Raw genomic sequence first — 56,525 nt, 5'->3', positions numbered from 1 at the left:
CAGCCTGGGGCACAAGCTCCTGGTGGCCGCGTCCCGCAAGCGCTTCCTGGGCACACTCCTCACGGTAGCCGGCAAGTCCGCCGTCCCGGAGGAACGCGACGACGCCACGGCCGCCATCACCGCGATCAGCGCGTCCCGAGGGGCCTGGGCCGTCCGTGTGCACGACGTCGGTCCCAGCCTTGACGCCGTCAAGGTGGCTGCGCGGATGGCCGCCGCCCCTACCACCACCTAGGCCGGGCACCCATGGACAGGATCATGCTGAGCGGTGTCACCGCCGTCGGCCATCACGGAGTCTTTGATTTCGAGCGCCGTGAGGGCCAGCCGTTTGTAGTGGACGCCGTGCTGCATCTGGACTTCGCCAAAGCCGCAGTATCCGACGACGTCCGGGACACCGCCCACTACGGCGAGGTGGCTGAGCGGATCACGGACTGGATCACGGGGGAGCCGCTGAACCTGATCGAGGCACTGGCCGTCCGGATCGCGGATGGCTTGCTCGCCGAATTCACCATCCAGGCCGTGGACATCACCGTCCACAAGCCCAAGGCGCCCATCGAGGTGCCCTTCGGCGATGTGGCCGTCAGCGTGCACCGGGAGAGGCCATGAGCGGCGGGTACACCAAAGCCGTCCTGGCCCTCGGCAGCAACCTGGGCGAGCGGAACGACACCCTGTCCGAGGCCGTTGCCGATCTGGTGGACCCGCCGGAGGTTCGCCTGCAGGCCGTTTCCCCGGTGGTGCAGACCAAAGCCGTGGGCGGCCCAGCCGGCCAGCCTGACTTCCTGAACATGATCATCACAGTGGAAACCACGCTGTCCCCGGCCGAGCTGCTGAAGCACTGCCAGGCCGTGGAAAACAAGCACCTCCGGGTTCGTGAAGTGCGCTGGGGGCCGCGGACGCTCGACGTCGACATCATCACCTACGGCGACCTCATCAGTGACGATCCGGTCCTGACCTTGCCGCACCCGCGTGCCGCCGGACGCGCCTTTGTGCTGTATCCGTGGTCACTCATCGAGCCCGCGGCCACCCTGGGCGGGCAACGCATCAGCGAGCTGGCTGCCCGCGCCCCCGACTTTGGCGATCTCGCCCCATTTGACGGTTTCGGCGATTACGACGGCGTCCCCACGGCCGGGGCGGTGGAGTAACCAGTGAAACCCGTCAACCCTGTCCGCCTGCTGCTGATCGGCCTGGTCCTGACCGTGGCCGGCTGGTCGGCCACGGTGGTGACCACGCGCTACAGCATGGCCACCCCGGTCCTTCCGGCCACCGCGCTGGCCACTATGGGCGTGATTGTTGCCATCACATTAGTGCTTGGCGTCCGCGTGCTCCGGTGGCGCAACAGCACCAAGCGCAAGAAGGCCCTGGACCCGATCCTTGCCGCCCGGACCCTGGTGCTCGCCCAGGCGTGCGCCTATGCGGGCACCGTCCTGCTGGGCTGGCACGCGGGGATTTTCCTGGACCAGCTGCGGATCTGGAATCTGCGCAGCGACCAGGGCATCACCTGGGTGGCAGTCGCGATCGCTGCCGGCGGCCTGGTGATGATCGTCGTCGGCCTGCTGGTGGAGCGGTTCTGCAAGATCCCACCCGAAGACACCGAGGCAACCCCCGGTGACGGGAAACCCGGCCGCGGGGTACGCGGCGAAGCCGCCGGGGAAGGCGAATATGCGTACAGAGGCGATTGATCCACCAGGCATTACCTGGCAGCGGGTGTCCCCGAAATACGTCACCGTGCGGCTGGTGCAGTGGGCCTTGGGAAACCTGATCACGGTGGTTGTCCTGACCCTGCCCCTCATCTTTGTCCTGCTCGGCTGGTGGCGGTGGCCGCCCCTGTGGCTCGCCATCACCGTCCCGGCCGTGACCCTGGTCCTGGCCGTCTGGCGCCTGCTGCTGATCCCACGGCAGGTGCGCGCTATCGGCTACGCCGAGCGCGACGATGACCTCCTGGTCCGTGGCGGCATTTTCTTCCAACGGACCATGACGGTTCCCTACGGCCGGATGCAGTACGTGGATATCGGCGTGGGCCCGGTGGAACGCGGGCTGGGACTCTGCACGCTCAAACTCCACACCGCCTCACCCGGAACCAACGCCAGCATCCCCGGCCTGCCCGCCGCGGAGGGTGCACGCCTGCGCGAGCAGCTCGCCGCCCGCGGTGAAGCGAGGCTGGCAGGGCTGTGACGGCAAACGTTCCGGAGGCCGGCGCACCGAGTGCGGTTCCGGCAGCGCCCGACGGCGAGTGGCTGCGTGTGCACCCGGCCTCCCCCTTTGTGCGCGGCTGGGTGGCACTGGCGGCCATTGGATTCTTCTTCGGGCGGGACTTTTTCGAGCGGTTGCTGCAGGGCCGTCCGGTCTCCGAGCAGGACTTCGCCGGCCGGGCACCCTGGCTGGTGGCCGGCGGCGGCATCGTCCTGGTGGTGACCGTGCTGGGTTTCATCCTGACCTGGTATTTCACCAAGTACCAGATCTCCGAAGGGTACGTCCGGGTCAACTCCGGTCTGCTCTTCCGCCAGCAGCGGCAGGCCCGGCTGGACCGGGTCCAGGCCATCGACATCGTGCAGCCCCTGCTGGCCAGGATCTTCGGCCTTGCCGAACTCAAGTTTGAGGTTGCCGATGCCGGCGAATCGGCCGTCAAACTGGCCTACCTGCGGATGGACGACGCCCGCCAGCTCCGGGCCACCATCCTGGCACGGGCCGCAGGCGTGGTCCCGGACCCGGCCCGGCCACAGGAGGCCGCGCCGGAGGCGCCCGAACATCCGGTCCTGTCCGTGCCGCCGTCGCGCCTTATCGGTTCGCTGCTGCTCAGCGAGCAGAGCTTTTTTGTGGTGGTGGGCGGCATCGCCTCCGTGGTCCTGTCCGCCGTGACGGAGAACCGCGGCTTCTACTTCTACCTGATCCCGGCGGTGCTGGGCCTTGCAGCCAGCTACTGGGGCTCCTTTAACAAGGGCTACAACTTCACCGCCGCCATTTCGCCGGACGGGATCCGGCTGCGCTACGGACTGCTGGACACGCAGGCGCAGACGCTGCCCCCGGGCAGGGTCCAGGCGCTGAAGGTAGCCCAGTCCCCGCTGTGGCGGATCTTCGGCTGGTACCGGATCCAGGTCAACGTGGCCGGGTACGGCGCTGCCGGGAGCAATGGCGAGACGGCGTCCCGGACCACTTTGCTGCCCGTGGGCAAGCTGCCCGAAGTGATGTCCATGCTTGGCCTCGTGCTGCCGGATCCGGGGACGCCGGAGCCCGGACGCATCTTCGCTGCCGGGCTCTCGGGATTGGATTCCGACGGCGGATTTGTCACCACGCCGCACCGTGCCCGGTTCCTGGCGCCGCTGGGCTGGCGCCGCAACGGCTTCGCCACCACTGACACCGCCCTGCTGATCCGATCGGGCCGGTGGTGGCGGGAACTGGTGGTGGTCCCGCACCAGCGCACCCAGTCAATGGCACTGCACCAAGGCCCCCTCGCACGGCGGTTCCGTGTGGCGGACCTTGTCCTGCACACCACGGCGGGGCCGGTTTCGCCGCGGCTCACCCAGGCCGGACTTGACGAGGCCCGGGCCCTTTTTAATGCCCAGTCCGCCAGGGCCCGGCTCGCCCGCAAGCGGCAGACCAGCGAACAATGGCTGGCGACCGTGGTTCCCGCACCGGTGGTGGCGCCCGTCGAAACCCCTGTGGTTGTGCCGGCCCAAACCCCGGTGCCGCAACAAAGTCCCCAACAGGAAGGCCCGCAACGTGGCTAAGCCCGGGCGCCTTGGCGTCGGAATCATCGGTGCCGGGAAAGTGGGTGCCGTCCTTGGTGCGGCGTTGCGCTCGGCCGAGCACGCCGTCGTCGGGGTTTCCGCAGTGTCTGAGGCCAGCCGTGAGCGTGCGGAGACGCTGCTGCCGGGCGTGCCCATCCTGGAGATCCAGGAGATTGTGGAACGGTCCCAACTGGTGCTCCTCGCTGTGCCGGACGATGCCCTGGCCGGGCTGGTGGACGGCCTCGCCAAACTCGGGGCGTGGCAGCCCGGCCAGATCGTGGCGCACACCTCAGGCAGATTCGGCGTGGGGGTGCTCCGCCCGGTGCGTGCCGCCGGAGCCATTCCCCTGGCTCTGCACCCTGCTATGACGTTCACGGGTATGAGCCTGGATTTGACGCGCCTGCTGGACTGCACGTTCGGCGTTACGGCGGACGCCGCGATGCTGCCCATTGCGCAGGCGCTGGTCGTTGAGATGGGAGCCGAGCCCGTGGCCATCGCCGAAGGGGACCGGACGCTGTACCACGCGGCGCTGGCCCATGGCTCGAACCATATGGTCACCCTGGTGGCGCAGGCTTCCCAGCTGCTCCGCGACGTTGGCGTGGACGCGCCGGAGCGGATGCTGGGGCCTCTGCTGCGGGCCACGCTGGAAAACGCGCTCGCCTCCGGGGAAACGGCGCTGACCGGGCCGGTGGCCCGCGGTGATGTGGGGACAGTGGCGGCGCACGCTGAGGCGTTGCGGGAGTACGACGCCGGTGCGCATGGCGATGTGCTGGAGGCTTACCTTGCCATGGCCCGCGCCACAGCACGGCGGGCAAGCAGCCGGGGGCTGCTCAAAGCGGATCAAGTGGGGGCCATCCACGCGGCCCTGGAAGAGGAGAGCTGACATGGCCACGCAACTGGTGACAACTGCCGCAGGGCTCCGCGAAGCGAGCGCCCGGCTGCTCGCGCAGAAGGCGGGCACATCCCAGGGCCTTGTGCCCACCATGGGCGCGCTGCACGAAGGGCACGCCCGCCTGGCGCAGACCGCCGTTGAACAGAACGACGTAGTGGTGGTGTCCATTTTTGTGAACCCGCTGCAGTTCGGCGATGCGGTGGATTTGGACCGGTACCCGCGGACCCTTGACGCCGATTGTGCCCTGCTGGAAGAACAGGGCGTGGACCTCGTGTTTGCGCCGCCGGTGGAAGAGGTCTATCCCGGCGGCGAGCCGCTGGTGCGTGTGACCGCCGGCTCCCTGGGGGAGAAATGGGAAGGCGCCTCACGGCCGGGACATTTCGACGGCGCCCTCACTGTGGTTGCCAAACTGCTGCACTACGGCCTCCCAGGTTCAGGGCTTCCGCCTGCCGGTGCTTTTGCCTCCGGCGGCGGGGCGCTGCCGGCCTACCGGGCTTACTTCGGGCAAAAGGATGCCCAGCAGCTGGCTCTCGTGCGACGGATGGTGGCGGACCTGAACTTCCCGGTCGAAATTGTTGCCGTTCCCACGGTCCGGTCCGAGGACGGGCTGGCCCTCTCAAGCCGCAACCGGTTCCTATCAGACGAGGAACGGGAAGCCGCTCTGGTGTTGTCGCGGGCGCTGCGGCTCCTGGCGGAGCGGGCGGACGCCCACCAGCCGCTTGATCTGGAATCCGCCCAGGCTTTAGTGGAATCCCAGCCATTGGTCGGACTGGATTATTTCGACGTAGTGGATCCCGGAACCCTTGAGCCCTTGGCCGAAAACTGCCGGAAAGTCCCGTTCCGTGGCGAGGGCCTGGCGATCATCGCGGCCAAGGTGGGGCCTGTCCGGCTGATCGATAACGTGCCGCTCAGCAGCTGACATGTTGCGCCCGGCTCCGGGCGCGTAAGGCCTCGGGTCTCTGTCCGTCTTTCCGCGTATGGGCTATGCTGAAATTGTTGCCCCAGACCCTGGCATCGCCCTATTCGGCGTACTCCAGGAGGACCCGTTCCACGCAGGGCACCCCACACATCCTCTGCAGTTAGCCCCGGCCTTTTGTGTTGCCCGGCTTCTGTCTGTCCAGCGCAGCCGCATGCACGGCCAGCGGGACGCCCACCTGCATTCCCCATTCACGTGGCCGACCGGCCACGCTCAAATCAGGAGCAAATCCAATGATCCGCACAATAGATGACGGGTTGTCCTATCTCGTCAAAGTGAATGACGCGTCCGTCCTGGACGAATATTTGAATTCGGCCGTTGACCTGGCCCGCCAGTACGCCTCCAGCATTGCCCTGTGCGGGATTCTGGTAACCCGCCACGCGCACGACACCTATACCGTATCGGTCAGCGAGGCTGTACCTTTCGGAGAGACCCATGAGCGCCACGATCCCTAAGGTGGAGGCCGTGTTGTCCTCTGATCTTTATGCTGACAGAATCACACCGATCGGATGGCAGGCGTACGAAATCATCACGTCCATCCTGGAGGACCCGTCGCCGGATCTGGACCAGCACAAATGGCGCCTTCGCAGGTGTGTGGCCGCCCACCCGGGCGCACCGGAACGGGCGCTGCAGGCCCATCTGATGGCCACCTCAGAAGTGGTAAATGGCTACAGCCAGGAAGGGCCGGCCTGAGGCCCTGTCATTGACGATCGTCGGGTTCGCGGCAATAGGTATCCTTGAGGTGACAACTCCGCCGTTCCGGTTCAGACTGCAGCCGAATCTTTACCGCGGGATGATTCAGGGATCAGAGGCTCACCATGGACATTGCACCCGATATGGTTGCCGGTGACCAGAACGTGTGTGCTCCATATCTGGAGAAGCTGCCCATAACGGGTGCCGCGGTGTCGCTCTTCGGCGGAGCCGCCGCGGAGACCCTGGTCTCCGCCAGCGACGAACTCGCCTCCCGCCTGGATGAACTGCAGTTCAATCTCGGCGAAGGCCCGCGGTGGCGGGCCCACAAGACCCGCTTGCCCGTGCTGGTCCCCGACGCACAATCCACCGCCGACGACGAATGGCCCATGTTCCGGCAGGCGATCGCAGGGACGGACGCAGCCGCGCTGTTCGTTTTTCCACTCACAGTGGGCGCGATGGACCTCGGTGTCGTTGAGCTATATCACGCCGTTAGTGGAAACCTGAACCGGTCGGACCAGTCGATGGCGGCCGTACTTGCCAGGGGGACATCGTGGTACCTCCTGCGCAAGATTCTGAGCCTCAGCTCACCGGATACGGATCCAGTTCTGGAGCCGGCGCTTACGTCGCGCCGCGAGATTCACCAGGCCACCGGGATGGTCCTGGCGCAGTCTGGTGCTACGGCAGCGGAATCCTTGCTTTTGTTGCGTGCCTACGCTTTTGCAAATGACTTCACGTTGGGGGAGACAGCCGCCGCTGTGCTCGAAAGAAGGCTCAGCTTCGACACCGACAAGGGTAGGGCCGGCGGCCCTGCCCTGCAGTAAAATAGGGCCATGGTAACCAGTACCCGCGCCGAGCGCGCCAGTGCGGCGTTCGTCAAGCTCACTGACACCCTGGTGGCCGATTACGACGTCGTGGATCTACTGCACACACTCGTGGAGGAGTCGGTGGGCCTTCTTGACGTCGCGGCCGCTGGTCTGTTGCTTGCCGATCCCAGCGGAGAACTGCAGGTTGTCGCCTCCACCAGCGAGCAGAGTCAACTGGTCGAGGTGCTCCAGCTGCAAGCCGGAGCCGGTCCGTGCGTAGAGTGCTATCTGACCGGGGCGGCAGTTGCCGTGGACGACATCGCCGGGCTTACCAAGTGGCTGGGCTTCCGCCAAGCCGCGCTGTCGCAGGGCTTCCGCTCCGTTCATGCAGTGCCCATGCGCATTCACGGCAGGATTATCGGAGCCATGGGTCTGTTTGGCGCCCGGGAGGGTTCCCTGCCCGCAGAGGATGCCGCGATCGGCCAGGCCCTTGCCGACGTCGCCACCATCAGCCTGATGCAGGAACGCACCATCCGGGAAGCGGCACTGGTCAACGAGCAGCTCCAGCTGGCACTGAACACCCGTGTGCTGATTGAGCAGGCGAAAGGCGTCATTGCCCATACGGCCGGGGTGGACATGGACGCAGCGTTCAACCTGCTGCGGAGCCATGCACGCGCCAACAGCCAGAGCCTGCATGCGACCGCCGGACGCATTGTGGACCGCAGCCTCACGTTGCAAGGCCGGCCGCTCTAAGCCTTTCTACTGCGGGTGCCTCATGCTGAATCGCGGGCGGGCGCACATTGCGGCGCAGGAGCGTGTTGCTCTACTGCGTTGATTCACCCTGCGGGTAGCGGTTGATCATCAGCTGCTGCAGGAGTGCGCGCTCGGGTTTGCCGGGATTCCGGGCGACGCAACGGCGGAGCCTGGCCCGGGCAAGTTCCTCGCCGGGGGATGTTCCGCGGAGCACTTCATCAATGATTTCCTGCGCCTGCCACCGCAGGGATTCCCGGGCGAAGTAACGGACCTCGGCGGACGCAGCCGTACTTTCTATCCACGGGTCAGTGTCGGCACACGGGATGAAATCGAACGTTCGCTCTGCTGACATCGGGGCCTCCTTGCACCAAGCCGACAAGGCCTTTTGAGGGTCCCGTCAGCGTCATAGCACTGCGTTGGGAAAAACATTACAGCGAGTAAGACTGGTCTGTCTGCACCTGGAGTAAACTATTCCTACGATGATTTTCGATGCAGACCACGCTGCAGAGCCCGCCCTGTCTCCTGCGGATTTACCCGCCGAGGCGGCAGTTGTTCCTGCCGATTCCCGGGGCCGGATCCTGGCTGTGGCTTATGAACTGTTTTCCCGCCGTGGGGTGCGGGACGTAGGCGTTAACGAACTGATCGAACGTTCCGGCGTGGCCAAGGCAACGTTTTACCGGCACTTCCCGTCCAAGGACGCGCTCGTCCTGGCGTTCCTGGAGCAGCGGGACCAGCTATGGACAGTTGATTCCATCGTCGGCCAGGCCAAACTGCGCGGCACAACCCCCGCCGAACAACTGCTGGCTATCTTCGACGTCTTCGGCGACTGGTTCCTCCGCGACGACTTCGAAGCCTGCTCCTTCATCAACGTCCTGCTGGAAATGGGCCCGGCCCATCCGCTCGGCCAGGCCAGCATCGATTACCTGGCCAGGATCAGGGGCCACGTGCAGGCCCTCGCGGAGCAGGCCGGGTTGGACCGCCCGGAGGATTTCGCCCGGTCCTGGCACATCCTCATGAAGGGGTCCATCGTCTCAGCCACCGAAGGCGACACCCAGGCCGCGAAGCGGGCCCAGCAGATGGCCGGCTGGCTGATCGAGCACCACCGCAGCTGACAACCGGCCCTCCCGCGCGAATGGCCACTTAAGCCCCGCCCACGAATGCTCCGTTCCTCGACGCCAAGCGCCGGATTGCAAGGAATCAGCAGGAGTTCAGTTAATCCGGCCGGGCCCCGAGGCAGCCTGCTGGATCAAAGCCCGTGCCGAAGAATAAACCCGTGTCCCGGAATTAGTCCGGACGGTAGAGTGTTGGAATCTGCAGCGACGATGCTCGCGAGCCACTTCATTCTTAATCCCTGAGGGAACACCCATGTCTACAGAAGTCTCTTCGAACGCCTCCGGGCAGCCCGGGCCGGTAGCGGCGGCGCCGTCGGCCGCGCCGGAGAAGATGTCCCGCGAATCGGTGACCATCATCGCCACCCTGCTCGTGGCGACCTTTGTGGTGATCCTGAACGAGACCATCATGAATGTGGCCCTGCAGCGGCTGATGGTTGACCTGCGTGTGGACGCGCCCACCGTGCAATGGCTCTCCACCGGCTTTATGCTCACCATGGCGGTGGTCATCCCCACCACCGGGTTCATCCTCCAAAGCCTGTCCACGAGGGCCGTCTTTATGCTGGCCATGGGTCTGTTCGCCGGCGGCACGGCCTTGGCGGCGGTGGCTCCCGGTTTTGAGGTCCTGCTCCTGGCCCGCATCGTCCAGGCCGGCGGCACCGCCATCATGCTTCCGTTGCTGATGACCACCATCCTCACCCTTGTCCCGCTGGCCAAGCGCGGCGCCGTCATGGGCAACGTCAGTATCGCCATCTCGGTGGCGCCGGCCATGGGCCCCACTGTCTCCGGGCTGATCCTGGAGCATTTCACCTGGCGCTTTATGTTTGTTTTCGTCCTGCCGGTCGCACTGGCCGCGCTGGCCATCGGCGCCAAGTACCTGACGAACGTGGGTGAAACCGAGAAGACCAAGCTCGATTTCCTCTCCGTACTCCTCACGGTTCCTGCCTTCGGTGGCTTGGTGTATGGCCTCAGCCAGATCGGCGGCCATGGCGGCCAAAGCGGGCCGAGCACCATGGCCATCGCCGCGCTCGTCATCGGCGTCGCCAGCCTGACGGTCTTTGTGCTCCGCCAGCTCCGGCTGCAGAAGTCCGAAGCCCCGCTGCTGGATCTCCGCGCCTTCAACTTCAGGATGTTCACGGTCTCCGTGCTGCTGATGGTGGTGGCCATGATGGCGCTCTTCGGCGGCGTGATCCTGCTGCCGCTTTACCTGCAGGAAATCCGCGGCCTGGGCTCGCTGGAGACGGGTCTCGCGCTGCTTCCGGGTGGCCTGGCGATGGGCCTGCTGGGCCCGTTTATCGGCCGGCTGTTCGACAAAGTGGGCCCGCTGCCGCTCACCGTTACCGGTTCCGTGCTGATGGTGCTGGCCTTGTGGCAGTTTTCAATGCTCGACGCCGGCACTCCGGTCTGGTGGATCATCACCCTCCACGTGGGGCTCAGTTTCGGCCTGGCGCTGCTGTTCACGCCGGCATTTACCACCGGCCTGAACCCGCTGCCGCCGCATCTTTACTCTCACGGCTCGGCGATCATGAGCACCGCCCAGCAGGTAGCCGGTGCCGCCGGAACGGCGCTGCTGGTGTCCATCTTTGCCGTGGTCTCGGCCGCGTCGGGGCTCGTTGCCGGCATGAGTGCAGCGTTCCTGACGGCAACCGTGATAGCCCTTGCCGCCGTCGTACTCTCTGCGATGATGCGGAAAACAGACGGCGCCGCCCCGGGGCACGGCGCCGGCCACTGACCACTCTTAACCAAACGCGGGGTCACTTTACGCCCATCCGGCCCACCGGAACGGGCCGTAGGTGACCCCGCGTTGCTTTGGATGGGGTCAGCTGGCGAAGAAGTCGCTCAGCTCGGTGATGAGCTTGTCCGGTGCACGGAGGACGCCGTCGTGGCCGGCTCCCGGCAGGATGGTGTAGCTGGAGCCGGACAGGACATCATGGATCTGGCCGCAGGCAACACCGAAGTACGCAGGGCTCTTCTCGCCCACAATAATCAGCGTTTCCAGGGGCAGCTCCAGGAACGGCTCGGCCGGCATGTCCGCTGCGATGATGGCCTTGATTTCCCGGACGCCGGTGCGCATCAGTTCACGCTGCTGCTTGCCTTCGGAAGTGCCCGCGGTGAGTTTGTTGGCCAAGGTCAGCATGGACAGTGGCATGCGGGATGAGAACGCTCCGCCTGCCTCAAGCCCGCGCTGCAGTACGGCCAAGGCGCGGTCGTCGTCCCCGGCGGCCGTGGCGCGTTCGTATTCGGCAGTCCAGTCGGCCTTCACGCTGTGGTTCACGGACACGGCGGGGTCATACACAGCCAGCCGCTCCACCGGAAGGGTCCGGGCCGCGTGCAGGGCCACCGCGCCGCCGAAGCTGTGCCCAAAGACGTCCGTGCTGGACGTGTGTTTCATCACGGCATCCAGGTCCCGGATGTCCCCGTCCAGCGTGTAATCGTCGGCCTGCGGCGAGGAAGATCCGCGGCCGCGGCGGTTGAACGTGTGCACGGGGCGGCCCAACGCGGTGCTGAGTTTCTGCGCGAACTTTGTGTAGTCGGCCGCGGTCACCATGGAGGCCGGTACCACAACCACGCCGGAACCGGCGGAGACCAGTTCAGCACCCGTGGAGAAGAGCTCCAGCGTGCCGCCGTCGGGGGTCTTGATGTTCTCGCTCGTCATGATCCGAGCCTAGCCGAGCAACCTGCGGAAAGCCTCAGCCCTTGAAGTATTCCGCGATGTCAGCGACAAGTTCCTTAACTGCGGCCGGAATGGAGCCATGGAAGCCCTTGGGTGAGAGCTCGAAGGTGCTCCCCGGGACGGCCGCGTGGAGTCGCTGGGCCGTGACCTTGTAGTAGCTCGGGCTCTTACCGCCCACCATAAAGTGCGTGTTGGCGGGCAGGACGGCGAAGTTCCTTGCATGCTCGGCTTCGCCGTACGCGGCCCGCAGTTCGCCCACGCCGGTTGGCATCAGGTCCCGGAGCATCTTGTTCACCTTGGTGCGCGATACCACAGCCATCAGCCCCGCAAGGACAGGCTCGGGGATCTTCGAGAGCGCGGTGCCAGGCTGCATGCCTTTTTTCATTCGGGCCATGGCATGCCCCACCCGGCCGGCGTTCACCGCGGCCTCGAACTCGTCCAGCCAGGACATGTCGATGCTGCCGTCGATATTGACTGCGGCGTCGTAGACCGCCAGCTTGTCCGGTTCGTATGAGGTGCCTACGAACTCCTGGACGGCGTTCAGCGCCACTGATCCGCCCAGGCTGTGGCCCAGGACGTTGCGGGCACCCGTTGCATCCATGACCGTGCGGACATCGGCAATTTCCGTGGCCATGGAATAATCCGCCGGCTGCTCGGTGGAGTTGCCCCGCCCACGCCGGTCGTAGACGTCCACTGCCCACCCGTCGCCCAGCCCGTCGGCCAAAGCCATCGAGAACGGCCGGTAGATCAGGGCCGTGAGGAAGGCCCCTCCGATGACCACCACACGGCGTTCTCCCGGCGCATCCTCGGTTCCGTAGCTGTACAAAGCCAGCCTGCCGCCGTCGTGCGTGGGGACTTCCTGTGCTTTCACGCTCCCCATCCTAGGCGCGCGGCAAGGCTCCCCACCGGCAAGGCGACCTACCGGCGCCTCCCCAGCGTCCGGGCCTGGCCGTCGCTGCCGTTGATGAACCGGGCAATCCGCACGGCCAGGCCCTTGCCGGGGCGGATGGGTCCCTCATGCAGCTGGCCAGGGACCACCTGGAAGGTGATCGATGGCACTGCGGCGGCCAGTTGGCGTCCGGTCTCGGCGAAATACGCCGGGCTCCAGCCGCCGCTGAGCATCAGGACGGGGGTGGTGAGGGTGGTGAAATTCTCCAGTTCGGCGTCGGCGTCCAATACTGCCCGCATTTCGGTGACGGCCGTGGGCAGCAGCTGGCGCATTTCCGCGCCCAGATTGGTTTTGGCGGAAAGAATGCTCAGCATCCGCAGCGCGCCGAGCGGCAGGTAGGACAGGGGACCGGCCGTAGCCAGGCCCTGGACCAGGTGCGCCCACGCATGGTTAAGCTGGCCTGCGGTGACGGCGTCCTCAAGCTCCGGCCGCCAGCGGTGGCTTAGGTTTCCGGACAGCGACACCGCGGCGTCATAGGTCACCAGCCGGCTCACGGGCAGGGTCCGGGCCGCCTGCAGCGCTACGAAACCGCCGTAGCTGTGGGCCACCACGTCTGTGGAACCGGTCTCGCGCATGACCGCCGCAAGGTCGCTGACCTCCGTTTTCACCGAATAGTCCTCCGGCTGCGGGGCGGACCCCGCCCTGCCGCGGCGGTTGTAGCAGTGCACCGGCCGGCCCAGCAGGACACTGAGCTTCCGGGCAAAAGGCCGGTAGAGGGCGTCGGTGACCAAAGTGCCGTGGATGAGTACGACGCCGGGAGGTCCCGCCGTCGTCGGGCCCAGTCCTGCGGGGGTACGGAAGGAATGGACGTCGAGGCGCCCGCCGTCCTCCGCTTCAACTTTCCACGTCTCCACAGCCCGAGTCTATGCCCGGGCGTCTGCCGGGAGCCGGAGGCAGGAATGCCCGGTAAACTTGGGGATTGTGACTTCCCAAAACACCACCGTCCCAAAAAATGCCCCAGAGCCGCTCGACGCCAGCGAACAGATGCGCATCCGCATGGACAAGCGCGCGAAGCTGATCGAGCGCGGCACCGAGGCATATCCGGTGGGCGTGGAACGCACGCATTCCCTCACGGAGATCCGCGAAAAGTACTCGCACCTTGAGGCTGACGACACCACCGGCGACGTTGTGGGCGTCACCGGCCGCGTGGTTTTTGTGCGGAATACCGGCAAGCTCTGCTTCGCCACGCTCCAGGAAGGCGGAGTTGATGGCAAGGGCACCCGGCTCCAGGCGATGCTCAGCCTTGCCAACGTGGGCGAGGAAGCTCTCGCGGACTGGAAGGCGGTGGTGGACCTGGGCGACCACGTGTTCATCAAGGGCGAAGTGATTTCCTCCCGCCGCGGCGAGCTGTCCGTGATGGCCGAGTCCTGGTCCATGGCTTCCAAGGCACTGCGCCCGTTGCCGGTGCTGCACGCGGAACTGAACGAGGAAACCCGCGTCCGTCAGCGTTACGTGGACCTGATGGTGCGCGATGAAGCCCGGGAGATGGTCTACACCCGCGCCGCGATTACCCGTTCCATCCGCGAGAGCCTGCACCGCCACAGCTACGTCGAGGTGGAAACCCCCATCCTGCAACTGGTCCACGGCGGCGCCCTGGCCCGCCCGTTCGAGACGCACATGAACGCGTTCGACCAGAAGATGACCCTTCGCATTGCCACTGAGCTTTACCTCAAGCGCGCCGTGGTGGGCGGGATCGATCGCGTCTACGACATGGGCCGCGTCTTCCGCAACGAGGGCGTGGACTCCACCCACAGCCCCGAATTCACCACCCTTGAGTGCTACGAAGCCTGGGCTGACCAGTTCGTTATGGCCGGGCGCATCAAGGAGATCATCCTGGACGCCGCGGACGCCGTGGGGGTGGGCCGCACCCTCCAGACCGATGCCGGGGAGATCAACCTCGACGGCGACTGGGCCTGGGTTTCGGTCTACCCGGGACTGTCCGACGCCGTTGGCCAGGAAGTCACGCCGGACACGTCGCTTGAGGTGCTCCGCGAAATCGCGCAAAAGCGTGAGGTCAAGGTGGACCCGAAGTGGGACGCCGAGAAACTGGCCGTGGAACTGTTCGGCGAAATTGTGGAACCCACGCTCCTGAACCCCACCTTTGTGTACGACTACCCGCCGTCTGCCCAGCCGTTGGCCCGCCCGCACCGGAATGACGGCCGGCTGATCGAGGCCTGGGACCTCATCATCGGCGGCATGGAGCGCGGCACAGCCTTCTCCGAGCTGATCGACCCCGTCATCCAGCGCGAGCGGCTGACTGAACAGTCGCGGCACGCTGCCGCGGGCGACGACGAGGCAATGCAGCTGGACGAAGACTTCCTGCGGGCCCTCGAATACGGCGCGCCGCCCATGGGTGGCATCGGCCTGGGCATCGACCGGCTGGTGATGTTGTTCACCGGCGCCGGTATCCGCGAAACCATCCTTTTCCCGCTTCTGAAGCCCGAAGGCCACTGACCATGGAATATGTAGCCGTACTCCTGCCCTCGTTGGTGGTTGGCCTGCTTTTTTGGTTTGCCATGAAATCCATCTTCAATGCCGATAAGGCCGAGCGAAAGGCTGAAGCGCGGGCCCAAGCCGAGGCGGAATCGCGTTCCGGTGCGCCTTTGAACGAGCAGAACCCCGAATCGGACAAATAGCTCGAAAGAGATTTCTGCGGGTTCCTGTGGATATCCACAGGAACGATTGAACGCTTTGACGCGTTGCCATAAAGAGGCCCATACTTTTTACAGGAACATCCTCATTTTCTGACAACCGCACCTTTCCAAGAGGAAGACATATTTAATGGCACAGAAAGTAAACATCATCCTCGTCGATGATCTTGATGGGGGATCCGCGGACGAAAACGTCCGTTTCGGCCTCGATGGGGTCAGCTACGAAATCGATCTGTCCTCGGCCAATGCGGCCGAGCTCCGTTCTGCCTTGGAGCGCTTTGTTGCCGCCGGACGTAAGACCTCGGCCGGCAGGGCTACCCGCACGAAGCCGGCTGCAGGCGCCCGCGCCAACGACTCCGCGCAGATCCGCCAGTGGGCACGGGATAACGGCTACACGGTTAACAGCCGCGGCCGAATTCAGGCTGAAATCCAGGAAGCCTACCAAAAGGCAAATTCCTGACCTGCGCGTCTCCAGCGGCGTAATAGGCCCTGTCTTCACCTTCGGGTGGGGGCAGGGTTTTTTGATGCCAATTGTGAATGCGCAAAGGCGGACCTGGGCGTGCGTGAAACCCTTGCTGACCAAAAATCTACAGGCGTACCGTTGGGTTAATCTCCGCGCGATTTCCTCGCGATGAGCCGGTGATTCTGTTTGAGCCTCTGGTCTGGGACGCCGGCGCGAATTCGCCCACTCGAATCTTTGCGTGGCGGGAAACACCCGGAATGTCTGTAATTAGCGGGCATTGGTGATCCTTGAGCCGTCGTGGTCCCTTATTGCGTTCCGCTCCTGACACCGCGGTCATGGTGCAGGGTGGCGGGAGGTTGGACACGTCATGTTTCCCCTGTGGCGAACACGCTCCCCAATAGTGGGTCTGCCACGTAGCATCAAAGTACGTCGTAGCTAGGAGTGTGGCGAAAATGTTTGAGCGATTTACGGACCGTGCCCGTCGCGTAGTTGTGCTTGCCCAAGAAGAGGCACGCATGCTGAACCACAATTACATTGGTACCGAACACATCCTCTTGGGTCTGATCCATGAAGGTGAGGGCGTTGCCGCCAAAGCTCTTGAGTCCTTGAGCATTTCGCTCGACGGTGTGCGCGAGCAGGTACAGGAGATCATCGGCCAGGGTCAGCAGGCCCCGTCCGGTCACATCCCCTTCACCCCGCGCGCCAAGAAGGTGCTGGAACTTTCCCTGCGAGAAGCCTTGCAGCTGGGCCACAACTACATCGGCACGGAGCACATCCTGCTGGGCCTCATCCGCGAGGGTGAAGGCGTTGCCGCCCAGGTGCTGGTCAAGCTCGGCGCAGACCTTAACCGCGTCCGCCAGCAGGTCATCCAGCTCCTCTCCGGGTACCAGGGCAAGGAGACTACCGGCGCAGGCGTCGGTCCCGGCCAGCCCGAGGGCACTCCGGCCGGCTCCGTGGTTCTGGACCAGTTCGGCCGCAACCTCACCCAGGCTGCGCGCGAGAACAAGCTGGACCCGGTGATCGGACGTGAGTCCGAAATGGAGCGCGTTATGCAGGTCCTTTCGCGCCGCACCAAGAACAACCCTGTGCTGATCGGTGAGCCCGGCGTCGGCAAGACCGCCGTCGTCGAAGGCCTCGCCCAGGCAATTGTCCGCGGCGACGTCCCGGAAACCATCAAGGACAAGCAGTTGTACACCCTGGACCTCGGTTCACTGGTGGCAGGCTCCCGGTACCGCGGTGACTTCGAAGAGCGACTGAAGAAGGTCCTCAAGGAAATCCGCACGCGCGGCGACATCATCCTCTTCATCGACGAAATCCACACCCTTGTGGGCGCCGGCGCTGCTGAAGGTGCCATCGATGCTGCGTCCATCCTGAAGCCCATGCTGGCCCGCGGTGAACTGCAGACCATCGGTGCCACCACCTTGGATGAGTACCGCAAGCACATCGAGAAAGATGCCGCGCTCGAGCGTCGTTTCCAGCCGATCCAGGTCAAGGAGCCCTCCGTCGCGCACGCGATCGAGATCCTCAAGGGCCTGCGTGACCGCTACGAGGCGCACCACCGCGTCACCATCACCGACGGCGCCCTCACCTCGGCCGCGAACCTCGCCGAGCGCTACATCTCGGACCGCTTCCTTCCGGACAAGGCCATCGACCTGATCGATGAGGCCGGTGCCCGGCTGCGCATCCGCCGGATGACCGCCCCGCCGGAACTGAAGGCCATGGACGAGCGGATTGCCAAGCTGAAGATGGAGAAGGAATCCGCCATCGACGCGCAGGACTTCGAAGGTGCCGCTTCGCTCCGGGACAAGGAGCAGAAGCTCATCACTGAGCGTGCCGAGAAGGAACGCCACTGGAAGTCAGGCGGCATGGATGACATTTCCGAGGTGGATGAGGATCTCATCGCCGAGGTATTGGCCAACTCCACCGGCATCCCGGTCTTCAAGCTGACCGAGGAAGAGTCCACGCGCCTGCTGAAGATGGAAGACGAACTGCACAAGCGTGTGGTGGGCCAGAATGAGGCCATCAGGTCCCTGTCCCAGGCGATCCGCCGCACCCGTGCAGGCCTGAAGGACCCCAAGCGTCCGGGCGGCTCGTTCATCTTCGCCGGCCCCACCGGCGTCGGCAAGACCGAGCTGGCCAAGGCCCTGGCGGAGTTCCTGTTTGGTGACGAGGACGCCCTCATCACGCTGGACATGTCTGAGTACTCCGAAAAGCACACTGTTTCACGGCTATTCGGTGCCCCTCCGGGCTACGTCGGCTACGAAGAGGGTGGCCAGCTCACTGAGAAGGTCCGCCGCCGTCCGTTCTCCGTGGTCCTGTTCGACGAAGTGGAGAAGGCGCACGCTGACCTCTTCAACTCACTCCTGCAGATCCTTGAAGACGGCCGCCTGACCGACTCCCAGGGTCGCGTGGTTGACTTCAAGAACACGGTGATCATCATGACCACCAACCTGGGCACCCGGGACATCTCCAAGAGCGTTGCCACCGGCTTCCAGTCCGGCACGGACACCCAGACCGGCTATAACCGGATGCGTGCCCGTGTGACGGAGGAGCTCAAGCAGCACTTCCGTCCGGAGTTCCTGAACCGTGTGGATGACGTTGTGGTGTTCCCGCAGCTCACCCAGGACGAGATCATCGAGATCGTGGACATGTTCGTTGGCCGCCTCGAGAAGCGCCTCAAGGACAAGGACATGGGCATCGAGCTCACCACCGCGGCCAAGGTGCTCCTGGCAACCCGCGGCTACGATCCTGCTATGGGTGCCCGGCCGCTGCGCCGCACCATCCAGCGCGAGATCGAGGACCAGCTCTCCGAGAAGATCCTGTTCGGCGAGCTCCACGCCGGCGACATCGTTGTAGTGGATGTGGATGGCGAAGGCGACGACGCCAAGTTCACGTTCGCTGGCAACGCCAAGCCGCGCATCCCGGAGATCGCTCCCAGCGTCTAACCACCAAAAGCGAAGGCTCCGCCACTCCGAAAGGAGCGGCGGGGCCTTCGTGTTGGCTGGCTTCCCGGTGTTGAGTCCGGGAGCGCCCCAGCCCAGCGGGAGCGGCCGAAGCCGGCCGTGCGCCACCGTAGGATTGTCGGGTGACCGACTCTGATTCCTTCCACATCCGTTCCGCCCGTACCAGTGACGTGGCCGCCATCAAGGGCCTTGTGGCGCCGTTGGCTGAGCAACGGATCCTGATGGCAAAAGAGACGGTTGCCTATTACGAGAGCCTCCAGGAATTCCGGATCGCAGAGGCCGATGACGGCGAAGTCATCGGCTGCGGTGCGCTGCACGTTATGTGGGAGGACCTCGCTGAAGTCCGTACGCTGGCCGCATCGGATGCATGGCGCGGCAAAGGAGTGGGGCACGTGCTCGTGGAAAGCCTGCTGGCCGAAGCCCGTGAACTGGGAGTGGGGCGGGTCTTTTGCCTCACCTTCGAGGTGGATTTTTTCAAGCGCCACGGCTTCGAGGTCATGGCCGACCAGACGGCAGTGGACCCGGTGGTCTACTCGGAGCTGCTGCGCTCCCATGACGAAGGCGTTGCCGAGTTCCTGGACCTGGCGCGGGTCAAGCCCAACACCCTGGGCAATACCCGCATGATCAAGACCCTCTAGACGCCCCTGATCACCCTGCCCGGGCAAGGGCGGCAAGAAGTCACCCTGTGACATAAATAGCTTTACGTCGAATTGATGGATAAAGTGAAGGGGTTGCGGTGTGGGGCCTGCCGTAAGGGACGGTCATTGGGGGCTGTCCCTTACCGCTTCCACCGAATCGTCGCAGGCTACCGGACTTTGTGCGGCGGTAGTAGGGTCGAAGTGCATCCTCCAGGAAGCACCCACACCCCAGGAGTTCTGCCATGAAAAAGCTCATTAACGATCCCCGCTCCGTAGTTGACGAATCCGTGGAAGGATTCGGTCTGGCCCACGCGGGACTCGTCAACGTCATCGCCGATCCCAAGTACGTAACACGCAAAGACGCGCCAGTGACCGGAAAAGTCGGACTCGTTTCCGGCGGGGGGAGCGGCCACGAACCGCTCCACGCCGGTTTTGTCGGGCTGGGAATGCTCGACGCCGCGGTGCCGGGGGCGGTGTTCACCTCACCGACGCCGGACCAGATCCTCCCCGCCACGCTCGCCGTTAACTCGGGCGCCGGCGTCGTCCATATCGTAAAAAACTACACCGGCGACGTCCTGAACTTCGAGACCGCAGCGGAACTGGCGCAGGCCGAAGGCGTGGACATCCGCACGGTCCTGGTGAACGATGACGTTGCGGTGGAGGACTCCCTTTATACCGCGGGCCGCCGCGGCGTGGGTGGCACCGTCCTGGTGGAGAAGATTGCCGGCGCCGCGGCTGAACGGGGCGACAACCTCGATGCCGTGGCCGCGATCGGCGGCCGCGTCAACAGCAATGTCCGCACTATGGGGGTCGCCCTGTCCCCGTGCACCGTACCGCACGCGGGAACGCCCAGTTTCGACCTTGCGGAAGATGAAATCGAGATCGGCATCGGCATCCACGGCGAGCCCGGCCGGCACAAAATCCCCATGGAGAATGCCGACGGCATCACCGACCGCCTGCTGGACCCGGTCCTCACCGACCTGGGCATCACGGGGGGCGAGAAAGTGTTGCTGTTCGTCAACGGCATGGGCGGCACGCCCCTGAGCGAGCTGTACATCGTCTACCGCCGCGCTGCCCAGGTCATCGCAGAACGCGGAGCCGTCGTCGAACGCTCGCTGGTAGGGAACTACATCACCGCCCTCGAAATGCAGGGCTGCTCCATCTCCGTGCTACGGCTCGACGATGAACTGACGCAGCTGTGGGATGCCCCCGTGCACACTGCAGCCCTGCGCTGGGGCGTGTAACTGTGGTCCTGGACGTGAACTGGGCCGTCAGGTGGCTGACGCTGTGCGCCCAGGCCATGGCGGAAAACCGGGTGTGGCTCATCGAACTGGACCGTGCCATCGGGGACTCTGACCACGGCGAGAACATGGACCGCGGCTTCCAGGCCGTGCTGGACAAACTGGCCGAGGTGCCGCCGGAGACTCCCGGCGCGGCGCTGAAGCTGACAGCCATGACCCTGATGTCCAAGGTGGGCGGCGCCGCGGGACCCTTGTATGGAACCGCGTTCCTGCGCGCCTCCACCGCTCTGGGAGACGCGGCCGAGATTGACCCGGGGCGCCTTGCCGAAGCGCTCGGGGCTGCCCGCGACGGGATCGTGGCCCGGGGCAAGGCCGAGCCCGGCGACAAGACCATGGTGGACGCCTGGACCCCCGCGGTGGAGGCGGCACAGGCCGCCGCTAAGGACGGTGCCGGCACCGTCCTTGGCGTGCTGGTGGCTGCGGCCGAAGCGGCTGAAGCCGGCGCCGTGGCCACCGACCCGTTGGTGGCCCGCAAGGGCCGTGCCAGCTACCTGGGGGAGCGGAGCGCGGGCCACCGCGATCCGGGCGCCGCCTCAAGTGCGCTGATTCTCCGGGCAGCCGTTGGGGCCGCAGCGTGACAGTTCGTCTGGTGGTGGTGTCACATAGCGAAAAAATAGCCGACGGCGCCGTGGAACTTGCCGCACAGATGGCGCCCGACGTCGTCATCCTCGCCGCCGGGGGCACCGCAGACGGCAGGATCGGAACGAGCCTGGAAAAAGTCATGTCCGCCCTGGACCAGGCGGCCGGCGGCGATGGCGTGGTGGTCCTGACAGACCTGGGATCTGCCGTGATGACGGCGGAATCGGCCCTGGAATTCGTGGAGGAGCCGGCCGGTGTGCTTCTGGCGGACGCGCCCCTGGTGGAGGGCCTGGTTGCTGCGGCCGTGGCCGCACAGGGCGGTGCCGATGCGAAGGCAGTCAAACGTGCCGCCGAAGCGGTCTACGGACTGGGACCGGACGTGGCGGTTGCTTCGCCTGTGCTGGCCGCCAGTACCGTGGCTGAAGGGTCCGTCACCGGTCCGGGGCCGGACTTCACCGGCGACTTCGAACTGGTGAACGAGGCCGGCATGCACGCCCGTCCGGCCGCCAAGATCGCAGGCGGCCTGGCGTCCCTCAACGCCGAAGTCACGGTCAACGGCGTGGATGGCGCGTCAATGACATCCCTGATGATCCTGGCGGCAGGCAAGGGATCCATGCTCCACATCGAGGCTTGGGGGCCCGACGCAGAGCGTGCCCTGAACTACGTTGGCGGCCTGGTGCAGGCCGGCTTCGGCGAGCCGTAGGCCGTGGACTGATATGGGCGTGGCTGGCGTGGATCCCGGCCAGGCGGGAACGCCATCTGGTGCCGCCTATTTGACCTGGTTGCGGCCCAGATTGAAGGAGCGCTTGTCCACGAGCAGGTACGTGCCGGCTCCCATCAGGAGGAAGCCGCCAACGCCGATCACGATGATCTGAGTGCTGACGCCGACAATAAGCAGCACCAGTCCGAACAGGCATGCGATGGCACCGAAGTACGTGCGGCGCCCAAACCTCGTGCCCACGGAGCCGGACGAGAGTTCCTCGGCGAGCCGCGGATCGTCTGCAGACAGGCCCAACTCCAGCTCCTCAAGCTGTTTCCGCTCCCTATCTGAAAGTGGCATCGTAACCCCTTCCCGGCGGCGGACCTGTTGTAAATCCAATGTTGCCGATGCTAGTAATACAGACCGTAGAAGTGTCCTGGGTGGAAGTCAAGGGAGGGGCTGGAGGGCCCTGGGTCGCCATGAGTCACGCAGCCTGTCGCAGGCCCTGGGCGTCGAGAATCACCGAAGCGGTGACGAACTTCCCGCACTGCTCGCCGTAGGGATAGGCGCCGCGGGGCCGGAAATTCAGGGTGTGCACCGGCAGGGCCGATCCGTCCGGAGCAGCCGCGGTGGCGGTCAGCGCCATCGGGGCCTCCGTGAGGGACCCCAGCATCAGCATCCCGATCATGGTCCCGTCCGGGGAAGCCGTGGCGGAGCAGGCCCCGTCCGGTGTGCAGCCCTGGTCAATCGAGGCAGTGCCGGGAACAAGCTCGACGGCGGCCTCTTTACAGACGCCGTCCTGGCAGGCCTTGAGGCGCAGGGATCCCACCTGCGGTACGTACTCCCGGGCCACGGTCACCGAGACCGCTGACGCCTGGGCAATCATCGGGCACGGCGTCGGGACGGGGTAGTAGTAGCAACCGGAGGTGAGAACCGCCGTCGTCAACAGTGCCAGAAGTACCCCGGGCTTGCCCATACTCCAGCGTAAATCCGGAGCCGGAAGCCGGCATTGCTACCAGGAAAGTGACGTAAACATTGTTATGGCTGTTGCTCCGAAGATCACCATAATGAGACCCGTCGCCATCCGGCCCTTGGCAACAGCAAAGACCGGCAGCGTGGATTCGGCGGGGTCGGCCGGGTTGTAGACCACCGGGATGTGGGTGCCGATGATCGCCTGGTCCTGGCTGTAGATATCGGACTGCCCCAGCCAGCGCTTGCCGCCTGCGTCCGCGAATTCATACGACGGCGCAAACCGGTTCCGGCCGTTGCCCGCGGGCCCGTCCGTGCCGTGCAGATTTCCAGTGACGGTGGCCGCAGTCTCCTGCCACCCCGCCATGGAGCGTTTCCGGCGGACGGACGCGGCCAGGGCCAGTCCCATCAGGATCAGGCCTGCGGCAAGGAAAAGCCCGGGCAGCGCGATGAACAGCAGTTTCAGGGAGTCCACGGTTCAGCCCAGCGGGAAGTTGCCGGCGACCCAGAACAGCAGCAGGGCGAAGAATGCCAAGACCGGCATCAGGCACCCGAGCACCATTTTGGATTCGGACGCCACCTGGAACGACTGGTTGGGATTCGCCGGGTTGTAGGCCACGGCCAGGGGTGATCCCGGTGCCTGCTGGTTGGCGTACGAAACCTCGGATTCGCCCGCATACAGGGTCCCGTTGGGGTCCGCGAACTGGTAGGTGGGGTAAAAGCGCCGGCTCCGCGTTGAGCCGCCGCCGCCATGTGTCCAGCCCGCCACGTTCCCGGTGACGGTCGCCTGCACCTTTGGCCAGCCTGCGATCAGTTTTTCCTGCCGCTTGGCTTTCCGCAGTGAGCGGACCAGCGCAAAAATGACACCCGCAACAAACAGCGCCCAGATGACGTACAACACGATTCTCATGAACTTCCCCCGGTTCGAGTCATCAGAAAGTATGCCATCCAGGGGCGGGGCACCCTAAAGACGCTCAGCCCGGCAGCCGGTAACCGCCCTGGTGCAGCTCGGCCAGGCCGTCGCCGAGGAGGCCGGCAATGGCACGTTCGAGTTGTTCCGGCGCGGAGTTCAGGCGGTGCAGTGCGGACAAGGGCACGCCGATTCCGGTCGCCGCGAAGCCCAGGTCAGCAGGCTCCCGCTGGAACATTTCCGCCGGCACCGGCGCGTCCGCAAGCCGAAGCACAGCTATCACGGCTCCCCGGACCTGCCGGTCAGTGCCGTGCCACGCCTGTCCTTTGGGAACGTACGACGGCGGCGGCTCGCCGGCTGCCAGCCACGCACAGGAGTCCCGCACCGGGCAGTCCGCGCACTTGGGCGCACGCGCCGTGCAGACCAGCGCCCCCAGTTCCATCACCGCAGCGTTCCAGCGCACGGAGGTCCCGACGTCGTCCGGCAGCAGTCCCGCCGCGAGCCGCATCTCCGCGGCGTTCAGCGAGGGTGAGGGGAGCGCGACGCCGGAAACCAGACGCGCGTGCACCCGCCGGATGTTGGTGTCCACCACAGTCTCCCGGCGTCCGAAGGCAAAGGCGGCGACCGCCGCGGCCGTGTAGCTGCCCACGCCGGGCAGGGCCAGCAGCTCCGTGTAGTCGCCGGGGACCTTGCCGCCGTGGTCGCGGACGATGGCGGCGGCGGCCGCGTGCAGGCGGAGTGCCCTGCGGGGATAGCCGAGCCTTCCCCAGGAGCGGACGGCTTCCCCTGCAGGCTCGCCGGCGAGCCCGGCGGGGGTGGGCCAGCGCTCAAGCCATTCCCGCCAGACGGGCAAAACGCGCACCACAGGGGTCTGCTGGAGCATGATCTCGCTGACCAGGACTCCCCACGGTGAGCAACGGGTTTCGCGCCACGGCAGGTCCCTCGCCGTCTCCGCGAACCAGCCGGTGATCCTGCGGTGCAGCGCGGCGAGCTGGTCGGGGCGGAGTCCACCCGGGCCGGACGAGCCGTCCTCGGGTATGGCTGGAGAAAGGGTCATGGCGTCGATCCCAACACTGTAGTGGATTCCAGGGAGCCCGCGCGAAGATTCCCGCGGACAAACTGTGACCTTAGCGTTGACAGGGGGACCGGCGTGGTGGGACGGCAGAATCCGGCGGGTTCTCTAGCCTAGAAGGATGGGCAGGCAAGGCAATTCATCACCGCGCAAGACGGCATCCGCATCCGGTTCCCGGGGCGGTTCCGGCGCGACCCGGCAGCCGAGCGCAGCCGTCTACCGCCGCCGTCGGCTTTTTGTGGGAACAGCCCTGCTGATGGCGGTGGCGCTCACCTTCGGTGGCTTTGCGGTTGCCGGTGCTCTCAGCGGCACCGAGCAGGCATCTTCCGCGGCCGGCGCCACCGAATCTGCCCCCGCCCCGGGCCCATCGCCGTCGGAAACTGCGGGCACGGAACCCACTGCCACGCCCACGCCGTCCTGCAGCCAAAACCTGGTGACGGTGTCCGCTTCGACGGACAAAGCCGCCTACGGCCCCGATGAGAACCCGCTGCTCACCTTGAAGGTGACCAACGGCGGAACCATGCCGTGCGAGGTGAACATCGGAACTTCCCAGATGGAGTTCCTGGTGACCAGCGGTGCGGACAGGATCTTCTCGTCCAAGGACTGCCAGGCCAAAAGCGAAGACCTGGTGAAGACGATTGCCCCGGGCGCCAGCGAAACGGCGAACTTCCCGTGGGCCCGTAACCGCACGCTGGAGGGCTGCAGCCCCATCGAAGCCAAGCCAGGAGCGGGCGGGTCGTACTACATTTTCACGGCCAAGCTTGGCTCGAGGGCCAGCCCCAAGGCCGTGTTCCAGCTCAGCTGATCCTTCTCCCTTGGGCCCACTCCGGCAGGGTTCCCTGGCCGAGCTTGCGAGGCGAGGGTGCCGGTGGGTGGGCCCACTCCGGCAGGGTTCCCTGGCCGAGCTTGCGAGGCGAGGGTGCCGGTGGGGACTAGAGGAAGCGGTCCAGCAGGCTGGCTTCGGCCATCCGGCTCAGGCCTTCGCGGACGGTGCGGGCGCGCTGGTCGCCGATGCCGTCAACGGTCATGAGATCGTCAATGGTGGCCGCCATCAGGAACTGGAGGCCGCCGAAGTGGTCCACCAAGCGGTCGGCAACAGCCTTGGGGACTGCCTTGAGCCCGGACAGTAACCGGTAACCGCGCGGCTGCACCACGGCGTCGAGGTTGGCCTCGCCGCCGGCAAAACCGACGATCCCGGAGATCTTGCCCAGATCGATCAGCTCTGTGGGGCCGAGGTTCACCAGCGCAGTGACGGCCCGTTCGATGTCCTCGGCGGACGCGTCCGGCCCGGCGTAGTCGCGGATGATGACGTCGCTGCCCGGGCCGCGGCCCACCGTGAGTTCATCGAGCTGGAGGGACAGCAGCCGGCCGTCCTCGCCAAGTTCCAGGACATACTGCGATATTTCCTCGGAGATCCGGCGGACCATTTCCTGGCGCTGCAGGGTAACTGCGACGTCGCGGACGGTCACCATGGCCTCGATCTCCAGCGCGGACAGGGAACTGGTCACCTGGTCCAGCCGCGAACGGTACCGTTCCAGCGTGGCGAGGGCCTGGTTGGCGCGGGCCAGGACCTTCTCGGATCCCTCCAGCACGTGCCGGAGCCCGTTCACGTACAGCGCGATGATCTGCATGGACTGGCTGACTGAAATCACGGGAACGCCGGTCTGGATGGCCACGCGCTCCGCCGTGCGGTGGCGGGTACCGGATTCCTGCGTTTCGATGCTTGAGTCCGGGACCAGCTGGACCGCGGCCCGGAGAATGTTGCCGGCGTCCTTGTCGCAGATGATGGCGCCGTCCATCTTGGCTAGTTCGCGGAGCCGTGTGGGGGAGAAATCGATGCCGATGTCGAACCCGCCGGAGCAGATGGAATCGATGGTCCGGTCCGAGCCCAGCACGATCAGCGCACCGGTCCGCCCCCGGAGGATGCGTTCCAGGCCATCGCGCAACGGCGTGCCTGGAGCCACTCTGCCCAGAGTCGCCTTGAGCGATTCTTCGGGGCTCCGAGCCATAGGTGTTCCCTTCAAAGGTGCAGGCTGCCGCCCGCAGGTACGCCGGTTTTACGCTCCGCCGGCAAGATCAAAAGTACTCAGTTTCCCGCAAGCTCAATGATAGAGGTAAGAAGCGGCAACAACCGCACGGACAAGCCCCAAAGTGCCTCGTTAGGGGGTGCCGTAAAGTGCCTCGGGAGCGCGTGCGACGGCGGCCCTCCGGGAGGCCTTTCGCCCACCGTCCAGGTGGCAGGCGGCTGACCCAGAGCGGCGGCTTCCCGCGCTGCGATAAACTTGGAACTTGGCTCTCACAGAGCCATGCTTCCCCCCTTGAGGCCTGCCGAGCGCCTTGGGGTTACCCCATCGCAGCGAAAGTAGCACCGTGTCCCAAGATGTCCTTAGCCCCGCCAGGGTCAACGAGATTCACAAACAGGCGGCCCGGCGTCGGACCTTTGCTGTCATTTCGCACCCCGACGCCGGCAAGTCCACCCTCACCGAGGCTCTGGCACTGCACGCGAAGGTGATCGGCACGGCCGGCGCCTCCAGCGGTAAGGCCAACCGCAAGGAAACGGTTTCGGACTGGATGCAGATGGAGAAGGACCGCGGCATCTCCATCAGCTCCGCCGCCCTCCAGTTCTCCTACCGGGACACCGTCATCAACCTGCTTGACACCCCCGGCCACGCGGACTTCTCCGAGGATACCTACCGCGTCCTGGCCGCCGTCGACTGTGCAGTGATGCTCGTGGACGCCGCCAAGGGCCTCGAAACGCAGACCATGAAGCTGTTTGAGGTCTGCAAGGCGCGAAACCTGCCCATCATCACCGTGATCAACAAGTGGGACCGGCCGGGCCTGGACGCACTGGCGCTGATGGACGAGCTCACCGAGCGCACCGGCCTCCAGCCCATGCCGCTGACCTGGGCCGTGGGAATCTCCGGTGACTTCCGCGGCGTCTGGGACCTCCGCCAGGACCGCTTCGCCCGCTTCCAGCGCAACAATTCCGGCGCCAACATCGCCCTGACCGAGTACTTCACGCCCGAAGAGGCAGCGGAGACGCAGGGCAGCAACTGGACCGACGCCGTGGACGAGGCTGGCCTGGTCATCGAGTCCAACCTCGAATTCGACGTCGAAGCCTTCCATGCGGGCACCGCCACCCCCATCCTTTTCAGCTCCGCCGCACTGAACTTCGGCGTGAAGGAACTGCTGGACGCCCTGGTGGACTTCGCTCCGCACGCCGCACCCCGGCCCGACGTTGAGGGCAGCCCGCGCCCGGTCGAATCGTCCTTCTCCGGCTTTGTCTTCAAGGTCCAGGCCGGCATGAACAGGGCCCACCGCGACCATGTGGCCTTCATCCGCGTCTGTTCCGGAGTTTTTGAACGCGGCATGGTGGTCACCCAGACCCGCACCGGAAAGTCATTCGCCACCAAGTACGCCCAGCAGGTCTTTGGCCGCGAACGCGAGGTCATCGACGAGGCCTACCCTGGCGACGTCGTGGGACTGGTCAACGCCTCCACATTGCGCGTGGGCGACAGCCTGTTCCTCGAAGACGCGGTGGAGTACCCGGCCATCCCGCTGTTCGCCCCGGAACACTTCCAGGTGGCCCGGTCCAAGGACCCCAGCAAGTTCAAGCAGTTCCGCCGCGGCATCGAGCAGCTCGAGCACGAGGGCGTCATCCAGGTGCTCCGCTCCGACGTCCGCGGCGACCAGGCGCCGGTGCTTGCCGCCGTCGGCCCCATGCAGTTCGAAGTGGTGGAGGACCGCATGGCGCATGACTTCAGCGCGCCCATGCGGCTGGAACGCCTGCCGTACTCCATCGCCAGGATTTCGACGGCGGAGGCGATGCCCACGCTGGCCAACGTGCCCGGTGCCGAGGTGCTGTTGCGGTCCGACGGCGAATACCTTGCCTTGTTCAACGACGTCTGGGCCCTGCGCCGGATCGAGAAGAACCACCCCGATCTGACCCTCGTGCCCATCGGCACCCACAACCCCGCAAAGTAGCGTCCAATGTCTGCAGACCAACCCCGCGCGCTGATCACCGGCGTCGGCACCATCAACCCGCTCGGATCCACCATGGCGGAAACCTGGACCGGCCTGCTGGCGGGGCGATCCGGCATCGCCGCGCTGGATCAGGCGTGGGCGGAGCCACTGCCCGTGCGCATGGCAGGACAGGTCACCGCGGACCTTTCGGAGCACCTCACCACGCGCGAGCTGAAGAGGATGGACCGGTGCGGGCAACTGGCGCTGGTGGCTGCCCGGGAAGCCTGGCAGCAGGCGGGGGCGCCCGACGTCGACCCCGAACGGTTCGCCGTGGTGATCGGCTCCGCCTATGGCGGCCTCGGCTCCACCCTCGAACAGGACCGTGCGCTCGCGAGCGGCGGCCCGCGCCGGGTCTCGCCGCACACCCTCACCCGGCTGATGGTCAACGGCCCCGCGGCCTGGGTCTCCATTGACCTCGGCGCCCGCGGCGGAGCCCGGACCCCGGTCAGCGCGTGCGCGTCCGGCGCGGAAGCAATTGTCCAGGGCGCCGAAATGATCCGCTCCGGAGCGGCCGACGTCGTGATTGCCGGTGGCGTGGACGCATCCGTCAACGACCTGGTGATCACCGGGTTCTCCCAGATCCGGGCACTCTCCACGCGCAACAGCGAACCCCAGCTGGCCTCGCGCCCGTTCGACGGCGGCCGCGACGGCTTTGTCCTCGCAGAAGGCGCCGGCATTGTGGTGCTTGAGAGTGAGGCCCACGCCCGGGCGCGCGGCGCCGCCATCCTCGGCGCAGTGGCCGGCGGGGCGGTAACCTCGGACGCCAACGACATCGTGGCCGCGGACCCCGCCATGCAGCGAAGGGTCATGCAGAAGGCCCTGGCCTCGGCCGGAATGCAGGCTTCGGAAATCGGCTTCGTTCACGCCCACGCGACCTCCACCCCGGTAGGGGACCGGCTCGAGGCACAGGCCATCAACGCCATTTTCGGTGCCGACGTGCCCGTGACTTCCACCAAGGGCCACACCGGCCACCTGCTGGGCGGCGCCGGTGCCCTCGCCGCGGTTGTGGTGGTCCAGGCCCTGCAGACCGGACAGCTGCCCGGAACGGCGAACGTCGAGGCGCTGGACCCCGAAGTGGACCTCAACGTCGTGACGGACATCGCCCATACGCTGGTGCCGGGCTCTGCCCCTGCCGGCCTGGTGAACGCTTTTGGCTTCGGCGGACACAGCGTTGCCCTGGTGATCACGGCCAGCTAGCAGCAAGGTCCCAGGGGAAGCGACGCCTGGACAGCTAGCAGGCAGGCAGGATGAACGTGGCCGTGGTGCCCTCGTCCGGGGCGCTGGTGAGGCTCAGGGAACCGCCGTGGCCTTCGATGATAGCCCTGCTGACCGGCAGGCCCAGTCCCGCTCCTGGGATGGCTGTCGCGCGCGACCGCGCCGAGCGGAAGAACTTTTTGAATGCCTGCGCCTGGTCTTCCGCGCTCATGCCGACGCCCGGGTCCGTGATGGAACAGACAAGGTCCGTTCCGGTCCTGTGAGCGCTGACGGTGATGCAGCCGCCGCCGGGAGAGTATTTGATCGCATTCGAAAGCAGGTTGCCCACTACCTGGCGCATCCGGGCGGGGTCCATGCGGGTTGCCAATGGCTGCTCGGCCTCAAGCACCAGCTCCAGACCCCGGTCGGCCGCCTGGGGGAACGTGGAATCCACCACGTCCGCGAGGAGGCGGGCGAGGTCCGCCTCCTGCAGCGCCAAGTCCACCTGATCCGAGGCCACGGCAATCAGGTCGTTCACGAGGCCCAGGAGGTGGGTGGCATTGCGGTGCATCACGCGTAGTTCGGCCTCGATCGCCTCGTGGCCGGACTCGTCCAAGACAAGTTCCAGGTAGCCGAGGATGGACGTCAGCGGGGTGCGAAGTTCGTGGGAAACGGTGCCGACGAAGTTATCCTTGGCGGCCAATGCAGTGATCAGCGCGGTCACATCCACGAATGTTATGACACCGCCGCTGCGCACGCCGTCCCGGGAGCGGATGACATGCGCGCCCACGGAGTACGCACGTTGTTCCTCCCCATCGCCTGTCCACAGTAATTCGTCCGTAAATACGTCGCCGCGTATCACGCGGGCGACGGGCAGCATGCGGGGCGCCACCGGAGTAGCGCGATCGCTCTGCAGCACACACGTCCCGGTGTCCCCATCGGCCAGTCCTGCAAGTCTGGGATCCGCGCGTATGGCCCGGTTAGTCAGTACGTTGTTCCCCTCAGGGTCGACTACCCAGACGCCCACTCCCACCGCGCCGAGAACGGCGTCCAGGAGCCGCTGGCGGTCCAAGCTTTCGGCCAGTGTTTCCGCCAGGGCCTGATCTTTCTTCAGCAAGGCTTTGCGCTGCCGGTGGAGTATCCCGGACACGATATGGGCGGAGACGGCAATGGCGGACAGCACCAGGGGAAGGAAAATGGTCCGGATCATCGATCCCCGGGTCGGTTCGGAGCCGAAGACCGCGGCCGGGATGACGGTGCTGAGGACTGTCACCAAAATGGCCAGGACCACCCTGGCGCGCTGGCGACCCGAAGACAGCCAGATCACCGGAAAAACAAGCATCAGGCTCAGTATGTTGAAGTCGGGGCCGCCTGCTTGACGCGTGAAGCCTATGGTGAAGCAATCAAGAACCGGAATGGCGATAAACGCACCGGCGGGCAGCCTTTCCCACGGGATGGCCACGCAGGCGGCGAAGATGGCCGAATGCGCCAGTAACGCCAGCCTGAAGCGTTCGTCCGCCAGGGTGGCGGGACTGAATATTCCGGCGGCCACAACGACGAGCGCCACCGTGACGGTGAGCGGAAGTTGGCTCATCACCACACGGCCCCGGGCCCCAAGGCCCCCGAAAAACGCGTCCATTCTCCCGGCGAAAAAACTGTACTCCGCCGACTCGTCGCGGAAGAATCCGCCTGCTTGTATTTGATTAGTCAATCCGGCCCCCCCAGGCGCATCAATAACATCCTCCAGCCTGCTGAAGGTCGTTCCGCCAGCCTAGCGCTTGGCTCCCGCAGGAGCGCAGTACTACGTCAGCGGATTACCCGATCAGCAGGCTCAACGCCTCCGTCAGATGTTCCACCTCGCGCACGGAGAAGCCCGCCGGGACAGGGCCGGGCCCGTTGTGGCTGGCCGGGACCACGGCGTGGGTGAAGCCCAGCCGGTGTGCTTCCTGGATGCGCTGGTTGATGCCGGGCACGGGCCGGACCTCGCCCGCCAGGCCCACCTCGCCGAACGCGATCAGCCTGATGGGCAGGGGTTTGCGCGCCTTCGCGGACGCGACGGCCAAGGCAACGGCGAGGTCAGTGGCCGGTTCGCTGAGCTTCACGCCACCCACCGTGGCCACGTAGGAGTCGTCCTTGTGCAGCAGGCAGCCGGCACGCTGCTGCAGCACCGCCAGGAGCATGGACACCCGTGAACTGTCCAGGCCGCTGGTGGCCCGGCGCGGCTGCGAGTTGGCGCTCTCGGCAAGCAGCGACTGCACCTCGGCCAGCAAAGGCCTCCGGCCTTCCATGGTCACGGTGATGCAGGTGCCGGAGACAGGTTCCTTGGTGCGGCTGACGAACAGACCGCTGGGGTCCGTGAGGCCTTCGATGCCGTTCTCATTCAGGTCAAAACAGCCCACATCGTCCGTGGGCCCGTACCGGTTCTTCACCGCGCGCAGCATCCGGAGCCGGGAATGCCGCTCGCCTTCGAACTGGCACACCACGTCCACCAGGTGTTCGAGCAGCCGCGGCCCCGCGATGGACCCGTCCTTCGTCACGTGCCCCACCAGCAACGTGGTCATGTTCCGCCGCTTCGCAGCCGCGATGAGGGACGCCGCCACCTCACGTACCTGCGAGACACCGCCGGCGCTGCCGTCCACGTCAGCGCTGCTGAGCGTCTGGACCGAGTCCACAATCAGCAGCCGCGGCTCGATTTTCTCCACCTGCCCCAAGGCCTGCCCCAGGTCAGTTTCGGCGGACAGGTACAGGGAGTCCGCGACGGCGTCGATCCGTTCGGCGCGCAGCTTCACCTGCGCGGCGGATTCCTCGCCCGTGACATACAGGACATCCTGGGCGGTGCGGGCGAACTTGGCCGCGACGTCCAGCAGGAGGGTGGACTTGCCCACGCCGGGTTCCCCGGCAAGCAGGATGACCGCACCCGGGACCAGGCCACCGCCCAGTACGCGGTCCAGCTCGTCCACGCCGGTAGGAAGGAAAGCCGCCGTGGTGGCATCCACCTCGGCAATCCGGCGGGCCGGCTCCAGAACTGTTGTTGCCGCCGTCGTACGCGCTACAGCGGCACCGGTCTCCTCAACCGTCCCCCACGCCTGGCACTCGCCGCAGCGTCCCACCCACTTGACCGTGGTCCAGCCGCATTCGGCGCACTTATAAGCCGGCGCTTTGGACGCCCGGGAAATCTTTGTTGCCATGGGTTCCACCCTACTGGCGGGCACCGACAATTTCCGCCCGCCCCTAAAGCGCCGGCAGCACGTCCCTTGCCTCGATCGGATCCATGCCCGTGGCCTCCAGGAGGTCCACCATCAGCGGCCGGAACAGCATCACCACAGTCTCACCCTCAAGCCGCTGGACTTCCAGCAGCCTCGGGTGCAGCCGCAGCGCAACCTCGCTGAAGTCCTGCCGGGCCGTCCGCAGATGGGCCCGCCGCGCGCCGTCGTGCGTCTCGGCAAGGCCCAGCGAGAGTTCATCAATCGCAGCCGCCGTATCCTCCAGCACCTCTGCAATGTTCTCGGTTGCCTCATCGGACAGTGCGGCATGGTTGATGGCGCTGGTCAGCCGCCGTGCGAAGACGCGGCTGTTCCTGAGCGCAAGGTCGATGGAGTCCAGTGACTGCTTGAGCCGGTCCAACTCGTCGCGGTGCCGGCGGTGGGCCGGCGCGAGCGTGGCCACCTCGCCGGAAGCTCGGAGGGAGTGGCGCATCGCGTCCACCAGCGGCTGGCAGTTCCGGCCGCGGATCAGCGCGTGCCACGCCTGGGTGGAGTCGCTGTTGCTCAGTGCGGAGGCGCATTCCCGCAGTACCTCGGCCAGTTCGTGGAGCAGCTTCCGTACATCCTTGCGGGGCTCCCGGCGCGGATCCTTCGGAATCAGGATGGTCACCAGGAGCGCAAACACGCCGCCAACAATGGCGTCAATGCTGCGGGTGAACGGCCCGCCGTCCGGCGCCGGCAGCAGTACCACCAGCAAGGATTGCAGCCCCAGTTGCGTGGTGAAGATGTTGCCGCTGTCCAGGAAGCGGGCCAGCAGGATGGAGAACAGAAGGACGACGGCGGCCTGCCAGATGCCGCTGCCCAGCCAGTGCAGCAGCAGATCACCCACCGCGATCCCGATGGTGCAACCGAGGCCCACCTCCATCACCCGGCGCAGCCGCGGGTCACGCGAGAAGCCCAGCGCGATCAGTGACGATGTGGCCGCGAAGAGGGGGCCGGAGTGCCCCAGGACGTATTCGGCGAAGGCGTACGCCCCCACCGCGCAGGCGGTCATCTGGACGGCGGGGACCAGCGAGTTCCGGCTCCGGACCAGGCCGGTGCGGATGCGGCCGCGCAGGAATCGCCTGCTTGCTGAGAGTCCTGCTGCTGCGGCCATGCCCACCAGTCTATTTGCCGCCCGGGCACCTAAGGCCGAAAGCGTGACACGCGCAATGGTGGCGCCGCAGGTGTAAGCCAATATGCCGCCGTCGTTAATCTTCTGTTCACCTGCGGCCGCCCATCGCTTAACCTGCGGCACATAACTTCATTGAAGGTACAAAACATACGCATCGCGCTGCAGGGCTTCTCCGGGCCCTGCCCGCAACTGAATAACCCTGGAAGGGGTACATCTAGTGAAGGCACTCCGTTTCGGCCGCCACGCGGCTATTGCTGTAATCGCTGCCGGCGCACTCGCGCTCACCGCCTGCGGTTCAGACAACGCCACGGGCAACACGCCTGCGGGCAACCAGACTGCTCCCGGTACCACGGTCACCGGCACGCTGACCGGCATTGGAGCATCCTCCACCGGCGCAGCCATGGACGCCTGGAAGGCTGGCTTCGCCGCCGCCAACTCAGGCGCCACCGTACAGTACTCCCCGGACGGTTCCGGCGCAGGCCGTAAGGCGATCATCGACGGTTCGGCGCAGTTCGCCGGCTCAGACGCGTACCTCAAGGATGAAGAGCTGGCCAGCTCCATGGCCAAGTGCGGCCCCGAAGGCGCCATCAACATCCCGGTCTACATCTCCCCGATCGCTGTGGCATTCAACCTCCCCGGCATTACCGAGCTGAAGCTTGACGCCGCCACCGTAGCCAGGATCTTCCGCGGCGAGGTTGCCAACTGGAACGATCCCGCGATCGCTGCCCTGAACGCCGGCGTCACCCTGCCGGACCTGAAGGTCACCCCGGTTAACCGCTCTGACGATTCCGGTACCACCACCAACTTCACCGAGTACCTCGCCGCGGCTGCTGCCGAGGTCTGGACCGACAAGGCTTCCGGCGTGTGGCCCGCAACCCTGCAGGGCGAGAACGCCAAGGGAACCTCCGGTGTTGTCAAGACTGTCACCGACACCCCGGGCGCCGTGACATATGCGGATGACTCCGCCGTGGGCGGCAAGCTGGGCACCGCCTCCATCAAGGTGGGCGAGGAGTTCGTCAAGATCTCCGCCGATGCCGCTGCCAAGGCTGTCGAAGCCGGCAAGCCCGTCGAGGGCCGTTCCGCCACGGACGTCGCCATCAAGCTGGACCGCAAGACCACTGCCAAGGGCGCCTACCCGATCGTCCTGGTTTCCTACCACGTTGTCTGCACCACCTACGACAAGCAGGAAACCGTTGACCTCGTCAAGGCCTTCGAAAGCTACGTAGTTTCCGACGCCGGCCAGAAGGCAGCTGCTGACTCCGCGAAGTCCGCGCCGCTCTCCCCGGCCCTCGCCGAGAAAGCCGTCAAGGCCATCGAATCCATCAAGGTCAAGTCCTAGTACCTGTCCCTGAACCACGTTCCCCGCCACGCCGAAAGGCGGGGCGGGGAACTTGGCTTTGTACGCTCGATTTAGGCACCACCAACAACCGAAGGGTCTGGAATGACCGCCACCCCCCTGAGCAGTTCCCAGGGCGCAGGCCGCGCCGGGGATAAGATCTTTTCCGGCGCCGCCCTGGCCGCCGGGTGCCTCATCCTCGCCGTCCTGTTCGGCGTGGCATTGTTCCTTGTTGTCCAGGCCATTCCGGCGCTCACTGCCCCGGCAGCCGAAATCCAGGGCGGCGAAGGCTTCTTCGCCTACATCTGGCCGATCGTTATTGGCACCCTCATTGCCGCCGTCATCGCCCTGGTGATCGCAACACCCGTCGCCATCGGCGTTGCCCTGTTTATCTCGCACTTCGCCCCGCGCGGACTCGCCTCCGGCCTCGGCTACGTCGTGGACCTCCTGGCCGCCATCCCGTCAGTGGTTTACGGCGCCTGGGGCGCGGCATTCCTCGCCAAGGAAATATCCCCGGCCTACAACTGGCTGGCCGGGAACATGGGCTGGCTGCCCATCTTCCAGGGCCCCGCCTCTGCCACTGGCAAAACCATCCTGACCGCGGGCATTGTGCTCTCGGTGATGGTCCTGCCGATCATCACGTCCCTGAGCCGTGAAATCTTCCTGCAGACCCCCAAGCTGCACGAGGAAGCCGCCCTGGCCCTCGGCGCGACGCGCTGGGAAATGATCAAAATGTCGGTCCTGCCGTTCGCCCGTCCGGGCATCATCAGCGCCGTGATGCTGGGCCTGGGCCGCGCATTGGGCGAGACCATGGCGGTTGCCCTGGTCCTCTCCTCCGGTGCCCTGACCGCCAGCCTGATCACGTCCGGCAACCAGACCATCGCCGCGGAGATCGCACTGAACTTCCCCGAGGCCAGCGGCCTCAAGGTCAGTACGCTGATCGCCGCCGGCCTGGTCCTGTTTGTGATCACCCTGGGAGTCAACATGATCGCCCGCTGGATCATCACCCGGCACAAAGAATTCTCGGGAGCAAACTAAATGTCCTCCACTCTCACTCCCGTGCGCAGCAAGCGTTCAGCCCTGACCAAGGGCCAATTGCCTCCTTTTGCGCCGTACGTTGTCCTGGCGCTCGCGCTCATCGTGGGTGCCGCGATCCTGGCCCTGATCGGTTTTAACGCGTTCGGCTGGGGCATTGTCTCGGCCATCCTCTTCACCGCCGGCCTGGTGGGCTGGAGCGCTGTTGTGGAGGGCTCCCGTAAAGCCAAGGACAAGCTGGCGACTTGCCTGGTGGTGGGCTCATTCCTGGTCGCGCTCCTCCCGCTGATCTCCGTAATCTGGACGGTTCTGGTCAACGGTGTTCCCGGCCTGATCGCCCCGGGTTTCCTCACCAACTCCATGAACGGCGTCACCGGCGCCTACGACAATAAGGCTGTCGAAGAGGGCGCCCCCGTGATCGGCGGCATCTACCACGCACTGGTGGGTACGGTGCAGATGACGCTGGTCGCCACCGTCATCTCTGTGCCCGTCGGACTGCTGACCGCCATCTACCTGGTGGAGTACGGCAACGACGGCCGGCTGGCCCGCGCCATCACGTTCTTTGTGGACGTTATGACCGGCATCCCGTCCATCGTGGCCGGCCTGTTTGCCGCAGCGTTCTTCTTCGCCGTGGTTGGGCCCGGCACCAAAACCGGTGCCGTCGCCGCCGTCGCGCTTTCCGTCCTGATGATCCCCGTGGTGGTGCGTTCCAGCGAGGAAATGCTGAAGATCGTCCCCAACGAACTGCGCGAAGCAGCCTACGCGCTGGGCGTGCGCAAGTGGCGCACCATCATCAAGGTGGTTATTCCGACGGCGATCTCCGGCATCGCGTCCGGCGTCACCTTGGCGATCGCCCGCGTGATCGGCGAGACCGCGCCCATCCTGGTCACCGCCGGGTTTGCCACCAGCATCAACAACAACGTGTTCGGCGGTTGGATGGCCTCCCTGCCGACGTTCATCTACACCCAGATCCTGAACCCCACGTCGCCGGCAAACCCGGACCCGTCTTCGCAGCGGGCCTGGGGGGCCGCCCTGGTGCTGATCATCCTGGTGATGGTCCTGAACCTGGGCGCCCGGCTGATCGCCAGGATCTTCGCACCCAAGACCGGCCGCTGAAAAACGTTCAGCTTGGGATTCCGGTCCTCGCGGCCAAACCATAGACTTCAATCCGTACCCCAGCAAGTGAAGGAACATCATGTCTAAGCGCATCGACGTCAAAGACCTGAACGTGTACTACGGCGATTTCCTGGCCGTGGAGGACGTCAGCATCAACATCGAAGCCAAGTCCGTGACGGCTTTCATCGGCCCCTCAGGCTGTGGCAAGTCCACGTTCCTGCGCACCCTGAACCGAATGCACGAAGTGCTGCCGGGCGCCCGCGTCGAAGGCGAAGTCCTTATGGACGGGGACAACCTCTACGGACCCGGGGTGGACCCGGTGACGGTGCGTTCGCAGATCGGCATGGTTTTCCAGCGGCCCAACCCGTTCCCCACCATGTCCATCCGGGACAACGTGCTGGCCGGCGTGAAGCTGAACAACAAGAAGATCTCCAAGGGCGAGGCCGACATCCTGGTGGAGAGGTCCCTTCAGGGTGCCAACCTCTGGAACGAGGTTAAGGACCGCCTGGAAAAGCCCGGATCCGGCCTGTCAGGCGGCCAGCAGCAGCGTCTGTGCATCGCCCGTGCCATCGCCGTGGAACCGCAGGTGATCCTCATGGACGAGCCGTGCTCGGCCCTGGACCCGATCTCCACGATGGCCATCGAGGACCTCATCAACGATCTCAAGGATCAGTACACCGTGGTGATCGTGACCCACAACATGCAGCAGGCCGCGCGCGTTTCGGAAAAGACGGCGTTCTTCAACATTGCCGGAACCGGCAAGCCGGGCAAGCTGATCGAATACGGGAACACCCAGAACATCTTCAGCAACCCCACTATGAAGGCCACCGAGGACTACGTCTCCGGCCGCTTCGGCTGAGCCCCACCGCCGCCAAATGCGGCGTCTAAGGCCTGCCCTCAGGCAGCCAATGGTGACAACGCCAGGGCCAGCACGAACGCCCCTGCCGCGGTTGCCGCGGGGGTAAGGACCCAGAGCGCCAGGATCTGCATGACCAGCTTCCGGTTAGTGACTGAGAAGTGCTGGTTTTCGCCGGCCCCCAACACGGAGGCCGTCACAGTGTGGGTGGTCGAGAGGGGCCATTGAAGCGCGATCGCGCCGACAAACAGCATGGCGGCGCTGAAGGTCTGGGCCACGGAGCCCCGTAGCGGGTCCACCCTGGTGATCTTGTAGCCGATGGTGTAAGAGATCCGCCAGCCGCCAAAAAGCGTTCCGGCAGTGATCATCACGGCGGAAACCAGCGCCGCCCACAGGGGGATACTCTCGCCGTCGGAATAGCCCGCCGCGAGCAGGGCAAGCAGCAGTACGGCACCCACCCGCTGGCCGTCCTGCAGGCCGTGGCCGAACGCTACGGCACCGGCCGCGATGGCCTGGCTGCGGCGGAAGCGCTCGTTGACGACGTTCGGCTGGGCATACCGCGCGGCCCAGGTGACGGGGAAAACCAGCAGATATGCACCAACGTAAGCGACGGCGGGCGAGAGCATCAGGGGCAGGAGAACCTGGAACAGCAGGGACTGGTCAACGCCGCCAACTCCCACCCCGCCCACGGCCAGGCTGGCGAGTCCGGCCCCGGCCAGGCCGCCCACCAGTGCGTGCGTGGAGGACGCGGGGATGCCGCGCCACCACATGAGCAGTCCCCAGGCGCAGGCGCTGGCCAAGGCTGCCACCAGGATGCTGAGGCCGCTTTGTCCATCCGGCAGGTGAATCCAGGTGTGGCTTATGACAACCACTGCGGTGGCGCTGATCAGGGCGCCCACGAAGTTGAAAAAGGCGGCCAGCAGCACGGCCACGCTGGGCGTGAGCGCCCTGGTGCGGACAGCCAGCGCCACGGACGTTGAGACGTCCCTGAAGCCGTTGAGGAAGGCAAACGTTGCGGTCAACAGCACCACAACGCCGAAAATCACTGCTGTCACGTCAGGATTCCTTGACGATGATGCTGCCTACCTGCGTCGCGATGCGGCGCATGTCCTTGGTGACCTCGACCAGCTGGTTGGCGACGTCGCGGTTACGGGAATACTGCGCCCACTTCATGTCCCGGATCATGTCAGCTACCCAGATCCGGTGGGTCCGTTCGGCGCGTTTAGCCAGCCTGAGAATCTCAATCCAGTAATCCTCGAGGTCGTCGAGGTTGTTGAGCTGGCGCATGGCATCCACGGTGAGCTCGGCTTGCCGGCTGATGATCTCGAGCTGGTCTGCGGCGCGCCGGGGCAGGCGGTCAAGCTGATACAGGGATACAAGCTCCGCAGCGCCGTCCAGTTTTTCGAGGGCCTCGTTCAGGTATCGGGACAGAGCGTACATGTCTTCGCGGGGGAGCGGGTTCACAAAGCTCGTGCGCATGTGGGTGAGCAAGGCGAAATGCAGTTCGGCGGACTTGGCTTCGTGGTCGTGCATGTCGTCCACGAGCTTGGCGTGCTCAGTGGCGGGTACGCCCAGGATCTCTGCCATGGTGGCGCTGGCATGCACAATTTGCTGGGCCATCTGGGACAGCAAGGTCAGCCCTGCGGGCTCCTGGGGAAAAAGGCGCAGCTTCACGTTGGGATACCGGTCTCCGGGGATGTGCAGGGTTGGTGGGCCGCCCGCTTGTGACTTGACGCAGGCCAGCAACTGTGTTGATTCTAGCGGCCGGCGGCCGTGGCCTGAAAACAGGCATAAAAATGGTGCCGAACCGGATACGCCTCTCGGCGGTAGGCCGCTCTAGGCGGCTAATTGTTGAAGCCCGGGGGTTTCGCGGCTCGGCACCAGTTTCAGTGTTCTACGTTGCCCCGCCCAAGTCAACATTGACAGATGGGTGCAGGTGGTTCAGTCGAGCTCGCCCAGTCGCCAGGCATTCGCCGCGTGCTCAAGGTCCTCGGCGGTCTTCACGAGCTGGTGCGAGTTGCGCGTGAGCTTGCTGGCGTGGGCTTCGTTGGCGAGCTCGGCGCCGTCGGCGATGGTCGCCTGGCCAAGCGCCACCACACGGCAGAACGCGGCAGAACGCTCCAGTGCGACGTCGAACTCGCCGTCGAACGCTCCGGAAAGAATGGCGTCCGCCATGGCCCGCATTTCTTCGGCTCCAGGCGGTTCCGCGGCGCCGGCCACTACATGGGAGACCTGAGCGGTGTCCTTGCCCGCGCGGAAGTACACGGAGATCCGTTCCGGGTCCTGGACGGTGGCCGCGCGCAGGGCGTAAAGCCGCCAGAGGGCACCGGGCAGCGAACGCGCGGGGCTTTCTGCCCACATCTCTGCGATGGCCTCCAGCCCCTGTTCGTCCGTCAGCTTGACCAGCCGTTCGGTGATGACGGGGTCGTCGCTGTCGCGTCCATGGCGGACCAGCGCCTGGGCGGCGAGGTGGGCGGCCTCGGACACCCGCGCGGGATCCGGTCCGCCGGCGAACGGTTCAAAATCGATGGGGGCGAACGGCTTGGGCTTGTGATGCCGGTTGGCTCCGCCGTAGTGACTGGGTCCTGCTTGTTCGCTCATGCCCCCACGCTACTCCTGTGCCGCGCGGGAAATCGAGTGCTGTTCGCAGCCGGGATAGACCGTGCCAGCGCCTGTGGCACTGCGCGGAATGCGGAACGTACGACGGCGGCGCACACCTGCGTGCCAAACCCGCCCCGTGTGTGGGGTAAAGTATTCTACGTCCAGAAATGGACTGGGCTGATCGGTCGTTTGACGGTCAGCTGGGGCCTTTAGCTCAGTTGGTAGAGCATCGGACTTTTAATCCGTGGGTCGTGGGTTCGATCCCCACAGGGCCCACCCACACAGAAGACCAGAGACACTCCGTCTCTGGTCTTCTGTCGTAAAGCGGGAGCCTAATGTTCGAAATGAGTGTCCGGCGCACCGCCCGGCAGGCTGGCCAGGATGCCCTCGGCCACCTTGCGGAGCTTGATGTTCCTGTGGCTGGATGCCTTGGAGATGATGGCAATCGCGTCGTTGTAGGAGCACCTGTTCTGCGCCATGATGACGCCACAGGCAATATCGATGGATGTCCGGCTTTCCAGGGCCGACTGCAGATCCGACGCCCTGGTGCTGGCCGACTGCAGCTCAAGGGCCAACCTGAGGCCGCGGGACGCCAGGTCAGTGAAGCTGCGGGCCTCGGCGATCACGGGCAGCGGGAACGCCTGCGAGCTGGCCGCGAAGAAGGCGATGGCAGCCTCGGTGCCCTCATCCAGGGAAAGCCGAAGTCCCAGGACGCTGGCGAAGCCGGCGTCCTGGAGGTACGGCCTGTAGCGTGCCCAGCGGAAGTCGGAGCCCACGTGGTTCATGGCCGCGGTACCCGTGCCGGTGAGGGCCTCGAACAGGGGGCCTTCGCCGACCTCCGCTTCCAGCCGGGCCAAGGCTACGGGCCTTGTGTCGGTTCCGGCGGTGGCTCTGGCGCGTTTGACCCGGTTCAGGACCAGGGCGCATTCGATGGGGACACCGGCGAGCTGGCTCAGCGCGGCCGCCGAGAGGTGGACCAGGGTCTCCAAGGAATCGGACAGGTCCGTCGAGCCGGTGACCAGATCGGGGATAAGCCCGTTGGCCCCGACCATCCCGGTGGTGATCGCTTTCGCGGCCGAGTCCGTGCCCGGATGATCGCCCGGTGCCGGGCTGGGTCTGCGGTCCGTGGTTGCTGCCGGCCCCGGATGCGGGACCCCATGCTGGATGGCGTGCGGCGTCGGATGAGCAAGCGGCGGACGCCTGCCTGCCGACGAGTGTGCCTGGGGCGCTTCGGAACGGGACTTCATGTCCGGCTCGCCGTGGGTCGCCGGGATCCGGCTGGTGGCGGGCGGTGGATGCGACCAGTGGAGAATGGAGGGCCGGCGACGGCTGGGGGAGAGGCCTTGGTCTCTAAGACCTCCTCGTCGCCGGCCCCGCTTACTTCCCGTGCCACTTGGGACGGGAAAACGTGGGTGCCAGGTCGTGTATTCATCCTTCTCACAACCCCCTAGTGAGACATCCAATCCAATGCGATGTGCGAGTCTGTGCTCCTAGTCGACGGTAGTTCGGACGTGGTCCCCGGCGAACGCGTAATCGGTACTTGTTTTTCAAATTAGGTAGTACTTGTTTTTGGTCGCTGCGTCTACACCGGCATCTTCGAGCCGGAGCACCCCACAGCGGACGCGGACGGGTTCCGCGCGGACGTCCTGGAACTGACCCGCGAACTCGGTGTTTCCACAGTCCGGTACCCGGGCGGCAACTTCGTGTCCGGGTACCGTTGGGAAGACGGCGTGGGGCCCGTGGAACAGCGCCCGGCACGGCTTGACCTGGCCTGGCACTCCACTGACCCCAACCTCGTGGGCGTCGACGAGTTCGCCAACTGGTCGGTCAATGCGGGAGTGGAACCGATGATGGCGGTCAATCTGGGCACGCGAGGGATCCAGGAGGCGCTGGACCTGCTCGAATACTGCAATATAGACGGTGGCACGGCCTTCTCGGACCAGCGCAAGGCCAACGGAGCTGACAGCGGCTATGGCATCAAAATGTGGTGCCTGGGCAACGAGATGGACGGACCATGGCAGATCGGGCACAAAAGCGCCCTCGAATACGGCCGGCCCGCCGCAGACACCGCCCGCGGCATGCGCATGGTTGATCCTGATCCTGATCCTGATCTTGAGCTGGTGGTCTGCGGCCGTTCGGCGCCCACCATGCCCACCTTCGGCGAGTGGGAGCGCGTGGTGCTGACTGAGACCTACGACCTCGTGGACCTGATTTCCGCCCACCAGTACTTCGAGGACATCGGTGACCTGCAGGAACACCTGGCTGCCGGACACAAAATGGAGTCCTTCATCCGGGACATCGTGGCCCATATCGACCACGTGAAGTCGGTGAAGAAGTCCGACAAGCAGGTCAATATTTCCTTTGACGAGTGGAACGTCTGGCACATGAGCCGCGCCGAATCAAAGTCGCCAACCGGCTCGGACTGGCCGGTGGCCCCGGTGTTGCTGGAGGACAAATACACCGTGGCGGACGCCGTCGTCGTAGGCGATCTTCTGATCACGCTGCTGCGCAACACGGACGTGTGCACGCAGCGAGCCTGGCCCAGCTGGTCAACGTCATTGCCCCCATCATGACCGAACCGGGAGGACGGGCGTGGAAGCAGACCACCTTCCACCCCTTTGCCCTCACCAGCCGCCACGCCGCCGGTACGGTGCTGCAGCTCGCCGTCGAATCCTCGCTGGTCAGCGGCGACACAACGGCGGCCTTCGCCGCCCTGTCCGCGGTGGCAACGCTCGACGCCGATAAACGCGAGGCAGTCATCTTCGCCGTGAACCGCTCGGCGACGGACGCCCTGACCCTGGACGCCGCCGTCGCCGGCCTCGGCAGTGTCCGGGTCCATGATCCGGCTGGCCCTCGATTCCTGGCCGCGGGAGGTGGAAAGATGAGGGCCATGGAACTGCATATCACCGGTGACCCTGCCGCCGACCAACTGCTGACTGATGACGCGTTCGCGCTGCTGACAGGCATGCTGCTGGACCAACAGGTCACCATGGAATCCGCCTTTGCCGGGCCGGAGAAGATCCGGGCCCGGATCGGGTCCATTGCCCCGGCCGCCGTTGCCGCGTATGAACCCCAGGCGTTCGTTGAGGTGTTCAAGGAGCGGCCCGCGGTGCACCGGTTCCCTGGTTCGATGGCGGGTCGCGTCCAGGCGCTCGCCGAAACAGTGCAGCAGGACTGGGACGGCGACGCGACGCTGATCTGGACCAAGGGCGATCCCGACGGCCCGGAGGTGCTGCGCCGCCTGCAGGCACTGCCAGGATTCGGGGAGCAGAAGGCAAAAATCTTCCTTGCACTCCTCGGGAAGCAGCGCGGGCTGAGCGCCTCCGGCTGGCGCGAGGCAGCCGGCCATTACGGCCAGGAGGACGCCTTCCTTTCGGTTGCGGACATCGTGAGTCCTGAATCGCTCGTTAAGGTGCGGGCCAGCAAGCAGGCAGCAAAGGCGGCGGCCAAGGCTGCCAAGGGCTGACCAAGCATGGCAGTGACCAAGCATGGCAGTGACCATGAACGATGTGGCGCGCGCGGCCGGGGTGTCGTTGAAGACCGTGTCGAACGTGCTCAACGACTACGAGTTCATCCGGCCGGCCACCAGGCAACGGGTCCAGGACGCCATCGCCGAACTGGGCTATGAGGCGAACCTGACGGCCCGCAGCTTGCGCTCGGGGAAGACCCACATGCTGGGCCTGCTGCTGTCCGACCTCGCAGCACCGTACTACGCTGAACTGGCCTCGCGGGTGATGACGGCGGCGGAGCAGCGCGGCTACCGGGTGCTCGTGCAACAATCCGGCGCCCTGGAAGCCAACGAACTCGGTGCCCTGCAAGGTCCGCTGCGGCAGCTGACCGATGGCCTGCTGTTCACGCCCCTGGTCATGGGGGCCGACGCCGTCGCCTCCCACCGCGGCACAAAGCCGGTGGTGCTGCTCGGCGAGCACATTCTGGATCCTCGGCTGGATCTGGTCACCATGAGAAACCGGGACGCCACCCACGCCCTCACCGCCCACCTGCTGGCGGGAGGCCGCCGTCGTATCGCCGTGCTCGGCGCCCGGCCCGGCGAGTCCGCGGGCTCTGCCGGTCTGCGGCTAAACGGTTACCGGAGCGCAATGGAGGACGCCGGCGTCCCGTTTGACCCCGCCTTGGTGGCCCCCGGTGAATGGCGCCGCGACGGGGGAGCGGCCGCCGTCGCTTACCACCGTGTCGCCCGGCATGGACGAGATTGCCGAACGGTCCATCGGCCTGCTGATCGACCGGATTAACGGGCTCGAAGCGAGGGCAGGCGGGGTCCACGCGGAGGCGGGCTTCGTCCTGAAAATCCGGGATTCGGCGCCCTGAAGGCTGCCGCCCGGCTATCGTTGGCTGCAACAGTCGTGCGCGGGGGCGTGTCGCTCCCGTGCGTCAGCAAGCAATGTAGGTTCGGGCCCAACACACCAGGCGAGGCGGACATTCCATGAAGACTCCAGACCAGCAGCACGCTCAGATTTTCGGCACGCCGGCACGGTCGGGCGGCGGCGATGCCGTCGTTCATGAGCCCGTGGACCATCAACTCCTCCAGAGTTTGGCGGACGCTCACGGCGTGGGCACCTCGTTCCACGGCTGGGACGGGCTGCCGCACAGCGTCGCGGCGGAGACGCTGATCAAGGTCCTGGCAGCGCTCGGCGTCCCCGCTCACACGAACCAACTGATCGAAAATGCCCTGGTCGAGGCGGAAGTGGCGCCGTGGCGGCGGATGTTGCCCCCCGCCGTCGTGGTTCAGCAGGGCGAATCCGCGCTGGTTCCCGTCCACGTCCGGGACGGTGCCACGGCCCGCCTGCATGTGGAGCTTGAAACGGGAACGGGCGAGCCGGTGGACGCCGTCCCGCAGGATCTCTGGGTGGCGCCACAGGACGTGGATGGCGTGGCCACCGGCCGGGCCACCTTCGCGGTACCGGAGGGGTTGCCGCTGGGCTGGCACACGCTGAGGGCAGAGTCCGACGGCGTCGTAGCCGAGGGTGCGCTGGTGGTGGTTCCGGCGCGGCTCACCACCGCCGATTCCCTGGTGGAGCGTCGGGGATGGGGCCTGGCCACGCAGCTCTACTCCGTGCGGTCCAAGCGGTCCTGGGGGATCGGCGACTTCGCCGACCTCGCGGATCTGGCCACGCTCAGCGGCGCCCGCGGTGCGGACTATGTCCTGGTCAACCCGCTGCACGCCGCGGAACCCGTGCCGCCGGTCCAGCCCTCGCCCTACTCGCCGTCCACGCGGCGCTTCTTCAACCCGCTGTACATCCGGGTGGAGGCCATCCCGGAAATCGCCTATCTAAAGGCGCGCAAGCGCGCAACGGTGGACAGGCTGCAGGAGCAGGTCCAGGTCCTGAACAAGGACGGCGAACGGCTGGACCGCAATGCCGTGTACGCCGCCAAGCTCCAGGCCCTCGAACTGCTGTATCACGCCCGGCGCTCGCCGGCGCGGCAGGCAGCGTTCGACGAATTCTGCCGGATCTCCGGCTCCGGGCTGGATGACTTCGCCCTGTGGTCCGCCATCCGGGAAGACCTGGCACCGGACCATCCGCTGTGGACCGATCCGGACTGCGCTCTGGGCTCGCCCGAAGCGGAGTCGCTGCGTGGGAAGCTGGCGGACAGGATCGGGTTCCACCGCTGGCTGCAGTGGATCTGCGACGAGCAGCTTGAGAACGCGCAGCAGGCGGCGCGACGGGCGGGGATGCGGCTGGGTGTGGTGCACGATCTCGCCGTGGGCGTTGACCTCAGCAGCGCCGACGCCTGGACCCTTCGTGGCGTCCTGGCTCCCGGGATCAGCGTGGGGGCGCCGCCGGACATGTACAACCAGCTGGGCCAGGACTGGAACCAGCCGCCGTGGCATCCCTCCCGCCTGGCGGAGGCCGGCTATGCACCGTTCCGCAACATGCTCTCCACCGTGCTCCGGCACGCCGGCGGCATCCGGGTGGACCACGTGCTGGGCCTGTTCCGCCTCTGGTGGGTGCCGGCTGGCAACTCCCCGCGCGACGGCGCCTACGTCACCTACGACCACGAAGCACTGATCGGCATCCTGGCACTGGAAGCCCAGCGTGCCGGCGCCGTGGTGATCGGCGAGGACCTGGGAACCTTCGAACCGTGGGTGCGCGACTACCTGGCTGCCCGCGGCATCCTGGGCACCTCCATCCTCTGGTTCGAGAACGACGGCGATTCGCCCCTGCCACCGGAACGGTACCGGACGCAGGCCCTCGCCAGCGTCAACACCCACGACTTGCCGCCCACCGCGGGCTACCTGGCGGGCGACCACGTGGCGCTCCGCAGCAGGCTGGGCCTCCTGGAACGCTCTGAGGCGGAGGAACGGACGGAGCACACGGCAACGCTGGAAAAGATGATGGGGCTGCTGCGGGAACGCGGCCTACTGCCCGCGGATGGGGGCACGGCCGGCGCGTCCGCCGACGGGAACGTAGGCAGCACCGGCAGCGAAGAACGCACCATAGAGGCGCTGCACCGCCTGCTGGCCCAGACGCCGTCGGTCCTCCTTGGCGTGGCGTTGGTGGATGCCGTGGGGGAGCGGCGGGTGCAGAACCAGCCCGGCACCACCGAGGCGCTGTACCCGAACTGGCAGGTCCCGCTCGGTGATCCGGACGGAAAGCCGGTGTTCATCGACGACCTCCCTGCCAACCCACGGTTCAACGCTTTGCTGGGTGCGGTCGCGGAGGCGCTCCGCGGCTGACCCATGGTGCGGCTGACCCCTGCCGCAACTGACCTCGACCGGTACCCCGGGTTGCCGGGGTCAGCGGGTAACCTCCTCCAGGAGTTCCAGCACGTGGCGGTACTGCGCGCCGGTTGCCCGCGTCATGCCCAATTCGCAGGTCCGGTTGCAGGAGGCGTGCGCCGCAGCGCCCATGTCCGCCACTTCCGCGGCCTGCTTTGCGGTAGCTGATGCCGTCAGCTCCGGGTGCAGCATGCCACGGTCCCCGGCGAATGCGCAGCAGCCCCAGTTCTCCGGGACCTCCACGCGATCGGCGACGGCGCCGGCCACGGCACCGAGGGCATCGTTAAGCCCCATCCGGGTGGAGGAGCAGGTGGGGTGCAGGGCCAACGACTCCAGCTTCCCGTGATCGGGCAGTCCGGGAAGGATCCGGTCGGCAACGAAGTCCACGGCGTCCACCATGCGCAGTGGACGCTGCCCTGCTGCCGGCGTGTCAGATTCGACAGCCTGGCGCAGGCCCTCGGTGCAGGAGGATGCGTCGCAAACGATGGGCAGCTCGCCGTCCCGGGTGGCCTCCCGGAGCGCGGCGAGGGTCTTCTCCCGCATCCTTTCCTGGCCGGCGGCCATGCCTTTGGAAGACCAAGGGGTGCCGCAGCAGAGGCCGTCGATCCCTTCCGGGACAAGGAGCACCAGCCCCGCCCTGGCACAAAGCTGTTCGAAGCTGTACTGGACGCCTTTCCCGGGGCTGTCCTGGGCCGTACCCGCAGGCCCGAACATGGTCCCCACGCACGCAGGGAAGTAGACAGCGTCCACTTCGCCCGCCGGCGTCGGACGCTTCCGCACCGAACCGCCGCCCGGCAGTTCGGCCGAATACAGCGGGACTGTGTCTTCCCCAAGCACTGCCCGCGCGGCCTTGTTGGGCGGGGTGATTGCGGCGGCAGGGAGCTTATTGACCACTGTCAGGGCCAGCGAAGCACCGCGGGTGACGCCCTCCCAGTGCTTGGCGGCGGCATTCCACACGCCGTTGGCGAGCGGGCCGGCGTCGGCCTGCCGCAGCTTTTTGACAAGCGATCCGGTGTTGATGTCCACCGGGCAGGCGGTCTGGCACATCCCGTCCACGGCGCACGTATCCACAGACTCGTACTCGTAGTCCTTTTCCAGTTCCTTGACCAGCGCCGTGTCCCCGGCCAGCCGCGCGGATTCGATGGCGCGCAGCGTAACGATCCGCTGCCGCGGCGTCAAGGTGATGTCCTTGCTGGGGCACACCGGCTCGCAGTACCCGCAGGAGACGCAGCGGTCCACTTCCTCGGCGACCGGTGGCGCTGTTTTGATGTGCCGCAGGTGCGCCAGGGGGTCCTCGTCCATCAGTACGCCCGGGTTGAGCATCCCGGCAGGGTCGAACAGCCGCTTGATGCTGCGCATGACGTCATAGAGCTCATCGCCATATTGCCTGCGGACGTAGGGTGCCATGACGCGCCCTGTGCCGTGCTCGGCCTTCAGGGATCCGCCCTCGGCCAGGACCAGGTCCACCATGTCTTCGGTGAAGGCGCTGTAACGGTCCAGTTCTGCGGCGGTGGCGAAACCGTCGGTGAGCATGAAGTGGACGTTGCCGTCCTTTGCGTGGCCGAAGATCACGCTGTTGCCGTAGCTGTACTTGTCGAAAAGCCGGATCAGTTCCCGGCAGGTGCGGCCCAGCACCGGGACAGGGACCACAATGTCTTCCAGTAGCGCGGTGGTGCCCTGGGGACGCGCACCGGCGACGCAGGCGTAGAGGCCCTTGCGCAACTGCCAGAGCTGGCCGCGTTCGCGGGAGTCGCCGGTGAACCGGGCCGGAGCGGACAGCCCGAGGCTGCGGAGGATGCCCTCGCCGTTGACCTGGAGCTCCGCCAAATGTCCGGCGCTGCCGGCGGAGTACTCCACAAGGAGTGCGGCATGCTCCCGGACCGTCAGGTCCCGCACGACGGCGGGAGTTCCCTTGAGCGTCTGGCCCACCTTGAGCGACAAGGCATCCATCAGCTCAATGGTGGCGGCTCCTGTCTCGACAAGGGCGGGCAGCGCCGCGTTGGCGGCCTCAAGGTCCGGGAACACCAACAGGCCCGCGGCGGCGTGCTGGAGCCGCGGAATGGTGCGGAAAACCGCCTCTGCCACGAAACCCAGGGTGCCTTCGCTGCCGACAATCAGGTGGGCCATGATGTCCACCGGGCTCTTGAAGTCCAGCAGGGAGTTCAGGCCGTAGCCCATGGTGTTCTTCATGGAAAACTGCTGCCGGATCCGGCCGACCGAGTCGGGGTTGTTCCGGACGCGCTCCGCCAACCGGGCCAGGCCTGCATAGAGTTCCGGCTCGAGGGCGCGGAGTTTCCGGTCGGCGTCCGATGCACCGGTGTCGATCACGGTGCCGGAGGGCAGCACCACCGTCAACGACTCCAGGGTGCGGTAGGTGTTATCTACCGTCCCGCAGTTCATGCCGGAGGAGTTGTTCGCCACCACACCGCCGATGGTGCACGCCGCCTCACTGGCCGGATCGGGGCCGAATTTCCGGCCGTAGCGGGCGAGCCTCGCGTTGAGGGCCCGGACCGTGACGCCGGGCTGGACGCGGACCCGCGCGCCGCCGTCGAGCACTTCGATGTCCCGGAAGTTGCGGCGCACGTCCACCAGCACGCCGTCGGTGACCGCCTGGCCGCTGAGGCTGGTCCCGCCGGACCGGAAGGTCAGCGGCACACCCTGGGCGGCGCTGGCCCGCAACAGGCCGCCTACTTCCGCGGCATTCCCGGCCGCGACCACTGCCTGCGGGATCAGCAGGAAATGCGAGGCATCATGGGCGTTCGCATGCAGGTCGATCGCCCGGGTCTTCACCTGGGCGGGATCCTTCACCGCCGCGCGGAGGCCAGCCAAGTCCACGGGTGCCATCAGGGGACCATCCAGCCCAGGACGGGGGTGGACTGCAGGAAGATCAGCACGGTGATGAGCGCCAGCAGGCCAAGGCTCCAGCCGAGGAGCTTCCGGAACAGCGTTCCCTCGGCACCGTCAAGGCCCACCGCCGCCGAGGCTACGGCCAGGTTCTGCAGCGAAAGCATCTTCCCCATCACCCCGGCGGAGGAGTTGGAGGCTGCCATCAGCACTGGTGACAGGCCGGTCTGCTCCGCCGCGGTGGCCTGCATCTGGCCGAACAGGGAGTTGGAGGATGTGTCGGAGCCGGTGAGTGCCACACCAATCCAGCCGATCAATGGCGAGAGGACGGCGAAAAACCCGCCCGCGGAGGCCAAGGCAAAGCCAAGGGTAGTGGTCTGGCCGGAGAGGTTCATGACGAAGGAGAGGCCCAGCACGGCCGTGACGGTAACGATGGTCCAGCGCAGCTGTACCACCGTGTCCCGGTAGACGCGCAGCCCCTGTGATGCAGTGATTTTGTACAGCAGCATGGTGAGCAGACCGGAGAACAACAGCAGCGTGCCGGTCGCCTTGAGGTGGTCCAGCTTGAACTTCGTGGCTGCGACTGGCTTGCCGGCCGAGTCGGTGATGTCCAGGCCCGGCCACGCGAACGTGACGCTGCCAACCTGGCTCAGCCAGGCCTTGACGAACGGAATCTGCGCCACCGAGAACACCACGATGATGATCAGGTAAGGGGCGACCGCCATCCAGATCTGCCGCGGCTCGGGCCGCGAGTTATCAGCTGGTACAGCACTGCCTGTTGGCATCGCAGTGCCCGGGGCTGGCCGTTCGGCAGAGTGTTTTGAGCTGGTTCCGCTCGCTGAACCGGCACCCGCGCGGGCGCTGGCGGCTTCTGGGCGGGCACCGACGTTTGCGCGGGCACCGACGGCGGCTGCCTCGGTTGCTTCCGGTGCGGCCTGAACTGCGCCTCCCATTCCGACGGTTTCTTTCGGCTGCCACACCTTCAGCGTCAGGAGCACGGCGGCCACTGTTACCACGGCGGCCACAACGTCAGTGAGTTCCACGGCGAAGTAGTTGGAGGTGACAAACTGCGCCGCACCGAAGGCGACGCCTGCCACGAGGGCTACGGGCCAGGTCTGCTTCACTCCGCGCCGGCCATCGACGATGAACACCAGCAGCAGCGGAACGATCAGGGCGATGAACGGAGTCTGGCGTCCGGCCATCGAGGAAAGCTCATTCAGCGGCAGGCCGGTGACGCCGTTCAGGGCGATGATTGGCGCGGCCATCGCGCCGAAGGCTACCGGGGCGGTGTTGGCCAGCAGCGAGACAATTGCTGACTTCAGCGGCTTCATTCCTGCAGCCATCAGCATGGCGGCGGAGATGGCCACGGGTGCGCCAAAGCCGGCCAGGGATTCCAGCAGGGCGCCGAAGCAGAAAGCGATCAGGATGGACAAAATCCTGAGGTCGTTCGAGATGGAACGGATAGTGCGTCCCAGCACTTCGAACCACGGCGTGGCCACGGTGAGCCGGTAGATCCACAGCGCATTCACCAGGATCCAAAGGATGGGGAACAGTCCGTAGAAGATGCCGGCCGCGGTGGCGCTAAGGGCCTGGTTGACAGGCATCTGCCAGCCAACGATCGCTAGCACCAGGGACAGGGCGAGGCTGGCCAGGGCTGCTTTGGGTGCCTTGACCTTAAAAACGCCCAGCAGAACAAATAGCAGGACAAGGGGAAGCGCCGCGAAAAGGGCGGAAAGGATTAGGGACCCGGCGATGGGGTCGAGGATCTGCTGAAACATGTGTCTCCAGATTGTGTTGGGCGTCACAACACCGTGGCGCCCTTCGATTGTCTAACAAGTACACATGTTGGTCAAGTGCATGTGTTGACTTGTCTGGCAAGATTGAAGGAATTGGGTTTTGGTTCAGTTGGGTTGTTGGTTCGGGGAGGACACGCGCATGGCCGGCCGTATTGCAGCAGTTTCCATCGTGGACGCCATCGCTGCGGATCTGCGGAGCCGCGTCTTCTCGGGTGACCTGGGTTCCGGAAAGGCGCTCACTGAGACAGACGTCGCAACGTCGTATGAAGTGGCGCGCCCCACCGCCAAGGCCTCGATAGAGAAGCTCGTGGCAGAGGGGCTGCTGGACCGGGGCACGCACAAGACCGCACGTGTTGTGGACCTGGGGCCGGAATCGGTGCGTGACATCTACCAGGCACGCGCGTATCTGGAAAGCGAAGTACTCCGCCGGTTGGCGCGCACCAGAGACGTGCCGCAAGGGGCGGTCCAGGCCAACCGCGATATCGCGGCATTGAAGTCGGGCGCGCCGCTGGACGTTGTGGAACCTGACATGCGTTTCCATACAAGCCTGATCGACGCACTGGACAATGAGCGCATCAGCCGGATGTACCGCTCGCTTGTGGGTGAGGTGCGGCTGTGTATGGTCCGGGTCCAATCACTGCACCTCCTGGACACGGAGCTGATACTGGCCGAACACCAGAAGATCCTTGAGTTGATCGAGGGCGGCCAGGGTGAGGCCGCCGCCGAACTGCTGGATGAACACCTTGGGCGCGCGCGTGAACGGCTCGTCGCCGCTATGGGGGGAACTGCTGGCCCGGAGGCTGAGTATCCGTCAGGGCTGCTGCAGGAGTAGTCGGCTAAGCCGCGGTTAGCCAGCCCGCCGTGAGCAGGTGGGTGACGTGGTCGTAGTCGGACACCCTGGGGTCGGCGCCCAGGCCGCCTTGTCATTGGTTGTGGCCCCGTTGCTGAATCGGTCGGCCATCACAAAGTGGAAATTCTCGTCCGTTAACGGGGCGCGGAGGGACTGAAGGGCCGACGGCGGCCCCGGGTCCTTCGGGCCTGGCGCCGCGTGCGCCGGGAGGACAAAAGTCGATGCGAGCATGGCGGCGGCGAGCAGTCGCAGCCATGGTGTTGTCGGGCGGTTGAGTCGTTGTCTGCGGTGCGTGGGTTTACGTCAGGAGACCTTCCTGGCAGCAGCGTTGCTGTACAGGCTGCTGTGGAGTTGCGAGTGGGGCTGTCAATGGCCAATAGTTTGTGCCCAAGGGCGGCCAGCAAAAATGCCCGCTGGTGGCCATGAAAACTGCCCACTCATGGCCACCAGATCTGCCCACCAGGTGTTCGGCGGCGTTGGCCATGTTGGGGTGTGGGTTTAGCTCATTGGAGTGACTCCCTTTCCGGCCAAGGCCTGGCTGAGGCGGATTGATTCTCCTGAGGTCTGGCAGACGTGCGCGTGGTGCAGCAGCCGATCGACGGTTGCTGTGGCGAGGGTTTTGGGCATGAGCTCGTCAAAGCCGGCCGGATGCAGGTTTGAGGACACCGCGATGGACCGTTTCTCATAGGCGGCATCGACGAGGCGGTAGAGCCCCTCGGCCGCGTCGGTGCCGACCGGCAAGAGGCCTATATCATCGACCACCACTAAATCTGCGCGCAGGATCCGGGCGACGACTTTNGTGACGCTGTCATCGGAGCGGTGGGCGCGCATGAGAGCGCCGAGGTCCTCGAGCCGGAACCAGGCGACCCGCATGCCGGCCTCGACGGCCTGCTGCCCGAGGGCCTCGAGGAAGAACGTCTTGCCGGTGCCGGAGGGGCCACAGATCACGACGTTTTCCTTCCGCCCGATCCATTCCAGCGTCCGCAGCGCCTGCTGCGTCGGGGCCGGGATCGAGGAAGCGGCGGGATCCCAAGTGTCGAAGGTCTTCCCGGTCGGGAAGCCCGCGGCCTTGCGCCGGGTGGCGAGCATGGACCGGGACCGGCCGGCGACTTCCTCGACGAAGAGGGCTTTGACGACCTCGGCCGGTTCCCAGCGCTGGGCGCGGGCAGTCGCAATCAGTTCCGGCGCCAGCGCCCGTGCATGGGGCATCTTCAGCTGCCGCATCAGCGCCTCCAGTTCCGGCGCCAGCGCGGGTGCGGTGGCCGGGACGGGGCTCATGCGCTTTCCTCCAGCGCGGTGGCGGCGCTGGCTGTTACGGGTGGTCGGCCGATGGCGGCCCACCCGGCGGTGCCTTGGGTGAGGGACCGGGTTTCCCCGGCGGCATGGGTGGTGGTGCGGGTGAGGGCGGCGTTCAGGATCGAGGCGAGATCCTTGTTCGCGAAGCGGCCATGGATGGCCGCGGTCCCCAACGCGTGGTCGACTTCGGACTGGCCTGCGATCTTGGCCAGGGCGACGGCTTCGGCCATCTTCACGTTCATCCGCGCGGTGCCCGCCGCGGCGGCCTCGAGCAGCCAGGTGCGGGCGCCGTCGCCGATGGCGAGGAACTCCGCTTCCGCGGCGGTCCTGGCTTTCGTCGTGTACTCACCGGGGATCCTGGGCCGGTGGTCTGGGAAGTGCGCGTCGTTGATTGCCGGGCTGCCGGGGCGGGCGCGCCGGTGCCGGGCGACTTCGACCGGGCCCTGGCTGCCGTGGTGGACGACGATGACCTGCTCGTCGGCTCCGGCGCCGTGGGCCCGGACGAACACCCGCGCGCCGAGCAGATATGCCGGGACGGAGTACTGGCCGGTCTCGAACGTGACCATCGGCGTGTTCTCCGGGACGGTGCGGGAGAGACCGAACGCGACGGTGTGGGCGGTGTCCGGGATCCGGTGCAACCGCGGTGCCTCCTCGGTGAGCATCGCGGCGGGTTTTCGGCGGGTGGCCCGGTGCTCACGGTTATTGACCTCGTCCATGAACGACTGGCAGGCCGCTTCGATCTGCGCGAAGGAAGCGTATTCGGCACGCAGGTTAGTGTCCTTGGGCACGATGTCGGCTTTGGCGAGTTTCACCGAGGACTCCACGCCGCCCTTGGAGGCAGGGTCCGCCGGCTGGCAGGTCAACACCGTCACGCCGTAATGGCGGGCGAAGTCGACCGTCTGCTGGTTGCGCACCGGGACCCCGGCGACATGGGAAACGGTGACCGTTTTCTCGTTATCCGTGAGGACGTAGGTTGGGGCGCCGCCTATGACACGGAAGGTGCGGTCCAGCGCCGCGAACACGCTCGGCGCCGTCCGGTCCCGCAGCGCGATGACGATCCTTAAGCGGGACCACGCCAGCCAGGCCACGAACAAAACGGTCTTCTTCCCCTCGATCACGGGGCCGTCGCCGAAATCGTACTGAAGCCACATGCCCGGTTCCGTGATCCAGGGCCGGTGCACCCGGACATGACCCAGCCGCCAGGCGGCGCGGACCTGCGCGACGGCCCGGCGGGTCGAGCGTTCCGAACCCTCGTAGCCGAGGGCCNGGAGTTTCTCGTGGGCTTTATCGGCGCGGATCTTGCCCTTGGAGGCCTCGATCCATTCCTCGATCTTGGGCAGGAACGCATCGGTGACCCGGCCCCGATAGACCGGTTCCGCGATCGGCTGGCCGGCATCCCTGGCAGCGACGTGCCGGGCGACCGTGTGGTGCGAGCAGCCGGTGAGCTCAGCGGCGGCACGCAACGATCCGGTCAGATCATACGCAGCAAGTATTTCCATGATTTCTCCGTCAAACTTCATTAGGGCCTCTTCCCGGACGACTTTGGTGCGACTAGACACCGTCATCAAACCCCGGGAAGAGGCTCCCGCCGCTTAAGCAGCAGGGCTAAGTAAAGGAAGTGGGCAGATCTCATGGCCACCAACGGGCA

At 65.9% G+C, this 56,525-nt stretch carries 54 protein-coding genes, 1 tRNA gene and 1 pseudogene (1 of these 56 running past the window's edge); 35 read left to right on the top strand and 21 right to left on the bottom strand.

The genetic code is table 11. The features are described 5' to 3' along the window. From folP to DAD99_RS07210, 12 genes are all read left to right on the top strand, one after another. On the top strand, positions 1-232 hold the end of the coding sequence (gene folP, locus DAD99_RS07265) for a dihydropteroate synthase (protein WP_193340969.1). 689 nt of this gene lie to the left of the window's left edge; only the last 232 of its 921 coding nucleotides appear in the window; its start codon lies beyond the left edge, outside the window; the stop codon is at positions 230-232. A gap of 11 nt (positions 233-243) precedes the next feature. Further along, on the top strand, positions 244-603 hold the full coding sequence (gene folB / locus DAD99_RS07260) for a dihydroneopterin aldolase (protein WP_193340968.1): 360 nt from the start codon (positions 244-246) through the stop codon (positions 601-603). Continuing rightward, a complete protein-coding gene (gene folK / locus DAD99_RS07255; protein ID WP_193340967.1) occupies positions 600-1,139 on the top strand; it encodes a 2-amino-4-hydroxy-6-hydroxymethyldihydropteridine diphosphokinase in 540 nt (179 codons plus the stop codon). Before folB ends, folK begins: the two co-directional genes overlap by 4 nt. Positions 1,140-1,142: 3 nt before the next feature. Beyond that, positions 1,143-1,676: a DUF3180 domain-containing protein gene (locus DAD99_RS07250; RefSeq protein ID WP_193340966.1), complete on the top strand. Its 534-nt coding sequence runs from the start codon at positions 1,143-1,145 to the stop codon at positions 1,674-1,676. Next, the gene (locus tag DAD99_RS07245) at positions 1,657-2,169 is read left to right on the top strand and encodes a PH domain-containing protein (protein ID WP_193340965.1); all 513 of its coding nucleotides are present in this window, start codon (positions 1,657-1,659) and stop codon (positions 2,167-2,169) included. The genes DAD99_RS07250 and DAD99_RS07245 overlap by 20 nt, the downstream gene beginning before the upstream one ends. Then, positions 2,166-3,722, top strand: a complete 1,557-nt coding sequence (locus DAD99_RS07240; RefSeq protein WP_193340964.1) for a PH domain-containing protein — start codon at positions 2,166-2,168, stop codon at positions 3,720-3,722. The genes DAD99_RS07245 and DAD99_RS07240 overlap by 4 nt, the downstream gene beginning before the upstream one ends. Continuing rightward, positions 3,715-4,605: a Rossmann-like and DUF2520 domain-containing protein gene (locus DAD99_RS07235; RefSeq protein ID WP_193340963.1), complete on the top strand. Its 891-nt coding sequence runs from the start codon at positions 3,715-3,717 to the stop codon at positions 4,603-4,605. Before DAD99_RS07240 ends, DAD99_RS07235 begins: the two co-directional genes overlap by 8 nt. A 1-nt stretch (position 4,606) precedes the next feature. After that, positions 4,607-5,533 carry a pantoate--beta-alanine ligase gene (locus DAD99_RS07230; RefSeq protein WP_193340962.1) on the top strand — a complete coding sequence of 309 codons (927 nt, stop codon included), beginning with the start codon at positions 4,607-4,609 and terminating at the stop codon, positions 5,531-5,533. Positions 5,534-5,823: 290 nt separating this feature from the next. After that, positions 5,824-6,045, top strand: a complete 222-nt coding sequence (locus DAD99_RS07225; RefSeq protein WP_193340961.1) for a hypothetical protein — start codon at positions 5,824-5,826, stop codon at positions 6,043-6,045. After that, positions 6,026-6,283: a hypothetical protein gene (locus DAD99_RS07220; protein ID WP_193340960.1), complete on the top strand. Its 258-nt coding sequence runs from the start codon at positions 6,026-6,028 to the stop codon at positions 6,281-6,283. Before DAD99_RS07225 ends, DAD99_RS07220 begins: the two co-directional genes overlap by 20 nt. A 125-nt stretch (positions 6,284-6,408) precedes the next feature. After that, positions 6,409-7,104: a GAF and ANTAR domain-containing protein gene (locus tag DAD99_RS07215; protein WP_185262259.1), complete on the top strand. Its 696-nt coding sequence runs from the start codon at positions 6,409-6,411 to the stop codon at positions 7,102-7,104. A 9-nt stretch (positions 7,105-7,113) separates the two neighbouring features. After that, entirely contained in the window at positions 7,114-7,839 is a 726-nt protein-coding gene (locus DAD99_RS07210; protein WP_185262260.1) for a GAF and ANTAR domain-containing protein, read from the top strand. Between the two features lie 70 nt (positions 7,840-7,909). On the opposite strand, the gene DAD99_RS07205 is transcribed toward DAD99_RS07210, so the two are convergent. After that, entirely contained in the window at positions 7,910-8,191 is a 282-nt protein-coding gene (locus tag DAD99_RS07205; protein ID WP_193340959.1) for a hypothetical protein, read from the bottom strand. A 127-nt stretch (positions 8,192-8,318) separates the two neighbouring features. On the opposite strand from DAD99_RS07205, the gene DAD99_RS07200 reads away from it, so the two are divergent. Beyond that, on the top strand, positions 8,319-8,951 hold the full coding sequence (locus tag DAD99_RS07200; protein WP_193340958.1) for a TetR/AcrR family transcriptional regulator: 633 nt from the start codon (positions 8,319-8,321) through the stop codon (positions 8,949-8,951). Between the two features lie 253 nt (positions 8,952-9,204). Further along, positions 9,205-10,680 (top strand): DHA2 family efflux MFS transporter permease subunit, encoded by a 1,476-nt coding sequence (locus tag DAD99_RS07195; protein WP_193340957.1) that lies wholly within the window; start codon positions 9,205-9,207, stop codon positions 10,678-10,680. Between the two features lie 87 nt (positions 10,681-10,767). Here DAD99_RS07195 and DAD99_RS07190 read toward each other — a convergent pair whose 3' ends face one another. The 3 genes from DAD99_RS07190 to DAD99_RS07180 are packed head-to-tail and all read right to left on the bottom strand — an operon-like array spanning position 10,768 to position 13,425. Next, the gene (locus tag DAD99_RS07190) at positions 10,768-11,604 is read right to left on the bottom strand and encodes an alpha/beta fold hydrolase (protein ID WP_193340956.1); all 837 of its coding nucleotides are present in this window, start codon (positions 11,602-11,604) and stop codon (positions 10,768-10,770) included. A 34-nt stretch (positions 11,605-11,638) separates the two neighbouring features. Then, on the bottom strand, positions 11,639-12,493 hold the full coding sequence (locus DAD99_RS07185; RefSeq protein WP_193340955.1) for an alpha/beta fold hydrolase: 855 nt from the start codon (positions 12,491-12,493) through the stop codon (positions 11,639-11,641). A 47-nt stretch (positions 12,494-12,540) separates the two neighbouring features. Next, a complete protein-coding gene (locus tag DAD99_RS07180) occupies positions 12,541-13,425 on the bottom strand; it encodes an alpha/beta fold hydrolase (protein ID WP_193340954.1) in 885 nt (294 codons plus the stop codon). Positions 13,426-13,492: 67 nt separating this feature from the next. Between DAD99_RS07180 and lysS the strand changes: the two genes are divergently transcribed. The 8 genes from lysS to dhaM all read left to right on the top strand — a co-directional run bounded on the left by lysS (position 13,493) and on the right by dhaM (position 21,869). After that, positions 13,493-15,025, top strand: a complete 1,533-nt coding sequence (lysS, locus tag DAD99_RS07175; protein ID WP_193340953.1) for a lysine--tRNA ligase — start codon at positions 13,493-13,495, stop codon at positions 15,023-15,025. 2 nt (positions 15,026-15,027) lie between these two features. After that, positions 15,028-15,207 (top strand): hypothetical protein, encoded by a 180-nt coding sequence (locus DAD99_RS07170; RefSeq protein WP_185262268.1) that lies wholly within the window; start codon positions 15,028-15,030, stop codon positions 15,205-15,207. A 145-nt stretch (positions 15,208-15,352) separates the two neighbouring features. Continuing rightward, positions 15,353-15,682 (top strand): Lsr2 family protein, encoded by a 330-nt coding sequence (locus DAD99_RS07165; protein ID WP_185262269.1) that lies wholly within the window; start codon positions 15,353-15,355, stop codon positions 15,680-15,682. Positions 15,683-16,137: 455 nt separating this feature from the next. Beyond that, positions 16,138-18,630 (top strand): ATP-dependent Clp protease ATP-binding subunit, encoded by a 2,493-nt coding sequence (locus tag DAD99_RS07160; RefSeq protein ID WP_185262270.1) that lies wholly within the window; start codon positions 16,138-16,140, stop codon positions 18,628-18,630. A gap of 140 nt (positions 18,631-18,770) precedes the next feature. Beyond that, positions 18,771-19,286, top strand: a complete 516-nt coding sequence (locus DAD99_RS07155; protein ID WP_193340952.1) for an amino-acid N-acetyltransferase — start codon at positions 18,771-18,773, stop codon at positions 19,284-19,286. 242 nt (positions 19,287-19,528) lie between these two features. Beyond that, complete coding sequence (gene dhaK / locus DAD99_RS07150) at positions 19,529-20,530, top strand: dihydroxyacetone kinase subunit DhaK (protein WP_193340951.1); 1,002 nt, start codon at positions 19,529-19,531, stop codon at positions 20,528-20,530. A gap of 2 nt (positions 20,531-20,532) precedes the next feature. Then, on the top strand, positions 20,533-21,165 hold the full coding sequence (dhaL, locus tag DAD99_RS07145) for a dihydroxyacetone kinase subunit DhaL (protein WP_193340950.1): 633 nt from the start codon (positions 20,533-20,535) through the stop codon (positions 21,163-21,165). Further along, positions 21,162-21,869 carry a dihydroxyacetone kinase phosphoryl donor subunit DhaM gene (gene dhaM / locus DAD99_RS07140; RefSeq protein ID WP_193340949.1) on the top strand — a complete coding sequence of 236 codons (708 nt, stop codon included), beginning with the start codon at positions 21,162-21,164 and terminating at the stop codon, positions 21,867-21,869. Before dhaL ends, dhaM begins: the two co-directional genes overlap by 4 nt. 66 nt (positions 21,870-21,935) lie before the next feature. Here dhaM and DAD99_RS07135 read toward each other — a convergent pair whose 3' ends face one another. The 5 genes from DAD99_RS07135 to DAD99_RS07115 form a co-directional block, all read right to left on the bottom strand. Further along, a complete protein-coding gene (locus DAD99_RS07135) occupies positions 21,936-22,226 on the bottom strand; it encodes a DUF3040 domain-containing protein (RefSeq protein WP_185262275.1) in 291 nt (96 codons plus the stop codon). A 124-nt stretch (positions 22,227-22,350) separates the two neighbouring features. Next, positions 22,351-22,842: a hypothetical protein gene (locus DAD99_RS07130; protein ID WP_193340948.1), complete on the bottom strand. Its 492-nt coding sequence runs from the start codon at positions 22,840-22,842 to the stop codon at positions 22,351-22,353. A gap of 36 nt (positions 22,843-22,878) precedes the next feature. Further along, positions 22,879-23,310, bottom strand: coding sequence for a DUF3592 domain-containing protein (locus DAD99_RS07125; RefSeq protein WP_193340947.1), 432 nt, complete (start codon positions 23,308-23,310; stop codon positions 22,879-22,881). Positions 23,311-23,313: 3 nt separating this feature from the next. After that, the gene (locus DAD99_RS07120) at positions 23,314-23,745 is read right to left on the bottom strand and encodes a DUF3592 domain-containing protein (protein WP_193340946.1); all 432 of its coding nucleotides are present in this window, start codon (positions 23,743-23,745) and stop codon (positions 23,314-23,316) included. Positions 23,746-23,809: 64 nt separating this feature from the next. Further along, complete coding sequence (locus DAD99_RS07115) at positions 23,810-24,802, bottom strand: A/G-specific adenine glycosylase (protein WP_193340945.1); 993 nt, start codon at positions 24,800-24,802, stop codon at positions 23,810-23,812. Positions 24,803-24,938: 136 nt separating this feature from the next. On the opposite strand from DAD99_RS07115, the gene DAD99_RS07110 reads away from it, so the two are divergent. Further along, a complete protein-coding gene (locus tag DAD99_RS07110; protein ID WP_193340944.1) occupies positions 24,939-25,622 on the top strand; it encodes a hypothetical protein in 684 nt (227 codons plus the stop codon). A gap of 127 nt (positions 25,623-25,749) precedes the next feature. On the opposite strand, the gene disA is transcribed toward DAD99_RS07110, so the two are convergent. After that, the gene (disA, locus tag DAD99_RS07105; protein WP_185262281.1) at positions 25,750-26,826 is read right to left on the bottom strand and encodes a DNA integrity scanning diadenylate cyclase DisA; all 1,077 of its coding nucleotides are present in this window, start codon (positions 26,824-26,826) and stop codon (positions 25,750-25,752) included. A gap of 361 nt (positions 26,827-27,187) precedes the next feature. Between disA and DAD99_RS07100 the strand changes: the two genes are divergently transcribed. Both DAD99_RS07100 and DAD99_RS07095 read left to right on the top strand, forming a co-directional pair. Next, positions 27,188-28,801, top strand: coding sequence for a peptide chain release factor 3 (locus DAD99_RS07100; protein ID WP_193340943.1), 1,614 nt, complete (start codon positions 27,188-27,190; stop codon positions 28,799-28,801). Between the two features lie 6 nt (positions 28,802-28,807). Beyond that, positions 28,808-30,037: a beta-ketoacyl synthase gene (locus tag DAD99_RS07095; RefSeq protein WP_193340942.1), complete on the top strand. Its 1,230-nt coding sequence runs from the start codon at positions 28,808-28,810 to the stop codon at positions 30,035-30,037. A gap of 34 nt (positions 30,038-30,071) precedes the next feature. On the opposite strand, the gene DAD99_RS07090 is transcribed toward DAD99_RS07095, so the two are convergent. The 3 genes from DAD99_RS07090 to DAD99_RS07080 form a co-directional block, all read right to left on the bottom strand. Further along, positions 30,072-31,628, bottom strand: coding sequence for a cell wall metabolism sensor histidine kinase WalK (locus tag DAD99_RS07090; protein ID WP_227007758.1), 1,557 nt, complete (start codon positions 31,626-31,628; stop codon positions 30,072-30,074). 220 nt (positions 31,629-31,848) lie between these two features. Continuing rightward, positions 31,849-33,222 (bottom strand): DNA repair protein RadA, encoded by a 1,374-nt coding sequence (gene radA, locus DAD99_RS07085; protein ID WP_193340941.1) that lies wholly within the window; start codon positions 33,220-33,222, stop codon positions 31,849-31,851. Positions 33,223-33,265: 43 nt separating this feature from the next. After that, positions 33,266-34,393 (bottom strand): aromatic acid exporter family protein, encoded by a 1,128-nt coding sequence (locus DAD99_RS07080; RefSeq protein ID WP_193340940.1) that lies wholly within the window; start codon positions 34,391-34,393, stop codon positions 33,266-33,268. Positions 34,394-34,628: 235 nt separating this feature from the next. On the opposite strand from DAD99_RS07080, the gene pstS reads away from it, so the two are divergent. The 4 genes from pstS (at position 34,629) to pstB (ending at position 38,757) form a co-directional block, all read left to right on the top strand. Continuing rightward, positions 34,629-35,750: a phosphate ABC transporter substrate-binding protein PstS gene (gene pstS / locus DAD99_RS07075; protein ID WP_193340939.1), complete on the top strand. Its 1,122-nt coding sequence runs from the start codon at positions 34,629-34,631 to the stop codon at positions 35,748-35,750. A 102-nt stretch (positions 35,751-35,852) separates the two neighbouring features. Continuing rightward, positions 35,853-36,785 carry a phosphate ABC transporter permease subunit PstC gene (gene pstC, locus DAD99_RS07070; RefSeq protein WP_185262287.1) on the top strand — a complete coding sequence of 311 codons (933 nt, stop codon included), beginning with the start codon at positions 35,853-35,855 and terminating at the stop codon, positions 36,783-36,785. Further along, positions 36,786-37,898 carry a phosphate ABC transporter permease PstA gene (gene pstA / locus DAD99_RS07065; protein WP_185262288.1) on the top strand — a complete coding sequence of 371 codons (1,113 nt, stop codon included), beginning with the start codon at positions 36,786-36,788 and terminating at the stop codon, positions 37,896-37,898. Between the two features lie 79 nt (positions 37,899-37,977). Further along, on the top strand, positions 37,978-38,757 hold the full coding sequence (gene pstB / locus DAD99_RS07060) for a phosphate ABC transporter ATP-binding protein PstB (protein WP_193340938.1): 780 nt from the start codon (positions 37,978-37,980) through the stop codon (positions 38,755-38,757). Positions 38,758-38,795: 38 nt separating this feature from the next. Here the strand turns inward: pstB and DAD99_RS07055 are convergent, their stop codons facing one another. The 3 genes from DAD99_RS07055 to DAD99_RS07045 all read right to left on the bottom strand — a co-directional run bounded on the left by DAD99_RS07055 (position 38,796) and on the right by DAD99_RS07045 (position 41,355). Then, complete coding sequence (locus tag DAD99_RS07055) at positions 38,796-39,809, bottom strand: inorganic phosphate transporter (protein WP_193340937.1); 1,014 nt, start codon at positions 39,807-39,809, stop codon at positions 38,796-38,798. A gap of 1 nt (position 39,810) precedes the next feature. After that, positions 39,811-40,428 carry a DUF47 domain-containing protein gene (locus DAD99_RS07050; RefSeq protein ID WP_185262291.1) on the bottom strand — a complete coding sequence of 206 codons (618 nt, stop codon included), beginning with the start codon at positions 40,426-40,428 and terminating at the stop codon, positions 39,811-39,813. Between the two features lie 267 nt (positions 40,429-40,695). Then, positions 40,696-41,355, bottom strand: a complete 660-nt coding sequence (locus DAD99_RS07045; RefSeq protein ID WP_193340936.1) for a hypothetical protein — start codon at positions 41,353-41,355, stop codon at positions 40,696-40,698. 203 nt (positions 41,356-41,558) lie between these two features. On the opposite strand from DAD99_RS07045, the gene DAD99_RS07040 reads away from it, so the two are divergent. Further along, a tRNA-Lys gene (locus DAD99_RS07040) sits at positions 41,559-41,631 on the top strand. Between the two features lie 56 nt (positions 41,632-41,687). On the opposite strand, the gene DAD99_RS07035 is transcribed toward DAD99_RS07040, so the two are convergent. Then, on the bottom strand, positions 41,688-42,602 hold the full coding sequence (locus tag DAD99_RS07035) for an ANTAR domain-containing protein (RefSeq protein ID WP_227007757.1): 915 nt from the start codon (positions 42,600-42,602) through the stop codon (positions 41,688-41,690). A gap of 324 nt (positions 42,603-42,926) precedes the next feature. Between DAD99_RS07035 and DAD99_RS07030 the strand changes: the two are divergent. The 4 genes and pseudogenes from DAD99_RS07030 to malQ all read left to right on the top strand — a co-directional run. After that, positions 42,927-44,191: pseudogene (locus tag DAD99_RS07030) on the top strand (alpha-N-arabinofuranosidase); the annotation flags it as partial. Positions 44,192-44,236: 45 nt separating this feature from the next. Continuing rightward, complete coding sequence (locus DAD99_RS07025; RefSeq protein WP_227007766.1) at positions 44,237-44,821, top strand: HhH-GPD-type base excision DNA repair protein; 585 nt, start codon at positions 44,237-44,239, stop codon at positions 44,819-44,821. 34 nt (positions 44,822-44,855) lie between these two features. Next, the gene (locus tag DAD99_RS07020) at positions 44,856-45,605 is read left to right on the top strand and encodes a LacI family DNA-binding transcriptional regulator (protein ID WP_227007765.1); all 750 of its coding nucleotides are present in this window, start codon (positions 44,856-44,858) and stop codon (positions 45,603-45,605) included. A 191-nt stretch (positions 45,606-45,796) separates the two neighbouring features. Beyond that, a complete protein-coding gene (gene malQ, locus DAD99_RS07015) occupies positions 45,797-48,049 on the top strand; it encodes a 4-alpha-glucanotransferase (protein ID WP_193340935.1) in 2,253 nt (750 codons plus the stop codon). A gap of 60 nt (positions 48,050-48,109) precedes the next feature. Here malQ and DAD99_RS07010 read toward each other — a convergent pair whose 3' ends face one another. Then, complete coding sequence (locus tag DAD99_RS07010; RefSeq protein WP_193340934.1) at positions 48,110-50,935, bottom strand: FAD-binding and (Fe-S)-binding domain-containing protein; 2,826 nt, start codon at positions 50,933-50,935, stop codon at positions 48,110-48,112. Then, positions 50,935-52,713: an L-lactate permease gene (locus DAD99_RS07005; RefSeq protein ID WP_193340933.1), complete on the bottom strand. Its 1,779-nt coding sequence runs from the start codon at positions 52,711-52,713 to the stop codon at positions 50,935-50,937. The genes DAD99_RS07010 and DAD99_RS07005 overlap by 1 nt, the downstream gene beginning before the upstream one ends. 157 nt (positions 52,714-52,870) lie before the next feature. On the opposite strand from DAD99_RS07005, the gene DAD99_RS07000 reads away from it, so the two are divergent. Beyond that, complete coding sequence (locus DAD99_RS07000) at positions 52,871-53,563, top strand: GntR family transcriptional regulator (RefSeq protein ID WP_193340932.1); 693 nt, start codon at positions 52,871-52,873, stop codon at positions 53,561-53,563. 516 nt (positions 53,564-54,079) lie between these two features. Here the strand turns inward: DAD99_RS07000 and istB are convergent. Both istB and istA read right to left on the bottom strand, forming a co-directional pair. Then, the gene (gene istB, locus DAD99_RS06995) at positions 54,080-54,859 is read right to left on the bottom strand and encodes an IS21-like element helper ATPase IstB (RefSeq protein WP_193340931.1); all 780 of its coding nucleotides are present in this window, start codon (positions 54,857-54,859) and stop codon (positions 54,080-54,082) included. After that, positions 54,856-56,397 carry an IS21 family transposase gene (gene istA, locus DAD99_RS06990; RefSeq protein ID WP_193340930.1) on the bottom strand — a complete coding sequence of 514 codons (1,542 nt, stop codon included), beginning with the start codon at positions 56,395-56,397 and terminating at the stop codon, positions 54,856-54,858. Before istA ends, istB begins: the two co-directional genes overlap by 4 nt. Positions 56,398-56,525: the final 128 nt, after the last annotated feature.

Source organism: Pseudarthrobacter sp. AB1, assembly GCF_014926485.1.
Classification (GTDB): domain Bacteria; phylum Actinomycetota; class Actinomycetes; order Actinomycetales; family Micrococcaceae; genus Arthrobacter.
Note: the sequence above shows the minus strand (reverse complement) of the source record. Positions and strands in the feature narration are given on the sequence as shown.

Excerpts from the sequence above, each read along its gene's own strand:
- DAD99_RS07115 (WP_193340945.1), bottom strand. The coding sequence starts at position 24,802 with ATGACCCTTTCTCCAGCCATACCCGAGGACGGCTCGTCCGGCCCGGGT.
- DAD99_RS07225 (WP_193340961.1), top strand. The coding sequence starts at position 5,824 with ATGATCCGCACAATAGATGACGGGTTGTCCTATCTCGTCAAAGTGAAT.
- DAD99_RS07090 (WP_227007758.1), bottom strand. The coding sequence starts at position 31,628 with ATGAGCCAACTTCCGCTCACCGTCACGGTGGCGCTCGTCGTTGTGGCC.
- folB (WP_193340968.1), top strand. The coding sequence starts at position 244 with ATGGACAGGATCATGCTGAGCGGTGTCACCGCCGTCGGCCATCACGGA.
- DAD99_RS07215 (WP_185262259.1), top strand. The coding sequence starts at position 6,409 with ATGGACATTGCACCCGATATGGTTGCCGGTGACCAGAACGTGTGTGCT.
- folK (WP_193340967.1), top strand. The coding sequence starts at position 600 with ATGAGCGGCGGGTACACCAAAGCCGTCCTGGCCCTCGGCAGCAACCTG.
- DAD99_RS07200 (WP_193340958.1), top strand. The coding sequence starts at position 8,319 with ATGATTTTCGATGCAGACCACGCTGCAGAGCCCGCCCTGTCTCCTGCG.
- DAD99_RS07190 (WP_193340956.1), bottom strand. The coding sequence starts at position 11,604 with ATGACGAGCGAGAACATCAAGACCCCCGACGGCGGCACGCTGGAGCTC.
- malQ (WP_193340935.1), top strand. The coding sequence starts at position 45,797 with ATGAAGACTCCAGACCAGCAGCACGCTCAGATTTTCGGCACGCCGGCA.
- pstA (WP_185262288.1), top strand. The coding sequence starts at position 36,786 with ATGTCCTCCACTCTCACTCCCGTGCGCAGCAAGCGTTCAGCCCTGACC.
- DAD99_RS07120 (WP_193340946.1), bottom strand. The coding sequence starts at position 23,745 with ATGAGAATCGTGTTGTACGTCATCTGGGCGCTGTTTGTTGCGGGTGTC.
- radA (WP_193340941.1), bottom strand. The coding sequence starts at position 33,222 with ATGGCAACAAAGATTTCCCGGGCGTCCAAAGCGCCGGCTTATAAGTGC.
- DAD99_RS07130 (WP_193340948.1), bottom strand. The coding sequence starts at position 22,842 with ATGGGCAAGCCCGGGGTACTTCTGGCACTGTTGACGACGGCGGTTCTC.
- DAD99_RS07165 (WP_185262269.1), top strand. The coding sequence starts at position 15,353 with ATGGCACAGAAAGTAAACATCATCCTCGTCGATGATCTTGATGGGGGA.
- DAD99_RS07230 (WP_193340962.1), top strand. The coding sequence starts at position 4,607 with ATGGCCACGCAACTGGTGACAACTGCCGCAGGGCTCCGCGAAGCGAGC.
- DAD99_RS07010 (WP_193340934.1), bottom strand. The coding sequence starts at position 50,935 with ATGGCACCCGTGGACTTGGCTGGCCTCCGCGCGGCGGTGAAGGATCCC.
- DAD99_RS07080 (WP_193340940.1), bottom strand. The coding sequence starts at position 34,393 with ATGGCCGCAGCAGCAGGACTCTCAGCAAGCAGGCGATTCCTGCGCGGC.
- disA (WP_185262281.1), bottom strand. The coding sequence starts at position 26,826 with ATGGCTCGGAGCCCCGAAGAATCGCTCAAGGCGACTCTGGGCAGAGTG.
- dhaK (WP_193340951.1), top strand. The coding sequence starts at position 19,529 with ATGAAAAAGCTCATTAACGATCCCCGCTCCGTAGTTGACGAATCCGTG.
- DAD99_RS07000 (WP_193340932.1), top strand. The coding sequence starts at position 52,871 with ATGGCCGGCCGTATTGCAGCAGTTTCCATCGTGGACGCCATCGCTGCG.
- DAD99_RS07195 (WP_193340957.1), top strand. The coding sequence starts at position 9,205 with ATGTCTACAGAAGTCTCTTCGAACGCCTCCGGGCAGCCCGGGCCGGTA.
- DAD99_RS07160 (WP_185262270.1), top strand. The coding sequence starts at position 16,138 with ATGTTTGAGCGATTTACGGACCGTGCCCGTCGCGTAGTTGTGCTTGCC.
- DAD99_RS07045 (WP_193340936.1), bottom strand. The coding sequence starts at position 41,355 with ATGAGCGAACAAGCAGGACCCAGTCACTACGGCGGAGCCAACCGGCAT.
- DAD99_RS07025 (WP_227007766.1), top strand. The coding sequence starts at position 44,237 with ATGAGGGCCATGGAACTGCATATCACCGGTGACCCTGCCGCCGACCAA.
- DAD99_RS07210 (WP_185262260.1), top strand. The coding sequence starts at position 7,114 with ATGGTAACCAGTACCCGCGCCGAGCGCGCCAGTGCGGCGTTCGTCAAG.
- DAD99_RS07170 (WP_185262268.1), top strand. The coding sequence starts at position 15,028 with ATGGAATATGTAGCCGTACTCCTGCCCTCGTTGGTGGTTGGCCTGCTT.
- DAD99_RS07110 (WP_193340944.1), top strand. The coding sequence starts at position 24,939 with ATGGGCAGGCAAGGCAATTCATCACCGCGCAAGACGGCATCCGCATCC.
- pstC (WP_185262287.1), top strand. The coding sequence starts at position 35,853 with ATGACCGCCACCCCCCTGAGCAGTTCCCAGGGCGCAGGCCGCGCCGGG.
- DAD99_RS07095 (WP_193340942.1), top strand. The coding sequence starts at position 28,808 with ATGTCTGCAGACCAACCCCGCGCGCTGATCACCGGCGTCGGCACCATC.
- DAD99_RS07205 (WP_193340959.1), bottom strand. The coding sequence starts at position 8,191 with ATGTCAGCAGAGCGAACGTTCGATTTCATCCCGTGTGCCGACACTGAC.
- DAD99_RS07035 (WP_227007757.1), bottom strand. The coding sequence starts at position 42,602 with ATGAAGTCCCGTTCCGAAGCGCCCCAGGCACACTCGTCGGCAGGCAGG.
- DAD99_RS07135 (WP_185262275.1), bottom strand. The coding sequence starts at position 22,226 with ATGCCACTTTCAGATAGGGAGCGGAAACAGCTTGAGGAGCTGGAGTTG.
- DAD99_RS07020 (WP_227007765.1), top strand. The coding sequence starts at position 44,856 with ATGAACGATGTGGCGCGCGCGGCCGGGGTGTCGTTGAAGACCGTGTCG.
- pstB (WP_193340938.1), top strand. The coding sequence starts at position 37,978 with ATGTCTAAGCGCATCGACGTCAAAGACCTGAACGTGTACTACGGCGAT.
- DAD99_RS07005 (WP_193340933.1), bottom strand. The coding sequence starts at position 52,713 with ATGTTTCAGCAGATCCTCGACCCCATCGCCGGGTCCCTAATCCTTTCC.
- DAD99_RS07220 (WP_193340960.1), top strand. The coding sequence starts at position 6,026 with ATGAGCGCCACGATCCCTAAGGTGGAGGCCGTGTTGTCCTCTGATCTT.
- DAD99_RS07245 (WP_193340965.1), top strand. The coding sequence starts at position 1,657 with ATGCGTACAGAGGCGATTGATCCACCAGGCATTACCTGGCAGCGGGTG.